45 protein-coding genes are annotated in these 51,342 nt (G+C 39.8%); 24 read left to right on the top strand and 21 right to left on the bottom strand.

Annotation, left to right across the window (positions count from 1 at the left end; genetic code table 11):
• Window positions 1-352: 352 nt before the first annotated feature.
• Both JMN32_RS06670 and JMN32_RS06665 read right to left on the bottom strand, forming a co-directional pair.
• Window positions 353-727: a DUF423 domain-containing protein gene (locus JMN32_RS06670; protein WP_202855531.1), complete on the bottom strand. Its 375-nt coding sequence runs from the start codon at window positions 725-727 to the stop codon at window positions 353-355.
• A complete protein-coding gene (locus JMN32_RS06665; protein ID WP_202855530.1) occupies window positions 727-1,401 on the bottom strand; it encodes a YggS family pyridoxal phosphate-dependent enzyme in 675 nt (224 codons plus the stop codon). Before JMN32_RS06665 ends, JMN32_RS06670 begins: the two co-directional genes overlap by 1 nt.
• Before the next feature lie 65 nt (window positions 1,402-1,466).
• On the opposite strand from JMN32_RS06665, the gene JMN32_RS06660 reads away from it, so the two are divergent.
• Together JMN32_RS06660 and JMN32_RS06655 are read left to right on the top strand one after the other, a co-directional pair.
• Entirely contained in the window at window positions 1,467-3,002 is a 1,536-nt protein-coding gene (locus tag JMN32_RS06660) for a GH3 family domain-containing protein (RefSeq protein WP_202855529.1), read from the top strand.
• A 9-nt stretch (window positions 3,003-3,011) separates the two neighbouring features.
• Window positions 3,012-3,620 carry a LysE family translocator gene (locus tag JMN32_RS06655; protein ID WP_202855528.1) on the top strand — a complete coding sequence of 203 codons (609 nt, stop codon included), beginning with the start codon at window positions 3,012-3,014 and terminating at the stop codon, window positions 3,618-3,620.
• A 2-nt stretch (window positions 3,621-3,622) separates the two neighbouring features.
• On the opposite strand, the gene JMN32_RS06650 is transcribed toward JMN32_RS06655, so the two are convergent.
• Genes JMN32_RS06650 through JMN32_RS06640 form a run of 3 tightly spaced genes read right to left on the bottom strand, consistent with a single transcriptional unit; the run spans window position 3,623 to window position 6,450 of the window.
• Window positions 3,623-4,675, bottom strand: coding sequence for a vWA domain-containing protein (locus JMN32_RS06650; RefSeq protein WP_202855527.1), 1,053 nt, complete (start codon window positions 4,673-4,675; stop codon window positions 3,623-3,625).
• A complete protein-coding gene (locus JMN32_RS06645; protein ID WP_202855526.1) occupies window positions 4,668-5,579 on the bottom strand; it encodes a hypothetical protein in 912 nt (303 codons plus the stop codon). Before JMN32_RS06645 ends, JMN32_RS06650 begins: the two co-directional genes overlap by 8 nt.
• A complete protein-coding gene (locus JMN32_RS06640) occupies window positions 5,572-6,450 on the bottom strand; it encodes a DUF58 domain-containing protein (protein ID WP_202855525.1) in 879 nt (292 codons plus the stop codon). Before JMN32_RS06640 ends, JMN32_RS06645 begins: the two co-directional genes overlap by 8 nt.
• Before the next feature lie 223 nt (window positions 6,451-6,673).
• Here JMN32_RS06640 and JMN32_RS06635 point away from each other — a divergent pair, with 223 nt between their 5' ends.
• Together JMN32_RS06635 and JMN32_RS06630 are read left to right on the top strand one after the other, a co-directional pair.
• The gene (locus JMN32_RS06635; RefSeq protein WP_202855524.1) at window positions 6,674-7,090 is read left to right on the top strand and encodes a DUF4296 domain-containing protein; all 417 of its coding nucleotides are present in this window, start codon (window positions 6,674-6,676) and stop codon (window positions 7,088-7,090) included.
• Entirely contained in the window at window positions 7,091-9,478 is a 2,388-nt protein-coding gene (locus JMN32_RS06630; protein ID WP_202855523.1) for an endonuclease MutS2, read from the top strand.
• A gap of 66 nt (window positions 9,479-9,544) precedes the next feature.
• Here JMN32_RS06630 and JMN32_RS06625 read toward each other — a convergent pair whose 3' ends face one another.
• The 6 genes from JMN32_RS06625 to JMN32_RS06600 all read right to left on the bottom strand — a co-directional run bounded on the left by JMN32_RS06625 (window position 9,545) and on the right by JMN32_RS06600 (window position 15,282).
• Window positions 9,545-10,000 carry a hypothetical protein gene (locus JMN32_RS06625; RefSeq protein ID WP_202855522.1) on the bottom strand — a complete coding sequence of 152 codons (456 nt, stop codon included), beginning with the start codon at window positions 9,998-10,000 and terminating at the stop codon, window positions 9,545-9,547.
• A gap of 146 nt (window positions 10,001-10,146) precedes the next feature.
• Window positions 10,147-10,773 carry an ABC transporter ATP-binding protein gene (locus JMN32_RS06620; protein ID WP_202855521.1) on the bottom strand — a complete coding sequence of 209 codons (627 nt, stop codon included), beginning with the start codon at window positions 10,771-10,773 and terminating at the stop codon, window positions 10,147-10,149.
• Window positions 10,774-10,791: 18 nt separating this feature from the next.
• Window positions 10,792-11,571: an acyl-ACP--UDP-N-acetylglucosamine O-acyltransferase gene (lpxA, locus tag JMN32_RS06615; protein WP_202855520.1), complete on the bottom strand. Its 780-nt coding sequence runs from the start codon at window positions 11,569-11,571 to the stop codon at window positions 10,792-10,794.
• Window positions 11,568-12,962 carry a bifunctional UDP-3-O-[3-hydroxymyristoyl] N-acetylglucosamine deacetylase/3-hydroxyacyl-ACP dehydratase gene (locus JMN32_RS06610; protein ID WP_202855519.1) on the bottom strand — a complete coding sequence of 465 codons (1,395 nt, stop codon included), beginning with the start codon at window positions 12,960-12,962 and terminating at the stop codon, window positions 11,568-11,570. The genes lpxA and JMN32_RS06610 overlap by 4 nt, the downstream gene beginning before the upstream one ends.
• Window positions 12,962-14,020 carry a UDP-3-O-(3-hydroxymyristoyl)glucosamine N-acyltransferase gene (gene lpxD / locus JMN32_RS06605; RefSeq protein ID WP_202855518.1) on the bottom strand — a complete coding sequence of 353 codons (1,059 nt, stop codon included), beginning with the start codon at window positions 14,018-14,020 and terminating at the stop codon, window positions 12,962-12,964. Before lpxD ends, JMN32_RS06610 begins: the two co-directional genes overlap by 1 nt.
• 32 nt (window positions 14,021-14,052) lie before the next feature.
• Window positions 14,053-15,282, bottom strand: a complete 1,230-nt coding sequence (locus JMN32_RS06600; RefSeq protein WP_202855517.1) for an HD domain-containing protein — start codon at window positions 15,280-15,282, stop codon at window positions 14,053-14,055.
• A gap of 181 nt (window positions 15,283-15,463) precedes the next feature.
• On the opposite strand from JMN32_RS06600, the gene porX reads away from it, so the two are divergent.
• The 7 genes from porX to JMN32_RS06565 all read left to right on the top strand — a co-directional run bounded on the left by porX (window position 15,464) and on the right by JMN32_RS06565 (window position 26,389).
• Entirely contained in the window at window positions 15,464-17,029 is a 1,566-nt protein-coding gene (gene porX / locus JMN32_RS06595; RefSeq protein ID WP_202855516.1) for a T9SS response regulator signal transducer PorX, read from the top strand.
• Window positions 17,019-17,465: a tRNA (adenosine(37)-N6)-threonylcarbamoyltransferase complex ATPase subunit type 1 TsaE gene (gene tsaE, locus JMN32_RS06590; protein ID WP_202855515.1), complete on the top strand. Its 447-nt coding sequence runs from the start codon at window positions 17,019-17,021 to the stop codon at window positions 17,463-17,465. The genes porX and tsaE overlap by 11 nt, the downstream gene beginning before the upstream one ends.
• Complete coding sequence (locus JMN32_RS06585) at window positions 17,458-18,684, top strand: alanine dehydrogenase (RefSeq protein WP_202855514.1); 1,227 nt, start codon at window positions 17,458-17,460, stop codon at window positions 18,682-18,684. The genes tsaE and JMN32_RS06585 overlap by 8 nt, the downstream gene beginning before the upstream one ends.
• A 230-nt stretch (window positions 18,685-18,914) precedes the next feature.
• Complete coding sequence (locus tag JMN32_RS06580) at window positions 18,915-21,632, top strand: eCIS core domain-containing protein (RefSeq protein ID WP_202855513.1); 2,718 nt, start codon at window positions 18,915-18,917, stop codon at window positions 21,630-21,632.
• Between the two features lie 188 nt (window positions 21,633-21,820).
• A complete protein-coding gene (locus tag JMN32_RS27275; protein WP_317191766.1) occupies window positions 21,821-21,895 on the top strand; it encodes a hypothetical protein in 75 nt (24 codons plus the stop codon).
• A 415-nt stretch (window positions 21,896-22,310) separates the two neighbouring features.
• The gene (locus tag JMN32_RS06570) at window positions 22,311-24,464 is read left to right on the top strand and encodes an eCIS core domain-containing protein (RefSeq protein ID WP_202855512.1); all 2,154 of its coding nucleotides are present in this window, start codon (window positions 22,311-22,313) and stop codon (window positions 24,462-24,464) included.
• Window positions 24,465-24,505: 41 nt separating this feature from the next.
• Window positions 24,506-26,389: an eCIS core domain-containing protein gene (locus JMN32_RS06565; protein ID WP_202855511.1), complete on the top strand. Its 1,884-nt coding sequence runs from the start codon at window positions 24,506-24,508 to the stop codon at window positions 26,387-26,389.
• Between the two features lie 130 nt (window positions 26,390-26,519).
• Here JMN32_RS06565 and JMN32_RS06560 read toward each other — a convergent pair whose 3' ends face one another.
• On the bottom strand, window positions 26,520-29,138 hold the full coding sequence (locus JMN32_RS06560) for a valine--tRNA ligase (RefSeq protein ID WP_202855510.1): 2,619 nt from the start codon (window positions 29,136-29,138) through the stop codon (window positions 26,520-26,522).
• Between the two features lie 110 nt (window positions 29,139-29,248).
• On the bottom strand, window positions 29,249-29,719 hold the full coding sequence (locus JMN32_RS06555; RefSeq protein ID WP_202855509.1) for an Lrp/AsnC family transcriptional regulator: 471 nt from the start codon (window positions 29,717-29,719) through the stop codon (window positions 29,249-29,251).
• Window positions 29,720-29,897: 178 nt separating this feature from the next.
• Here JMN32_RS06555 and JMN32_RS06550 point away from each other — a divergent pair, with 178 nt between their 5' ends.
• From JMN32_RS06550 to JMN32_RS06525, 6 genes are all read left to right on the top strand, one after another.
• Window positions 29,898-31,124 carry a Glu/Leu/Phe/Val dehydrogenase dimerization domain-containing protein gene (locus JMN32_RS06550; protein WP_202855508.1) on the top strand — a complete coding sequence of 409 codons (1,227 nt, stop codon included), beginning with the start codon at window positions 29,898-29,900 and terminating at the stop codon, window positions 31,122-31,124.
• Between the two features lie 18 nt (window positions 31,125-31,142).
• A complete protein-coding gene (locus tag JMN32_RS06545; protein ID WP_202855507.1) occupies window positions 31,143-32,300 on the top strand; it encodes a homogentisate 1,2-dioxygenase in 1,158 nt (385 codons plus the stop codon).
• Window positions 32,301-32,362: 62 nt separating this feature from the next.
• Entirely contained in the window at window positions 32,363-32,608 is a 246-nt protein-coding gene (locus JMN32_RS06540) for a four helix bundle protein (RefSeq protein WP_202855506.1), read from the top strand.
• Window positions 32,609-32,812: 204 nt separating this feature from the next.
• The gene (gene hppD, locus JMN32_RS06535; protein ID WP_202855505.1) at window positions 32,813-33,949 is read left to right on the top strand and encodes a 4-hydroxyphenylpyruvate dioxygenase; all 1,137 of its coding nucleotides are present in this window, start codon (window positions 32,813-32,815) and stop codon (window positions 33,947-33,949) included.
• 84 nt (window positions 33,950-34,033) lie between these two features.
• Complete coding sequence (gene fahA, locus JMN32_RS06530) at window positions 34,034-35,305, top strand: fumarylacetoacetase (protein ID WP_202855504.1); 1,272 nt, start codon at window positions 34,034-34,036, stop codon at window positions 35,303-35,305.
• A 1-nt stretch (window position 35,306) separates the two neighbouring features.
• Window positions 35,307-36,188 (top strand): flavin reductase family protein, encoded by an 882-nt coding sequence (locus tag JMN32_RS06525; protein ID WP_202855503.1) that lies wholly within the window; start codon window positions 35,307-35,309, stop codon window positions 36,186-36,188.
• A 108-nt stretch (window positions 36,189-36,296) separates the two neighbouring features.
• Here the strand turns inward: JMN32_RS06525 and JMN32_RS06520 are convergent, their stop codons facing one another.
• The 8 genes from JMN32_RS06520 to JMN32_RS06485 all read right to left on the bottom strand — a co-directional run bounded on the left by JMN32_RS06520 (window position 36,297) and on the right by JMN32_RS06485 (window position 42,452).
• Entirely contained in the window at window positions 36,297-37,055 is a 759-nt protein-coding gene (locus JMN32_RS06520; protein WP_202855502.1) for an NYN domain-containing protein, read from the bottom strand.
• Between the two features lie 98 nt (window positions 37,056-37,153).
• Window positions 37,154-37,549: a VOC family protein gene (locus JMN32_RS06515; RefSeq protein ID WP_202855501.1), complete on the bottom strand. Its 396-nt coding sequence runs from the start codon at window positions 37,547-37,549 to the stop codon at window positions 37,154-37,156.
• A gap of 11 nt (window positions 37,550-37,560) precedes the next feature.
• On the bottom strand, window positions 37,561-38,517 hold the full coding sequence (locus tag JMN32_RS06510) for a hypothetical protein (RefSeq protein WP_202855500.1): 957 nt from the start codon (window positions 38,515-38,517) through the stop codon (window positions 37,561-37,563).
• 32 nt (window positions 38,518-38,549) lie between these two features.
• A complete protein-coding gene (locus JMN32_RS06505; RefSeq protein ID WP_202855499.1) occupies window positions 38,550-39,230 on the bottom strand; it encodes a hypothetical protein in 681 nt (226 codons plus the stop codon).
• 241 nt (window positions 39,231-39,471) lie between these two features.
• Complete coding sequence (locus JMN32_RS06500; RefSeq protein WP_202855498.1) at window positions 39,472-40,215, bottom strand: DUF1835 domain-containing protein; 744 nt, start codon at window positions 40,213-40,215, stop codon at window positions 39,472-39,474.
• A 44-nt stretch (window positions 40,216-40,259) separates the two neighbouring features.
• A complete protein-coding gene (locus JMN32_RS06495) occupies window positions 40,260-40,775 on the bottom strand; it encodes a MepB family protein (protein ID WP_202855497.1) in 516 nt (171 codons plus the stop codon).
• A complete protein-coding gene (locus tag JMN32_RS06490; RefSeq protein ID WP_202855496.1) occupies window positions 40,772-41,602 on the bottom strand; it encodes a rhomboid family protein in 831 nt (276 codons plus the stop codon). The genes JMN32_RS06495 and JMN32_RS06490 overlap by 4 nt, the downstream gene beginning before the upstream one ends.
• A 415-nt stretch (window positions 41,603-42,017) precedes the next feature.
• Complete coding sequence (locus JMN32_RS06485) at window positions 42,018-42,452, bottom strand: DinB family protein (RefSeq protein ID WP_202855495.1); 435 nt, start codon at window positions 42,450-42,452, stop codon at window positions 42,018-42,020.
• A 298-nt stretch (window positions 42,453-42,750) separates the two neighbouring features.
• On the opposite strand from JMN32_RS06485, the gene JMN32_RS06480 reads away from it, so the two are divergent.
• From JMN32_RS06480 to JMN32_RS06450, 7 genes are all read left to right on the top strand, one after another.
• Window positions 42,751-43,854: a BamA/TamA family outer membrane protein gene (locus JMN32_RS06480; RefSeq protein WP_202855494.1), complete on the top strand. Its 1,104-nt coding sequence runs from the start codon at window positions 42,751-42,753 to the stop codon at window positions 43,852-43,854.
• A 208-nt stretch (window positions 43,855-44,062) separates the two neighbouring features.
• On the top strand, window positions 44,063-44,575 hold the full coding sequence (locus tag JMN32_RS06475) for a DUF2911 domain-containing protein (protein ID WP_202855493.1): 513 nt from the start codon (window positions 44,063-44,065) through the stop codon (window positions 44,573-44,575).
• Between the two features lie 99 nt (window positions 44,576-44,674).
• Complete coding sequence (locus JMN32_RS06470) at window positions 44,675-45,118, top strand: ATP-dependent zinc protease family protein (RefSeq protein WP_202855492.1); 444 nt, start codon at window positions 44,675-44,677, stop codon at window positions 45,116-45,118.
• Window positions 45,118-46,032, top strand: a complete 915-nt coding sequence (gene rimK, locus JMN32_RS06465) for a 30S ribosomal protein S6--L-glutamate ligase (RefSeq protein WP_202855491.1) — start codon at window positions 45,118-45,120, stop codon at window positions 46,030-46,032. The genes JMN32_RS06470 and rimK overlap by 1 nt, the downstream gene beginning before the upstream one ends.
• The gene (locus tag JMN32_RS06460) at window positions 46,025-46,966 is read left to right on the top strand and encodes a succinylglutamate desuccinylase/aspartoacylase family protein (RefSeq protein ID WP_202855490.1); all 942 of its coding nucleotides are present in this window, start codon (window positions 46,025-46,027) and stop codon (window positions 46,964-46,966) included. Before rimK ends, JMN32_RS06460 begins: the two co-directional genes overlap by 8 nt.
• 12 nt (window positions 46,967-46,978) lie before the next feature.
• Entirely contained in the window at window positions 46,979-49,981 is a 3,003-nt protein-coding gene (locus JMN32_RS06455; protein WP_202855489.1) for an ATP-binding protein, read from the top strand.
• 4 nt (window positions 49,982-49,985) lie between these two features.
• Window positions 49,986-50,972: a mechanosensitive ion channel family protein gene (locus tag JMN32_RS06450; RefSeq protein ID WP_317191765.1), complete on the top strand. Its 987-nt coding sequence runs from the start codon at window positions 49,986-49,988 to the stop codon at window positions 50,970-50,972.
• Window positions 50,973-51,342: the final 370 nt, after the last annotated feature.

Raw genomic sequence — 51,342 nt, 5'->3', positions numbered from 1 at the left:
AAAACATCTAAATCTGTTGAAAAAGAAAACCGTCCCAAAATGACTTTTGAGACGGCCTCTTTGTTTTAAGTAATAGCCCTCCCGTAATATTTTTCTGGCCTGTTGTCATCATCCGTTATGCCGCAAATAAGTGTCTGGTCTTTCATCCATAGTGAGTGTAAGAGTATACCAATGGTGGTAATAATATTTGTAAATATCTTATGATTAGATCAGTACACATGAACATAGTTGATAAGAGAATATCATGTCAAAACCTGCAAGACAACTTATATCAAATAAAGGAGATAGATAGGAGGAGAAGCATATCCATAAACCATGGATATGTGAGGTATGTATTAAGTCTATACTGGATTTAGATGACCTTTTTAGCGCCCAGGGCCAGGAATATCCAGCCTAATATGAACATCACACCTCCTATCGGAGTAACAGCTCCCAGCACGGCAATATTTGACAAGCAAAGCACATATAACGATCCGCTAAAGATAATTATACCGGCAAGCATACTATGAGCGGCATATTTAAAATATTTATTGGGGAATTTTAGCATTAATATGCCGAGTCCCAAAATAGCCAGAGTATGATAAAATTGGTACTTTACGGCAGTCTCGAAAGTTTCCATACGGCCGTACTCTATCAATAAGGGCTTAAGTCCATGAGCTCCAAAGGCGCCAATAGCTACGGAGAAGGCTCCCAATATCCCTGCTGTTATTAATATATTCTTGTTCATTATGCGTAATTTCTCTCTCCAAATATAGCGCTGCCAACTCTTACTAGTGTGCTGCCTTCTTCTATGGCAATTTTATAATCACCACTCATACCCATAGAAAGCTCATTCATAGATACATTTTCGTATGTTGACTGTTGAGCTAATTGGTCAAAAATGATTTTTAAAGATTTGAATTCTCTTCGCACTTGATCTTGGTTGTCAGTAAAAGTAGCCATACCCATTAAGCCTACTATTCTGATGTTTTCAAAAGCACCGAACTCTAGAGAGGCCAGCATTTCTTTCAATTCTTCCTTAGAAAATCCAAATTTAGTATCTTCTTCAGCGATGTGAACTTGTAGAAGGCAGTCTATAATCCGGTCATTTTTCCTGGCTTGTTTATCGATCTCCTGCAATAACCTGATACTATCAACGGAGTGAATAAGTGATACAAATGGAGCTATGTATTTCACCTTATTTCTTTGTAAATGACCTATCATGTGCCACTCAATATCTTTTGGAAGTATCTCATGTTTTTCTGAAAGCTCCTGCGCCTTATTTTCTCCAAAAACTCTAATACCTTCATCGTAAGCAGCTTTTATCAGGTCTGCTGGTTTAGTTTTACTTACGGCTACTAATCGGGCTGGTTTTCCTGATAAATAATCCTGAATTTTCTTAATATTGTTTTTGATATCCATTTTATAATTTTAATATCGGGTCAATATTTATAAGTAACAAAGTAAGAAATTTTAACTGAGAGCATATGCCTATTTTAGGTACTTTATTGAAGAAAGGGATAAGGATTAGGGAAAGCTTGGAGCAGGAGTATTCGAACCCTTTCGATATACAAAAGCAAGAACTGAAGAAGCTTCTTATAACTGCAAGCCAGACTGATTTCGGAAAACATTATTTGTTTAACAATATTCTTAATGCTTATAAAAAGGAAGATCAAAAAGCTTTTTTTCAGTTGTTTAAAGAGCAGGTGCCTATACATAATTACAATAAAATGTATACGGATTGGTGGCATGCAGCTAAACAGGGAAGAAGAAGTGTTTGTTGGCCCGGTAATGTCAAGTATTTTGCGTTAAGCTCAGGTACTTCAGAGGCATCATCAAAGTACTTGCCGATAACGAAGGACATGAAACGGGCTATTCAAAAAACTAGCATCCGGCAAATACTTTCTTTGAGTAAGTATGATTTACCTTCCAACTTTTTTCAGGGGGGTATTTTGATGTTGGGAGGTAGTACGCAACTCAACAATAGAGGTAGCTATTTTGAAGGGGATCTAAGTGGTATTCAGGCCGCACAATTACCTTTTTGGTTTCAACATTTTTATAAGCCTGGTAAAAGAATAGCCAAGACAAAAGATTGGGATGAAAAGCTGGGTGAAATAGCCAAAAAAGCCAAGGATTGGAATATTAGCATTATTGTTGGCGTCCCTGCCTGGATACAGATCCTGATGGAGAAAATACTGGACTATCACCAAGTTCCCAATATCCATGAAATATGGCCTGACTTAATGGTTTATGTTCATGGCGGAGTTTCGTTTGACCCGTATAGGAAGGGGTTTCAAAAGTTGCTGGGCAAGGAGATCTATTACATAGAGACTTACCTAGCTTCGGAAGGCTTCATAGCTTTTCAGGGTAAGCCTAACCACCGCTCAATGAGGCTGGTTTTAAATAATGGTATTTTTTATGAGTTTGTGCCTTTTGAAGAGAAAAACTTCGATGAGAATGGAGACATTCTGGAAAGCGCGGAAACGCTGATGATTGATGAAGTGGAGGAGGGGAAGGAATACGCTCTTTTACTTTCCTCTTGTGCTGGCGCCTGGAGATATATCATAGGTGACGTGGTGAAGTTTACTTCTAAGGAAGAGTCTGAAATTATTATAACCGGAAGGACCAAGCATTTTTTGAGCCTTTGTGGTGAGCATATGTCAGTTGATAATATGAATAAGGCCATTGAAATGGTTGGTGATGACCTGAATATAGAAATTCCCGAGTTCACAGTGGCTGGTATCCCTCATAATACATTATTTGCGCATCATTGGTATATCGGTACAGATGCTAATGTGGATACGGAATTGATACGGACTAAGCTTGATAATTACTTAAAAGAGCTCAATGATGATTATGCAGTAGAGCGTGGTGCAGCACTTAAGGAAGTTTATGTTGATGTTCTCCCGGTTGGTACTTTTTACAAATGGATGGAGTCCAAGGGTAAGGTAGGTGGGCAAAACAAATTTCCACGAGTTATAAAGAGTGCTCAATATGAAGACTGGAAAAACTTTATCAAGTAGTCAGTACGAATGGTTGTTGTCAATGCATTAATCTTCGGTCTCGTACTGGCAGTGCTGATTGGTCCGGTCTTTTTTACGCTGCTTCAAACCAGTATTGAGAAGGGACTGAATAAAGCTATATTAGTTGCTATAGGTATTTTCTTTAGCGATGTAGTTTATATCAATCTGGCCTACTTTGGTCTTTCTCAGTTTATCAATGACTCGGAGTATAAGGAATGGATAGGTTATACTGGAGGAGGGATTCTGATTGTATTTGGCATTGTTTCCCTCTTTAAGTCCAGAAAAAAAACAAACATAGTACATCGTTCAGTTTCCGTGAAGGGTTTTTTCAGGTACATATTTAAGGGCTTCATCATCAACGGAGTAAGTCCTTTTGTGTTGCTTTTTTGGCTAGGCGCTATGAGTATGGCAACTATTGAGTATGGTTATTCAGGGGAAACGCTGGTTCTGTTTTTTGGGGTAATCATGCTTATCGTTTTTATTACTGATGTGATCAAAGCATACCTTGCAGGCAAACTTAGGGCTTTAATTACACCAAGGCTCTTTACTATTTTAAATGTAGCAGTAGGATTAGCTTTAATAGCTTTCGGCCTTAGAATGTTCGTTTACAGCTGGTAAGTCTAATCCTGAAGCACATTGGATATAAAGGTAGACTTCAATAGCAACCATAAAAGAAAAATACAAACAGCCCAATTCAGGTAATTGATATAAAAGTCGGAAGTGTCTTTATATCTTGTTTCCTTGATTTCAGCTTTTTCATACTGGTCGATGATCTTAAATACTTTTTCCAAGGCGTCATTGTCGGATACTCTGAAAAACTGACCTTCCCCAATATCAGCTATATCTCTTAGTGTTGTTTCATCCAAGGTGTTGTCCACCATTCTAGGTCTGCCAAAAAAATCTTTTCCATAGGGTACCTTGCCCTCCTTCCCAATTGCAATGGTGTAGATCTTGATATCATATGCTGAAGCAAGTTTAGCTGCTGTTATAGGATCAATATTGCCTGCCGTATTATCTCCATCGCTCAGGAGAATCACTACCTTGGATTTTGAATCAGACTCGCGCATACGATTTGTGGCTACTGCGAGGGCGCTACCTATGGCGGTACCACGGTTTTCTATCATTTCGAAGTTAATTTCCTCAATAGAAGATTTCAGGAGTTCATAGTCAGTAGTTAGTGGGGAAAGGGAATAAGCATCTCCAGAAAATATTACAATGCCGATCCTGTCCTGAAATCTACCATTGATAAAGTCCATGGCCTTTTCTTTGGCAGATTCTAGCCTATTAGGTTTAAAGTCCTGGATTTGCATAGACTGCGAAATGTCTATGACCAACATTATATCAATTCCTTCAGTCCACTGTTCTACCTTTTCATTTGACTTTTGAGGGCGGGCAAGTGCTACGATCACCAGTGCGGTAAGTAGTATCAACAGTATATCGGGGATAAGTCTTACCAGATTAGCAGGGTTTGACTTGATCTGGCTTTTGGTAAGTGCTATGGGGAGCTTCTGGTTTAGGTAATACCTGATCACCCATCTGGCAACAATGAATATGGGTATCAATATAAGTGCATAGAGCAGTACTTTATTTTCCCAAGTGAAGTTTTTGAAAACTCCGGGGGAAAACCATTCAAGACTGTACCATGGGTTTTCAAAGTTTACCTGTTCATCCATGCTTCACCTCCTCTACTTTTTCCATGAATTTTTCCTGAGCGTATTTTTTAAGTACAGTGTATTGTTTCATGATTTCACCATTCACACTTAGATTACCATAAATGACCCTGTCAAGGGCTTTTAGCGAATCGCCAATACTTTTTGGCTTGTAAAATTGAATGATTTCTTTCGTAGTTAATTGGGTGTAGGGCTTTGATTCAAGCTTTTCAAGGTATTTTTTCCATAAAATCAATACTTTTTCGGCTTTGTTTTTTTCTGTTTCATTCTCATTGAGCACCAACGTATCGTACTTTTCTATAAACCTGTTATTAGCTCGCTTTAACCTCTTGAGCTTAAAATGTTTCTTGAGTCTGCCGCCGAAAAGAACAAAAAAGAGTATAGTTAGAATAGCAAGTATCCCAACACCAATAATGAAATAAGGATAGTTGAATTGAAGCCCTACATTCTTATAAGTTGTATTTTCCTTCAAAGGCATAGCTTCTACCGCTACGGAATCAGGTATTTCTGTTACAAGCTGTTGAAGAATAGCAGCGTCTGTATCTGCATACACAGTAGTGCTATCTTTGCCATGCAACACAAAAATTGGCAATTTCAGATGTTGAATAGTGTCTATTTCGAAAGAGGTAATGTAATAAATGGCACTATCATAGCTATGTGTGCTATCCGATTGGGTGGGGAAGTAGCGTTTGTGATCTAACTCATAGGGAGAGTAATCGTACAATGAATCAGGGAATACAACATCCACCCCTTTGGGGTATTTCACTGATAAGGAGTACCCAATAGGAACCCCAATTTTAATGCTATCATTTAAAAATTGACCTTGCGGTTTGATTTGCTGAGCCTGAGCATTCAAAACAACAAAAAATAAAACCGGTAGAAGGCCCCGTACTATTCCTTTATACACTCTTTAAAGTTTTATTTCTTATTTTAAATAATTTCAGAAGTTTAGGAACGTAGTCCTCTTCTGTGTCAATCGTTACAAAATTGATTTGATGGCGTTTTGCGAATTTAGTGAGATACTCTTCATTCTCAGCATAGTTTTCTTTAATTCTTGATCTGAAGTTACCGAAAGAAGTGTTGACCCATATGGTTTCTTTACTCTCTTTTTCATAGATAGGAACTATTCCCAGTTTGGGTAGTTTTGTTTCTCGTTTATCCGTTATCCTGATCATGACCAGATCATGTTTTTTAGCCAGTCCTTTCAGGTTGTGGTGATAGCCTTCATCGATAAAGTCAGAGATAAATACAATTACACTACGGCGCTTTATTGTATTTAGTGTAAATAAAATGGCTTTGCTAAGATCAGTTTTTTGAGATTGTGGTTTCAAGTGCGCCAGCGTATGCACAATTTCATAAGCAAGTTGAGGCCCTTTTCTTGGCTTTATGTACTTTTCCTTCTGGTCAGAAAAGCAGATCAAACCAACTTTGCTGGCTTCCTTTGCTGCTGATAATGAGAGAACCCCACAGATTTCCTTTCCTATGTCCATCTTTTGCTTGCCAGGGCTTCCTATTTCCTGAGAGCCGCTTACATCCAAAATAAAAAATACAGTTTGCTCTTTCTCTTCTTTAAAGGTTTTTACAAAAGTGCCATGGCCTTTTGCACTTACATTCCAGTTAATGGTACGTATATCATCACCATACTGATAAGACCTCACATCGTCAAATTCAAGGCCTGATCCTTTAAAAATTGAATGAAAGTCCCCCTGCATCTGGCTGTTAATAGCCTTTCTGATTTGTATTTCGTATTTTCGTAGCTTTTTTAAGAGATCCTTCATTGGCTCAATTTTGGCTATAAAATTATAACAAAGTTGATGAATAATCCTGTTATGGAAAAATGATTTCCTTGACAGGATTATTTACCTTACTAATGGATGGTCAGATATTTTAAATATAACTCCATTAATAGTATGCACGTAAAACCTGCATTGAATATTCAAATTTAAAAAATAGGAGCTTATGCATGATATAGTGCATAACGTCTTGATTAATATAGTTCAAATGAAAACGAAATTACTTGTAATATGTTATGTCTTACTCCTGGTAGCTTGTTCAAAAGAGGATGATGTTCCGGATGACTTGCTTCCAAAAGCGGAAATGGTGCCGCTTTTTATTGATATTTATATTGCTGAAAGTAGAGTGAACAACCTGCGGTTGAGCAGAGACTCTTCCATGGCTATATTTGATGTGTATGAAGGAGAACTTTTTAAACAGCATGAAGTAACTGATTCTGTTTATTATCGTAGTATGACTTACTATTATAACCATCCTAAACAACTGGAAGAGATTTATAGCATTGTGCTGGATAGCCTGAATCTCAGAGAGCAACGATTAAAAGAGAAAAGGGAAAAAGAAGAGGTGCGTGACGATAAGAAGAGCGGAAAGGAAAAAAAAGAAATCGAGGAAGAAAGAAAATAAATGCTTTACCCAAAAGATATAGAAGCCAAATTGGGCTTTGATAAAATCAGACTTTTATTAAAGGAGAAATGCCTGTCAAACCTGGGAGGTGCTATTGTAGACAAGATAACACTAAGCAATAAGCCAGATCACATCAGAAAACTGCTCTTACAGACAGAAGAGTTTATGAAAATACTGGTGGCAAGCGAACTATTTCCATCAAGTTATTTTCTGGATGTATCTACTGCTCTTGAGCGGTCTAAGACAGAAGGGGCGTTTCTTTTAGAGGAGGAATTTCTTAATATCAATAGATCATTACAGACCATACTTTCTTGCGATAGGTTTTTGCGTAAGCGATCCCAGGAGTTTCCTCAGCTCCATTTGCTTACCAACATGGTGCAGTTTGATGAAGGTATATGCCGTAAGATCAGCGATAAGATAGATGACAACGGGTATGTAAAAGATTCAGCAAGCGAACAGCTAGCAGAGGTCAGGCAGCAATTAAAATCCAAGCATGCTCAGGTAAGGAGAACACTGAATAGTATTTATAAAAATGCGGTGAAGGATGGATATGTGCCTGAAGGAGCTTCTATGACTATCAGGGATGGGAGGATGGTGATTCCCATAACAGCCGAATATAAAAGAAGAATAAAAGGGTTTGTACATGATGAGTCAGCTACGGGGCAGACAGTGTTTTTGGAGCCGGCTGAAGTACTGGAAGGAAACAATGAAATTAGAGAGCTTGAGAATGCAGAGAAGCGAGAAGTTATCCGTATCCTGACGGCGCTTACAGACCTTCTGCGTGAAAACCTGGATGATATCAGGCGTGCGTATCAGTTTCTGTCATTGATTGATTTTATACGGGCAAAGGCACGGTTGGCCATTGATATGAATGCGTTGATGCCTAAAGTTAGTGACGAAAGGAGTATGCGATGGAAGAAGGCCAGGCACCCGCTGTTGTTTCTTGCCTACGAAAAAACTGGTCGTAAGGTAGTTCCTCTTGATATTGCTTTGGAAGAAGAACAAAGAATGATCATTATTTCAGGGCCTAATGCTGGAGGGAAATCAGTATGTCTTAAAACAGTTGGTCTTATTCAGTATATGTTGCAGAGTGGTTTGCTGGTGCCCTTGGGGGAGGGATCTGTTGCAGGTGTTTTTGAAAACATTTTCATAGATATTGGAGATGAGCAATCCATTGAGAATGACTTGAGTACCTACAGTTCTCACCTGACTAATATGCGATACTTTTTGAAGCATACGGATAAAAAAACCCTTTGCCTTATTGATGAGTTTGGTACAGGTACAGATCCGCATTTTGGAGGAGCTATTGCCGAAGCAATACTTGATAAATTGGTCGAAAGACAGGGGAATGGAGTTATTACTACGCACTATAGTAATATAAAGCATTATGCAGGTCAAAAGGAAGGCGTGATAAATGGGGCTATGAAGTTTGATATGCAAAATCTGGAACCACTTTATGAACTTGAAATTGGAAAGCCAGGTAGTTCTTTTTCTCTTGAAATTGCTAAGAAAATAGGACTGTCACCTCAGGTTATTGACTACGCAAGGAGCATTGCTGGAAGTAAATCAATGAATGTAGATGACCTCATTCTTAAACTGGAAAGACAAGAGCAGGAAATAGCCCGACGCGAAAAAGAAGCCAGAGAGACTGAACAACTAGTTAAGAACTTGAAGAATAAGTACGATCAACTCTATAATAAACTGGAGAATCGCAAGAAGGAGATTATCGATTCAGCTAAAAAGGAAGCAGCCCAACTATTGTCCAGCACCAACCGTGAGATAGAGAAGACCATTAGGCATATTCGTGAGAATAAAGCTGAAAAGAAGGAGACCAAAAGAGTAAGGGAGAGGTTAGGACAGTTAAAGGAAAGGGTGAACCCGGAACAGATTATCGAAGAGCATGAGAAGCTAAAAGTGATTCCTGGTAAAGTAGAAGTAGGCGATCACGTACGAATCAAAGATAAAGATGTTGTTGGGGAGGTGCTTGATATCAGAGGTAAGGATGGAGAAGTTCTGATCGGTGGATTAAAAACTATGGTAAAGCTCAATAGGCTGGAAAAAATCTCCAAAGGTATGGCCAAGCAGGCAAAGAAGAATCCGACACGAAGTGTTTCAGGGATGAATCTAAATCAGAAGCTTGCCGAATTCAGTTCAACTCTGGATGTCAGAGGTAAGCGGGTTGAGGAAGTTTTAGGACTGGTTGATAAATTTATTGATGATGCCCTGCTTTTTAATATGCAGGAAATCAGAATACTGCATGGTAAGGGCAATGGAGTGCTCAGGGACTTGATCCGAAACTATTTAAAAGATTCGGGACTGGTAGCTTCAATTCATGATGAACATGTTGAAAGGGGAGGAGCGGGTATCAGTGTTATTGAATTGAAATAGAAGTGGACTAAGTACAAAAAAAAAGCGGCTCTTGACATTCAAGAGCCGCTTTTTTGTATTTGTATTTTATTGTTTTGCGAACGTGAATGTCCAGCTTCCGTTTACACTGTTTGTTCTGGTATTTGCAAAGCCAGAACCACTATAAGTAAATGATAAAGTTAGAGTAGCTCCATCTGCAGCTATTGAGTATGTGGCAGGGATATTAGCGTCAGTAGGATCAATAACTATATTGCTTTTTACATTGGTGCCGAAAACAAATGATCCAGCTTCTGGCATAGGAAGCAGATTAGGACCGCCTGCAGTTGAATAGGTCAATTCTTTATTTATAGTCAGAGTGAAACCGTCATAGTCTTGTCTATCCTGAACCCCGTCGTTAACAGTAGTGGCAACCCAAGTTCCCGCCAATGCTTCTAATTGTTGTTCCTCTTCAGAAAGCCCCGGATCATCGTCTTTCTTACAACCTATTGTTGTTAATACCACTAACAGAATAACTGCGCTAAATAAGTAGGTTAGATTTTTCATTAATACTAAGTTTACAATACAAAATTACTAGTTCGAAAGATAAAAATTTTTTATTTTGTTATTCAAACATCCAGCTAAAATAATGAATAAATTGATAATATTGTTTTAGCTTTTGATAAATATATATCGGTAAGGATAGGTAACCTTTAATTCTTATATTTCAGTAGATCAATGTGTTCTGAGCAGAATTCCTCATATTCATAATCTTGATTCGATGCTATAAGTACTGTTGCATCAGTCTTTCTTAGTTCCCTTACCCTTTCCATATACCATTGCGTACCTTGATTATCCAGGTTTGATGTTGGCTCATCAAGCAATACCAATTTGCTTTCGGTATAAAAGGACAGTGCCAGCTTTAATCGCTGTTTCATGCCTGAGGAGAAATTTTTAATGTACTTATCCCTGGCACTTAGCAAAAGGCAACTTTCTATTATTTTGTGAACGGTATATCCCTCTCGCATCTTTCTGAATTTGAAATGGAAATCAAGATGCTCTCTGAGCGTAAATTCGTCAATCAATTCCATGTAAGGTGTAGAGATGGAAATATGTTGAAAAATATGTTCAGGGGCAATCGGGGCACCTTGATTCATATAGGCTATACTACCGGCAGAAGGTAGGTGGTAACCTGATATTATTTGCAATAGAGTTGATTTTCCACTTCCGTTGGACCCTATCAATGCATAGCATTCACCTGCTGCAAGATCATAACTAAGGTCTTTGAAGATCCATTCCTTATTATATCTTTTGGCTAGATTTTGAAGGGATACTTCCATATGACGACCTAATGCAACTTAATAAGAATATCCTTTCATTACACCACGGTCAGAGCTTCTTATAAAGTTAATGATTTCATCGCGTTCTTTTGAAGGAGCAAGTTCCAGTTCTACGAGGTCAAGGGCTTTGGAGTTATTTAACCCTTTCAGGAACACGTATCTGTATATTTCTTGTATCTCATTTATTTTCTCAGATGAGAAACCCCTGCGTCTTAAGCCAATGGAGTTAATGCCGCAGTAAGTAAGAGGTTCTCGGGCTGCTTTAGTGTATGGAGGTACATCTTTTCTTACCAATGAACCGCCAGAAAGCATGCTGTGCGCACCTACCTTTACAAATTGATGTATAGCACTTGATCCACCAATGATGGCATAATCTTGTACAGTAACATGACCTGCTATTTGCACGGCATTGGCTATAATGCAGTTGTCTCCAATAATACAGTCATGGGCTACGTGCACATAAGCCATCAGCAGACAATTACTTCCTATTACTGTTTTATCTCTGTCATCTGTGCCTCTGCTTACCGTTACATACTCACGCACAACGGTGTTATCACCGATAAAAGTCTCGGTTTCTTCTCCTTTGTATTTCAGGTCTTGAGGTACTGCAGATATTGATGCGCCAGGAAAGATCTTTACGTTCTTACCTATTCTGGCGCCTTCAAATATTGTTACATTCGGTCCTATCCATGTCCCTTCATCTATAGTAACATTTTTATGGATGGTAGAAAATGGTTCAATAACTACATTCCTGGCAATTTTAGCCTGAGGATGAATATATGCTAATGGTTGGTTCATGAGTCTTTCCTTACTATGCTGGCAGTCATTGTTCCTTCACATACCAGCGTGTTTCCTACAAATGCCCTTCCTGTCATTTTTGCGATGCCTCTTTTGATTGGCGCTAACAAATCACATTTTATCACCAGCGTATCTCCGGGCAATACCATCTTTCTAAATCTGAAGTTCTCTATTCCTAAGAAGTACGTCCAATAGTTTTCAGGATCGGGAACTGTGTTCAGAACCAAAATTCCGCCAATTTGAGCCATAGCTTCTACTTGTAAAACTCCCGGCATAACAGGGTTACCCGGGAAGTGGCCCATGAAAAAATGTTCATTGAGTGTCACGTTTTTTACACCAGATACACTCTCTTCATCTAAATGAATGATCTTGTCAATGAGTAGAAATGGATATCTATGGGGAAGTATATTTGAAATCTGGTTGATGTCAAGTACAGGGGGCAAACTCGGGTTGTATTTTGGGGCATTCTGCTTGGCAGAAGTCTCCATAGCCCGCTTAAGTTTTTTTGCAAATGCTACATTCGCAGCATGGCCGGGTCTTGCAGCAAGTATTTGCGCCTTTATAGGTTTTCCTGCCAGGGCAAGGTCTCCCATGACGTCTAGCAGTTTGTGTCTAGCAGGCTCGTTGCGGTACCTTAGTTCAACATTATTGAGTATACCCTCTTTTTTAACTTCTACTTTTGGCTTGTTAAAAAGTGAGGCCAGACTTTCTAGTTCTTCTTCTTTTACAACGCGATCAACAACAACTATAGCATTATTTAGATCGCCACCTTTAATCAGGTTATGCTTGTGCAGCATTTCCAGTTCATGCAGAAAACAGAAAGTTCGACAGGAAGCTATCTCTTTTTCAAACTGGCTAATGTCAGTTAATGAAGCATGCTGGCTGCCAAGAACAGGGGAGTTATAATCTATCATTACTGTTACCCTGTAATCATCCAGAGGGAGAGCTGCTATTTCAACATCTCTTGCAGGTTCTCTGTAAAAGATGCTATCCTGAACCTCGTAGAAATCCCTCAGAGCATTTTGTTCCTCAGTTCCAGCTTCGTTAAGAATATCAACAAATTGCTGAGAGCTGCCATCCATGATGGGAGGCTCCGGACCGTCCAGTTGGATAAGTACGTTGTCAATTTCCAGGCCTACTAAGGCGGCTAAGGTATGCTCAACGGTATTGATGCGAGCACCACTTTGCTCTATAGTTGTACCTCTGGACAGATCTACTACGTTGTCTACATCCGCATCTACCACAGGCTGACCTTCAAGGTCAATTCTCTGAAACTTAATGCCATGCCCCGGTTTAGCCGGAAGAAAAGTCATGTTAGTTTCTACACCTGTATGTAAACCTACTCCGGAAAGTGTTACGGATTTCTTTATCGTGTGTTGTTTGATATTCATTACTGCTTTTCCTGAAATGTCGGCAAATTTAGTACTTTTTCTTCAAGTTGCTTCAATTTGGCATTTAAATCGGGGAGATTTTTGAATGCGGCATACGAGCGGTAGAAATCTTTTACATCAAAGGCCGGGCTGCCCATAAGTTTGGCATCTTCTTCCTTGATAGATTTTCCAAGACCGGCTTTTGCTCCAATTGATGTTTTGTTGGCCAGTACAATGTGACCAGCAATGCCGACCTGCCCTGCAATAACACAGTTCTCTCCGATGATAGTTGAACCACTGACGCCTGATTGGGCTGCAATAACGGTGTTCTTTCCGATTTCTACATTGTGGGCAATCTGGATAAGGTTGTCAAGCTTGACGCCACTATGGATTTTTGTGGAATCGCCATGGAAAGTGGCACAGTCAATAACGGTGTTGGCTCCAATATCTACATTGTCGCCTACGGTTACATTGCCCATTTGAGGAATGGTCTTATAAGTACCATCTTCCTGTGGTGCGAACCCAAACCCATCGCTACCTATTACCACACCAGAATGTAATACACAATTATTGCCGATGACTGTGTTGGCATATAGTTTTACCCCTGAGTTTACGATGGTGTTGTTGCCAATTTTCACATTGTCTCCAATATAGGCGTGAGGGTATATTTTTACATTGTCTCCAATTTTCACATTGTTGCCAATGTATGAGAAAGCGCCGCGGTAGACATCCTGTCCCACCTGACAGTCCTTACCTATAAAAGAGGGTTCTTCAATACCTGTCTTTTGGAAACTGATAAACTTATGATATTCTTCAAGAAGCACCGTAAATGATGAATACGGGTCTTCAACAAGTATTAAAGTTGTCTTAACCGGTTTCTTGGGTTCGAAATCTTTATTTACTATTACAGCACCGGCGTTAGTGCTATAAAGATGGTTCTCATACTTGAGGTTAGAGAGAAAGGATATCTGGCTTTTTTCAGCTTCCTGAATTTTAGCCAGCATGTTAATTTTCAATTCCCCATCTCCTTTTACCTCGCCACCTAAAAGTGATGCTATTTGATTAACGGTAAATTCCATTAAAACTGCGCAGAATAGTTCGATTTATATTTTCACAAAGATACATTTTTGGGGCAGCATAGATAGTATTTTTTAACAATTTTGCTGATAGCCTTGATATTAGGTAAATCTACAGCCTCTGCAATGTCTATTACTTTTCCTTTTTTAGTTAAGATATTGATTGACTGTCCTTCTGCAATGTATGCTTTATTGGTTACTTCACCATAAGCAAAAAAGTAGCGTGCGTCCGCTCTTACAATATTATAACTCTCAGCTATTTTATTTCGCAGTGTTTTAAGCTCGTCCTTACTCAGTGGGTCATTGGTGAGCTTGATTTTATATAATTCGCGGTTAAGTAGCTGTGTGCTCAATGAACTGAGGATTTTGTCGCTACTATGCTGCCATATCTTAATAGCACCCCAGATGTCATAGTCATCCAGCATGCCGTAAGTGGAAATAAGGTCGTTGTCCTGCTGGAAATCTTCCAGTGTCTTTTGTCCTGTTAAGAACGTTTTTAGTGCTTCACTGGCAAAAACATCATGTCCGCTAAGTGCCAGATCTTTGGCTCTAATGATAAGGTTGACCAGCATTTTTTCGGCGCTTACGGAGGCTTTGTGAAGGTAAACCTGCCAGTACATGAGGCGCCGTGCATTGAGGAAGTTTTCAATGCTATAGAGACCCTTTTCTTCAACAACGATCTGATCATCCACTACATTGAGCATGCTAATGATCCTGTCGAGGCCGATGGCACCTTCTGAAACCCCTGTAAAAAAACTATCCCGCTTTAAATAGTCCAGACGGTCCATGTCTAACTGGCTGGATACTAGTTGGTGTAGGAAACATTTTTTATAGGTATTTTGAAATATTTTTAAACTCAACTCAAGTTTGTTGTTAAATTTGGAATTGAGATGCTTCATTAGTAAATAGGACAGGCTTTCGTGCTTTATCCCTTGAAGAAGGCTAAATTCCAGGGCATGTGAAAACGGTCCGTGGCCAATATCATGAAGCAGAATGGCTATTTGTGCGGCTTCATATTCATCATCACTGATGTCAATGCCCTTGCTGCGGAGGTTATCCAATGCGCGGGTCATCAGGTGCATCGCCCCAATGGCATGGTGAAAGCGGGTGTGAAGGGCGCCGGGGTAAACCAGGTCCGTCAGCCCGAGTTGCTTGATACGCCTTAACCTTTGGAAAACGGGTTGCTCGATGATGTCAAAAATCAGGTCGCTTTTTATATTGATGAAGCCATATACGGGATCGTTGAAAATTTTTCTTTTGTTCAATCTATTCTGCGATTATTCCGTTACGTGATAAAAGAAATTTGTTGTTTTTTTGATGCTTGTTGTGAAGCAAGTGACAAAAATAGGCAATAGGAAATTATAGATACATTAAAATAAAGAAAAACAAGAGGAGTTATTAACCAGTTAAGCTAATAACTCAATTAATTATCAGGATAATACGAATATGCAGAGATATAATATTTTATGGGCAGATGATGAAATAGACCTTCTTAAACCACATATCCTTTTTTTGGAAAATAAGGGCTATGATATTACCCCGGTAAATAGTGGAGCCGATGCACTGGAGCAATGTGAGGAGAGACATTTTGATGTAGTTTTTCTCGATGAGAACATGCCAGGGATGTCGGGTCTGGAAACTTTGACCCAGATTAAATCTTTGCGACCCAACTTGCCTGTGGTGATGATCACCAAAAGTGAAGAAGAGCTGATCATGGAAGAGGCGATCGGGGCAAAAATAGCAGACTATCTTATAAAGCCTCTTAACCCAAGCCAGATATTACTTTCGGTCAAGAAGATACTGGAAAATAAGAGACTAATCACGGAAAAGACCAACCTGTCGTATCAACAGGAGTTTCGCAATATCAGCATGGCTTTTAATGATGACCTTAGCCATAGAGAGTGGGCAGAGATCTATAAGAAATTGATATACTGGGAACTCGAGATTGATGAAACGGAGAACAAAAGCATGGCTGAAGTTCTTAATATGCAAAAGGATGAGGCTAACAATCAGTTTGCCAAGTTTATTAACGAAAACTATGAAGATTGGTTAAATGATGCTAATGCTGAAAAACCACTCCTTTCTCATCAGTTGATGAAGAAGAAAGTGTTTCCTCAACTTGGGCAGGGTAAGCCGGTTTTCTTCCTGGTAATTGATAATTTACGATATGACCAGTGGAAAATTATTGAGCCTGCCATACTAGAGCTTTTTACTGTTGAAGAAGAGGATACCTATTATTCAATATTGCCTACAACTACCGCATACTCCCGAAATGCGATTTTTTCAGGGATGCTACCTTTGGAGATGTCCCAGAAACATAAGGATCTCTGGGTTGGTGAAGATGTGGAAGAAGGGAAAAATAATCATGAAGATGAGTTTCTTGAAAGGCAGATCAGGAGGAATAACCTTAATATAAAATTTAGCTATACTAAGATAAAGCAGATCAGTGAGGGAAAACAGCTTGTAGATAATGTGAGGAATCTGATGAATAACGATCTGAACGTTATTGTATACAATTTTGTGGATATGCTGTCCCATGCACGCACCGATATGGTTATGATCAGGGAGCTGGCTCCTGATGAGTCTGCTTATAGGTCTATTACAAAGTCCTGGATAGAGCACTCACCATTAATAGAGGCACTGAGGTTAATAGCTGAAGCCGGAGGAAAACTGATAGTCACCACCGATCATGGTACGATCCGGGTGAAGCGCCCTTTTAAAATAGTAGGAGATAGAAATACAAACACTAATCTCAGGTATAAGCAGGGTAAAAACCTAGGGTATGATCATGCGGATAAAATAATGGAAGCATTTAAGCCGGAACGCCTTCACTTGCCCAAGATTAACGTTTCTTCCACGTATGTTTTTGCTACCGAAGATCAGTTTTTTGCGTATCCTAATAACTACAACTACTATGTAAATTATTATAAGGATACCTTTCAGCATGGGGGTGTGTCAATGGAGGAAATGATAATTCCAATAATTTCACTAAATTCGAAACATGGTAGATAGTACTTTGTCACGACTTCAGTTGGAATGTGATGGTTTGGAGCAGTTGAATGAAGTTGCCAGACGCATTATTTCTTTTGGGAAAGCGTATAATGTCTGGCTCTTTGAAGGACAAATGGGGGCAGGGAAAACCACGTTAATAAAAGCAATATGTGAGGCTTTTGAGGTAGAAGACAATGTTAATAGCCCTACATTTTCCATAGTAAATGAATATCAGAATGCGAAGGGAGAGACCTTCTATCATTTTGATTTTTATAGGATAAAAGATGAAGAGGAGGCTATGGATATAGGGGCAGAGGAGTATTTCTACTCGGGCAATTATTGCTTTGTAGAATGGCCCTCAAAAGTTGAAGGCTTGCTTCCTGATAGAAAATTGAAAATTGAAATAACCATATTAGATCCCGTAAAACGGTTAATAGATTTGGCCAGGTATGACTAAGAAAGATAAATCAGGCTTCGCGCAGCTAGCACAAGAGTCCAGCCTATATCCACAGGAAAAATTGATGCCCGTAAAAAGAAATAGACATTCCTTTTTTATTGGCCTGCCTAATGAAATATCTCTTCAGGAAAAGAGAATTACCCTTACGCCCGACTCGGTGGCATTGTTGGTAAATAATGGCCATGAGATTTGGGTAGAAACCAAAGCGGGGGAGGGGTCGAAATTTTCTGATAAGGAATATAGTGAGGCTGGGGCAAAGATTGTTTACTCTTCTGAAGAGATTTATAAAGCCGACATTATTCTGAAGATAGAGCCACCTACGTTGGAGGAAATAGAGCTGATGAAGCCCAGGCAAGGACTGATATCTGCTGTGCAAATGGGAAGTCAGTCGCCTGATTATATTAAGGCATTGAATAAAAAGAATATAACCGCACTAGCCTTTGAATTCATAGAGGATAAGGTAGGAGGTTTCCCTATTATCAGGGCTATGAGTGAAATAGCCGGAAATACGGTAATGTCAATTGCTGCCGAATATCTCAGCAGTTCAAACGGAGGAAAGGGAGTGATAGTCGGTGGTATTACCGGAGTGCCTCCAACCAAAGTAGTGATTATAGGAGCTGGTACCGTGGCAGAGTATGCAGCCCGAGCTGCCATAGGTTTGGGGGCTGAAGTGCAGGTCTTTGACAACCATATCTATAAGCTGAGAAGAATAAAACATACACTTGGGCAGCAGATATATACATCAACTATTGATACTGTAACCCTAACTGAATGCCTGAAAAATGCTGACATAGTAATAGGTGCACTCAGGGTTGAGAAAGGTCGTAACCGCTATGTGATAACGGAGGAAATGGTCGCCGACATGAAAGTGGACTCGGTCATTATTGATCTTTCTATAGACCAGGGGGGATGTGTAGAGACTTCGGAACTCACCACTTTTAAACAGCCAATTTTTAGAAAATATGATGTTATCCACTATTGTGTGCCTAATATCGCTTCAAGAGTTGCCTATACTGCCACCACTGCCTTGAGCAATATCTTTACGCCAACTATCCTGCGAGCAGCAGAGGAGGGAGGAATAGAAGAAATGATATTTGCCCATAAATGGTTTATGAATGGTGTTTATACTTATAAAGGGAGCCTTACCAATGAGCCTATTGCCCGGAAGTTTGGATTGAAACATAAGGATTTGAGCTTGTTGATGGCGGCGAGGTTTTAATTACTGCCTGGAGAGAATTGGTTTAATGCTGGGGTGAGTAGATTGAGATCACTAAACCTGTGTAAGTGAAAAAAATAACTTGAATTTTATTTGATTGATTGCTAGTGGCTTGTGTTACTGTTGGCTGTGATAATGTAGAAATGAGCTTCAGCGGATTTGCAAAAGGCAACCAAACCTTATGATCTGATCGTTGGGGGGTATATTTAATATTTGCCCAAACCAGCAATAAGATGAATGATCAACTAACAAGTTCAAAAGGTGGTAATTCTTCAGTAAACAGGTTGAACCAAAACAGCAGTAGTCTTGATTCTAAATTCGGAAGCAACCTTGATGCAAAAAAACAGTTTGCTGATAATGTAAATCCGGTTCTCCCGGTTTCTCAATTAGCTACCCAGCAAATTGCTGCTCAAAATCAAACTGGAGAGAATAATAGCTCCTCTAAGCAACCCTCCAACGCAAAGAACAAAACCGGACTTCCTGATAATCTAAAATCAGGTATTGAAGGCCTTTCAGGGTATTCAATGGATGACGTAAAGGTGCATTACAACTCCCACAAGCCCGCTCAGCTTCAAGCCCTGGCTTATGCTCAGGGTACAGACATCCATGTAGGGCCGGGGCAGGAGCAGCATCTTCCCCATGAGGCCTGGCATGTGGTGCAGCAGAAGCAGGGACGTGTGAAGCCTACCCGACAGATGAAAAGCAAAATGGATATTAATGATGATCCTGCACTGGAAAAGGAAGCTGATACAATGGGGGCGAAAGCTGCTTCACATTCAGGAGGAGCGGATGATGTAGGTGACCTGAATAGTAATTCTTCCTTAACGGGCAGTGTTACTTCATTTAAGGCTGTAATTCAACCAAAGATGGGGATGGAGGTTGAGTTAAAAGTTTTTATAGATGAGTGGGGGCATGCTATCCCTGAGAAAGCTAAATTCGGGAAATATAAAACCCTTAACCTCGATGTAGATGAGTCCAATATCGGAGATGCGCAGGAGCAGGCACCAGAGGGATGGTGGAATGGATATGTAAATGGGAAGTATCAGTATAGTAATGGGGGGGCATGGCAGGAAAATGAACCTTCTCCGGTTACTTATAAAAGGTACGCGTCAATTATTGAAGTGGTTACTGACCCCTATGAGGTGGAAACAAAATCAGGTCAGCAAGGATTCATGAATGCGGTGGAGGAAACAGGTGAATTGATGGATAAGCTTGATTCTGATAAATCCACAAGACAACCCGCTATTAATATACCTGGACTGGTGCCTGCTAGAGATCAGGCTAATGTAGGTCATGATTCGGCAGAGCAGGAGGCTACAGGTTCCGTGCAGGTAACAACTGGTTTGGATATTTCACAGTTGGGGGCATTTATGGAGCATATGATAGGAATGGCAGCTCCTACCGAAGATCAGGATGTAGAGGACCCTACTGCATGGGATGAAAAACGTACCTTTCATGATCGTCAAATTCCATTTAAACTTAAGCATCATTCTGATAATGTAGGGCAGGTTAAGGATATGGGAGGCGGAATTGCTCCATTTTCTACTAATACGGACGACTATATTACCAGTCCTTTTTCTACTCCTGTCAAAGTGAAAGATTCCTCCAACCGCATAGGGCTTCCTAATGAAGGTGATCGGGCCAAATTTGAACTGCTTGCTTCGGTGGCTAATGGGAGAACTATAACCAAGCGCCTTCCTGAGGTTGTCTTTGGGCAAAAGTTACAGGATGGCTGGGTTGAAAATGAGACACCAGATGAACGTTATAAGGAGACTGAGGGGCTGGAAGACGGATGGATTGAGCAAGATTCCACTGACCTCGATGCGCGTTATGTTTTAAAAGATGTGCTAGCGGACGGATGGGGCGAATATGAAACAGAGCAAGGGAAGAAATATTATTATAACTCTACCACTGAGGAGTCTCAATGGGAAAAACCAACTAAACAAGTATATGTCGGACCCGATAATGACGTAAAAGATGAACAGCCCTACACAAAATTTTACTATAACTCTACGACAAAAGAATCAAAGTGGGAGAAGCCAACTAAAATTATTTATGTGGGGCCTCAGGGGGATGTGAAGGGTACCAAACCTAACAGAAAGTATTACTCGAAAGAAAACGAGGAATCTACATGGGAAAAGCCACTTGAATCTTTGCTTTGGAGAGGAAAGCTTAGCAGGCTTGAAGGGCTTATTATACTTATGTGCCAATACCTCAGGATGGGAAAAGTATTTTATATTCTTGATAGAGATCCTAATACGGGAATGCCCACCGGAGGGTATAGAAAATGCCTGGATAAGAACATGATAGCCATTATGTCCAGAACTGATTTATCAGATATCAGGAAGAAGCTTTTGAGTGATGAGGAAAAACAGTTTTTGCAAGTAGGAGGTGCGTTGGATAAAATTGTCCAGTTAATATTGGCTACAACAGGTCGTACCGATTCAAAGGCGATTAGAAATACCCCGGATGAACAAATGAATCCGGACTCAAGTAGTGGTAATGTCAGTTGTAAGGATTTCATTACCAATATTTTCACAAAAGATAAAGATGGTGTAACAAGGAAGTTTGGGGCTTTGGAGTCTTCAGGTGGAGTAATGGGGCCTGAAAAAGTATCAAAGTGGAGCAAGTACAACACGGGGCCTGATGATGTTGATAATCCTAATAAAGATTATTATTACGACGCCTCCACCCAGCAGTCGCAATGGGAGGCACCTACGGATCATGAGTTGAATAAAGAGGGTTTTGTGATGGAAATGAGAAACCTTATTCCGGTTGTTTCTGATAATTCGCAGCGTAATAGATTTAAAAAAGATGAGCTGAAAAAATTGGCTGTATATGTAGGAACTATAACTGCAATGCTAAATCAAAGGGATTCAAACGAAAGAGAAATGATGGAAGCGTATGGCAATGAGGGTTTCAGGAAGGGGATGAGTGGATTTGGTCAATAAGTCTAAAACAAGTGCTATAAGGTTATAGCTTTAATTGTCTTATTAGTAGGTTAAAAATTGTTAGGCTTGTCTAAAAAAATAATGGGTCATTGCGTAACATTCGTGTGAAATAAGCAGAATGATTTGACATTTGTCAGAGTAAAGGAAAAGTTTCGGTTGAGACTAAAGCTGTTATCCAATTGGAAGATGTGTATTTGGCGCAAGCGTTAAATTACCTAAAAGTAGGGCTGTTGATTAACTTTGGAAGTAAGCTTAACTTTTAAGAGGTTAGTCTGTTGAATAATTATTAATTGGGATACTACAAAAAAAATGGCATATAACCATTTGACTCTCTGCTAGATGTGTTTTTCCTTCCATATGGCTTAAGTTTTAGTGACGTAATTTGTTTGGCAATTGCTTATCTTAAGTTTGATTTCATCAGTTTTAGTAGGCTTTAATTAACCCGTATTTACTCTAATATGGACAGTTGTTGGTTATATTGAGGTTAACCTAACTTAAATAAATGTGATATTTTTAATATTTAATATCACCAGTAGGAGTGTTGATAAACAGGGATATAGTCTGGAATTGGCACTGTTATAATAGGATGTATGGTATTAGGCAGGTTTGCAAAAGGCAGCTAAACCAGATGATTTTAGCGTCGGGGCATGTGTAATCTTCGTACAAACCAGCTATGATATGAATGATCAATTAACAGGTTCAAAAGATGGCAAGTCTTCTGTAAATAGGTTGAAGCAAAACAGCAGTAGTCTTGACTCCAAATTTGGAAGTAATCTTGATGCGAGAAATCATTTTGCTGATAATTTAAATTCGGTTTCCCCGGTTTCTCAATTTGCCACTCAGCAGACTTCGGCTCAAAACCAGTTAAGTGAGAATAGCAATTCCTTCAATCAACCCTCCAAATCTCAGAACAAAACCTGGCTGCCTGATAACCTGAAATTAGGTATTGAAGGACTTTCCGGGTATTCAATGGATGATGTAAGGGTACATTATAATTCAAATAAACCTGCTCAATTTCAAGCTTTGGCCTATGCTCAAGGTACAGATATCCATGTTGGACCAGGTCAGGAGCAGCATCTTCCCCATGAGGCATGGCATGTAGTGCAGCAGAAACAGGGGAGAGTGAAGCCCACCCTACAGATGAAAAGCAAAATGGATATCAATGATGAACCTGCACTGGAAAAGGAAGCTGATGTGATGGGGACTAAGGCATTGAATGGGAGTTTTGCTCCAGTTAATAATGGTTCCATAGGTCAGGCTACTTCCAATGCTCCGATTCAAAGAAGAGTAGGTATGGAGTACGAAACCAATGTTGATGTAAGGACTGAAGATGAAGGCACCATAGGTTACCATGTGGAGTTGTTTAGGGCGAATAATGGAAAATGGAAAATTGAAGCAGATAGCAGTGCCATAGAGTTTGTTACAGAGCCGTTCGATACCAATGAAGAAGGAAAGAAAGGGTTGCTTGAGACAGTTCTTGAAATTACTAAATGGGCGAAGAGTATTGAGAAAGCTGCCAATAGCAGAGATAGTAAAGATGATCCAATTTTGCTGGAAAATGTAGCCCCTGATCTTGGAGGGGCAAAAAAAGTAAAAGAAAAAAAGGTGAAGATTAGTGGTGATGCTATCACCTCAGCTGCAATCCAGTCAGCACCACAAGCGACAGGCGGCGTTACGCTGGAAAAGCTTCCTATGCTGTATGAGTTTGCGCTCAGATCTGCATTTCCCCATCTTCAAAAAGGCACGCATGGTTATAAGGGCCAATGGAAAATAGAGCAGCCTGCAATAGAAAAACCTACTCTTGAAAGCGTCAAGAAAGCATTTGAAAATAGCGAGGATGACTCAGAACTGCTAAAGGAACTCGAAGAGCTGGCAGTTGATGAAACTGAGAACAAAACAGAAGTAGAAGAGGATGAATTTAACGAAGAGGAGTATTTTCAAGAAATCTTGAAGGAACAGTTAGAGGGATATGAACTGCATTGGGATGTCTTTCGAAGTCAGGTAGATCCCCTAAAAGAGATTGATGTTAACCCCGATGATGCGCCTTATTCAATTAGCGGAATGAATTCGGTTGATCAACCATCATTATTTCATGCGCACTATCGGGCTGAAATAGCTGTTAAAAAGCTTCTGAAAGAAAAAGATGTAAACCTTAAGAAGCTTCAGGGGCTTCTGACTTTGGTTTTGAACTATATGATAGTTGGGGCTAGTCAGGGAGAAACTTACAGTTATTCTAAGCAAATAGCCCCAATCATGTCTCGCACCAATATTAAAAAGCTATACGAGCAACTAAATGAGCATGAAAAGGAAGTTTTTACCCCTGAATTTGTGTTGGAGGCTGCGCTCATGGATGATGGGCAATTATTTGCTAAGGGGTTTGGAAATAAGGATGAACCATCGGGGGAAGAGCTTACGAGAGTGGATTGGATAAAGTCAATTATTGAGGGGACACCAAGCGCTAAAATTGAGCTTGAGAATAAAAGTACTGTCGATTTGCCTTTGGTTCATAGTGATGTGGAAAGCGCCAAGGAGCATGGGGCTAAAATAAATGAAAAGAATTTTGAGGCTGATTTGCTTTCTGCAGGTAGCAAGTCAATGGTAGTAAGAAATTATGATCTGAAAACTAAATATAGGGAAGTAAAAACTTCAGGTGCATCATCTTCAATGGGTGAACAAAACCAGTTGGATGAAGATGCTGATACCAAAGAAAAGCTGGCAGTTATGGAGTTGAGGAGGCTTCCAAGAAATCAAGGAATTGATGATTGGCTACCTACTGCAGAAGTTGTTTTTGATATGTTCTATAAAATTAAAACAGCCAAACTTGATGATTGACCATTGAGAGCCATTCATCAAACACCCTAAACCAAGTAAGTATGAACGATCAATTTTCCGGTGTTAAAGACAGTAAGTCTTCGGTAAACAGGATGAACCTGGGTAGGAGTAGTCTTGATTCAAATTTTGATAATAACAATGGGCTGAACGCAAATTCTCAATTTGCAGACAATCTGGGACAGGGCCAGTCGCACACCACGGTGCAATTGCAGGTATCGACCAATAGTGGTAAGGCAGTGCAGCTACCCTCCAAAACCGAGAACAAAACGGGACTTCCGGATGACTTGAAATCAGGGGTTGAAGAATTGTCCGGTTATTCCATGGATGACGTCAAAGTGCATTTTAACTCTTCCAAGCCTACGCAAATGAAGGCCCATGCGTATGCTCAGGGTACGGATATCCATGTTGGACCAGGGCAGGAGCAGCACTTGCCTCATGAAGCCTGGCATGTGGTACAGCAGAAGCAAGGTAGGGTGATGCCTACCCTGCAGATGAAAGGTGGCTTGAAAATTAATGATGATAAAGGTTTGGAAAAAGAAGCTGATGAGATGGGGGATAGGAGTCTGCAATTAAAGTCAGCAAATGCTTCGTCACCTTCAGATATAACATCCGGAATTTTTGCTAGCATTAGTCATGGCGTTGCGCAGATGAAATGGGTAGATAGTGGTGACCCTGTGTTGGCATGGGACCAGCCTATTGATGGGGTGCAGTGGTTTTACATTAAAGAATCCGGAAAAATGTACTATAAAATAGTAAAGCCTGACGCAATTAAACTGGGCAACATTGATGATTATGAGGCTCTTGAGAATCAGGAAAAAGATTATCAATTCTGGAAAGAGAATAGTGTTGTAAGTTTTGATATTGGTGCCCACCTGGATTCAAGTGTTATTACACCTGAAGAGGTTGAGGAGTATGAGCAGGTAGAGTCTACAGGGATGGAAGCTCTGGATAAGGGGGAGTATCTGGGTAAGGCCAAGGAGTTAGAGAACGAATGGGGGCAAAAAGATACAAACCAGCGAGCGATGAAGATCATGGAAGCGGTCAATGTAGCATTGGTTCAGGTAGGTGTACCCCCAATTACATATACTTTAAAGAGAAAGGATGAAGACTCCTATGGACAGTTTAGTGAAAAGGAATGGAGTATGGAGCTTAATGAGCTTATGTTTGAAAAAGAAACCATAGATAAAGATACTATGGCTCAAATTGCTGATACCGTATTTCACGAAGCACGTCATGGAGAGCAATTCTTTCGTATAGCCCGCATGTTGGCGGCATTCGGTCTTGATAAACAAGAGATATTAGGGGAAATGGTGATGAACGGAGAGCATGTGGATGAAAATGTTGTGCAAATAGCACTCACTAAACCTATGGCACTTCCAAAGGACGGTTTAACAACTGAACTTTTAGAGACTATGCATTGGTACGAAAGTTTGTATGGTAAGAAATCTAAGTTGAGGGTGCATACTATTCGGACCATGAAAGAAATGAAACTCCTCTGTTTTCAGTTGAAAGCGCAGTTTGCTATAATTAAAAATGAAATGCAAAGCCTGAAATTTGACAGAGAGATGTTGCCAATGGATAAAGAGATGGAACTGGAGGAGGTCAAGGGTAAATATAGGCCGGTAAAGCAGAAATTTGATCAAATGGGGGACGAGGAAAGTGAGGAGAGAACACAGTTGAAATTGCAAAAAGAAAGGTTAGAGCAGGATTATAGGGATATCGTAGCTAAGTATAAGCAACTTGCCACTCAAATATTTGAAAAGCAGAAGGTCAATGTGGAGCAACAAAAAATAACTAAACAAAAAATGGATATAGCTCTTCAGGATTACTTGAAATGGCACGACCTGTATGAGAAGCTCCCGGAAGAATTAGATGCCTGGAGAGTGGGTGGTAGTATTCAGGAAGGGTATAAATTACTTCTGTAGGGGCTATGGTAATGTCTCTGGATATCGATAATTTTCAAACCAAAAAGGAAGGAACTATGGAAGGTTAGAAACTCCAAATTCAATAACAATAAAAAAAGCCCGTATTTTAATTTCACGGGCTTTTCTCTATTTACATTTTTGCTAAACTCTCTTCCAGCACCTTTAGCTTTGCCTCTGCATCGGCCTTTTTCTTCTTTTCCATCTCCACTACCTGAGGAGGTGCATTGTTTACAAAGCGCTCGTTACTGAGCTTTTTGTCAACCGATGTAAGGAAGCCTCGGGTGTACTCCAGCTCTTTTTGTAGCTCTTCGCGCTCCTTGTCCAAGTCAATGCTTCCAGCCAATGGAATGAAAAATTCATCACCTTTTATAACGAAGCTTGCAGCATTATCTTCTTTTTGATCTGTAGACTGGATTGTTTCAAGGTTGGCCAGTTTAAGCATTACTGAGGTAAAAGTGCTAAACTGATCAAAGTTCTCAGACTTTATTTTAAGTGTAAGCAACTCCTTTAGAGAGATTTGCTTTGAGTTTCGGATATTCCTGATGTTGGTAATGATCTCAAAAGCCTGCTCAGCAGAAGCAAGTATATTCTTGTCGTATTGACCCGCTTTTGGCCATTCAGCTACTATGATGCAGTCTTTGCTGTCTCTTTCTTTTAACTCGTGCCATAGCTCTTCCGATATGAAAGGCATGAACGGATGAAGCACCTTCATCAGTTTCTCGAAGAAATTGATCGTACTCTCCAGGGTTTTCGGATCAATAGGCTTTTGATATTCCGGCTTTACCATTTCCAGGTACCATGAGCAGAAGTCATTCCATATCAACTTATAGGTCGACATCAGAGCATCAGAGATCCTGAATTTCGAGAAGTGATCTTCAACTTCCGTTAAAGTCTGATCGAAACGAGCCTGGAACCATGCGATTGGAGCTTCATTATGCGCACCATCCAGGTTCTCATCTACTTCCCAACTTTTTACTAGCCTGAATGCATTCCAAATTTTGTTAGCAAAGTTTCTGCCTTGCTCGCAAAGCTTTACATCAAATGGCAGGTCATTACCTGCAGGAGAACTGAACAACATACCTGTTCTAACACCATCAGCGCCATACTCTTTGATAAGTTCTATTGGGTCAGGTGAATTGCCTAATGACTTGGACATCTTTCTGCCCTGCTTATCTCTTACGATACCCGTCAGATATACGTTTTTGAAAGGTTTTTCACCTTTATACTCATACCCTGCAATGATCATACGTGCCACCCAGAAAAATAATATTTCAGGGGCCGTTACCAGGTCATTGGTAGGGTAGTAATAGTTGATATCCGGATTATCAGGATTTTTGAATCCGTCAAATACAGAAATTGGCCATAGCCATGACGAGAACCATGTGTCCAGTACGTCCTCATCCTGAGTAAGCTGGTCTATGGTTATATTAGCGTCAAGCTCTTTGGCCTTTTCAAATGCTTTTTCTTTGGTAACACCAACCACATACTTGCCATTGGGCAAGTAGTATGCCGGGATCTGGTGTCCCCACCACAGCTGACGAGAAATACACCAGTCACGAACGTTTTCCATCCAGTGGCTATAGGTGTTTTTGAATTTCGGCGGAATGAGCTGAATTTCATCATTCATCACATTTTCCAATGCAGGTTTTGTAATGTCTTCCATTTTCAGGAACCACTGCATAGAAAGTTTAGGCTCTATTACTGCGTTAGTTCTTTCTGAGAAGCCTACATTATTGGTGTAATCTTCAACTTTCGAAAGTTGCCCAATAGCATCAAGCTCCTTAGATATCTTCTTTCTTACAACAAACCTGTCCTCACCTACGAATAGCTGAGCTTTCTCATTGAGTGTACCATCATCATTAAGAATATCGATAGACTCCAGATTGTGCTTGATCCCCAGCTCGTAGTCATTGATGTCATGAGCAGGTGTTACTTTTAAGCAACCTGTACCAAACTCCATAGACACGTAATCATCTTCGACGATCGGGATTGACCTGTTGATCAAAGGCACCAATGCTCTTTTGCCTTTCAGGTGTTGGTGTCTTGGATCATTAGGATTGATGCATATGGCAGTATCACCCAATATAGTTTCAGGCCTCGTAGTTGCTACGGTTAGGAAGGTGTCCTCGCCTTCTATTTTATAGTTTACATAGTACAGCTTTGACTGTACCTCCTTATGGATAACCTCGTCATCTGACAGTGCAGTTTTTCCCTGAGGGTCCCAGTTTACCATTCTTACGCCACGGTAGATGAGGCCTTTGTTATGAAGGTCTACAAATACTTCTATTACAGCTTCAGAAAGGCTTTCTTCCATGGTGAAGCGAGTTCTGTCCCAGTCGCACGAAGCTCCGAGCTTTTTCAACTGCTCCAGTATAATGCCTCCATACTTCTCTTTCCATTCCCAGGCATATTTCAGGAATTCTTCTCGGGTAAGGTCCTTTTTATTTATTCCCTTCTCTTTTAACATAGCCACCACTTTGGCTTCCGTAGCGATGGAAGCGTGGTCCGTTCCAGGTACCCAGCAAGCTTCCTTACCTTCCATACGAGCTTTTCGGATCAATATATCCTGGATGGTGTTATTAAGCATGTGGCCCATGTGCAGCACACCTGTGACGTTTGGAGGAGGAATGACGATGGTGTATGGTTCTTTATCGGGGTTGGGCTCAGAATGGAAAAATTTATTGTCCATCCAGTGCTTGTACCATTTGTCTTCTACCGCAGTCGGGTCATACTTAGTTGAAAGTGACATATGTTTTCTGGTTGCTTTAAAAAATTAAGTCTGCAAAATTATGAAATTAAACCCAATTGCTGACCTTTCGGAGGTCAAAAATAAGCAGTTTGAGAGGGCGCTTGATGATCTTATTTTCTGACTCGAAGGGCTGTCGAGTGTTTACTACGTGACAGTACAAACGAACTCTGCACGTGGGCTATGTTGGTGTTCACTGATAATTTAGTCAACAAGAAAGCTTCATAGGCCTCCATATCTTTGATGATTACTTTGAGGAAAAAATCAAACCCTCCGGCAACATGATAGCACTCAGTGACTTCATCAAATTTATTCATCTCATCAATGAAGCTTTCGAGGTATGATCGTGTATGGTTTTTTAAACTGATGAAGATGAATACGGTTAGCTTAATGTCCAGCTTCTTCTGATTGAGGAGTGCTACATATTTGTCAATGACCTTTTCTCGTTCCAGACGTTTGACCCTTTCATAGACGGGTGTGGTGGAAAGTTTGAGCCTGTCGGCTAGTGCCTTGGTTGTAATTCTCCCCTCTTTTTGAAGTATATCCAGGATTTTTATATCAGTTTCATCCAATTTAATATTCATGGTAATGTGTTTTTTCTTTTTTAGACTGCTTTTTGTTCTTGAAAAGAATAATCATCTGCAATATTAAGTTTAAAAATATGAAAACACCAGAATAAGGAAAAATTGCAGGGTTTTGTGATGTAAATCATTGTTAACATACGACATTTGATATTAGAGTATAAAAATTACCAAAACATTGATGAAAGCATTACTTGAGAAGTTTGAAAATAAAAGGCCTGAAGTGGTTTTTGAATGGTATGATGATGAAACCGGAGCGGAAGGCTGGGTGGTGATTAACTCACTGCGAGGTGGCGCTGCGGGTGGAGGCACCAGGATGCGTAAGGGACTAGATAAGCGAGAGGTTGAGTCATTAGCAAAAACCATGGAAGTTAAGTTTACTGTTTCCGGGCCTGCCATTGGTGGTGCCAAATCCGGTATAAACTTCGACCCTAATGATCCCAGAAAATCAGAGGTACTTAAAAAATGGTTTGCTGCAGTTAAGCCCTTATTAAAGAATTACTATGGTACAGGTGGTGATCTTAATGTGGATGAGATTCACGAAGTAATTCCCATTACGGAGAGTAATGGCGTATGGCATCCGCAGGAAGGGGTGTTTTCAGGACATTTCAAACCTTCAGAAGCGCAGACTATTAACCGTATTGGTCAGCTGAGACACGGGGTGATCAAAGTATTGGAAGATGAGAAATATACGCCATCGCTATCCAGGAAATATACCGTAGCGGATATGATCACCGGTTATGGTGTTGCTGAGGCCTTGAGACATTACTATGACATTTGGGGGGGAGATATTGCCTCTAAAAGAGCTGTAATTCAGGGGTGGGGAAATGTAGGTGCAGCTGCTGGTTTCTATCTGGCTCAAATGGGCGTTAAAGTAGTTGGAATTATCGACCGTGAAGGTGGTGTTATTAACGAAGATGGTTTCTCGTTTGATGAGATAAAGGCCTTTTTCCTGAACAGAAAGGGTAACCAACTCGTTGCTGATAATATAATCCCTTTTGACAAGATCAACGAAAAAATCTGGGATATGAACTATGAAATATTCGTTCCCGCAGCGGCATCAAGACTGATTACCAAAGATCAGGTAGACCGAATGATTGCGTCTAGCCTGGAGGTGTTCTCATGTGGAGCTAATGTACCTTTTGCAGATAAGGAAATATTCTTCGGCCCAATTGGTCTTTTTGCAGATCAGAGGTGTTCAGTTATTCCCGATTTTATTGCTAACTGCGGTATGGCGAGAGTCTTTGCTTACCTGATGAGTGATGAAGTGAGTCTGGAAGATGAGGCTATTTTTAATGATACTTCTGAAATCATTCGCAAGGCATTGGAGAAAGCATATACAGTTAATAAAGAGAAGACAAACATCGCCAGCACTTCTTTCGAAATAGCTTTAAAACAGTTAGTTTAACCTAAACAACAAAGCGTTATGCCAATATATCACCAACTTGGAAAAATCCCCCATAAGCGGCACACGACTTTCAAAAAGCCGGATGGGTCATTCTATTATGAAGAACTATTTGGTACTATAGGGTTCGACGGCATGTCATCACTATTGTACCATGAGCACCGGCCTACCCAGGTAAAGGAGATACTGAACAAGAAGTCAGTAGCCCCAAAGATCGCCAGGGAAAACAATATCCAGTCATACAGGCTGCGTGGTTTTCAGATCAGACCCGAAGATGATTACCTGGATAGCAGAAAGGCTGTACTGGTTAATAGTGATGTTTCCATCATTCTTTCTGCACCCAGAAAGTCAATCAGGGATTATTTCTATAAAAACACTGATGCTGATGAGTTGATCTTTGTGCACAAAGGGTCAGGTAAGTTGAGGACCTTTATGGGTAACATTGATTTTAAGTATGGTGACTACCTCCTGGTACCGAGAGGCATGATCTATATCATGGATTTTGATACTGAAGATAACAGGCTTTTTATTGTTGAATCTAATAGGCCAATATATACTCCTAAAAGGTACCGCAATTGGTTCGGACAGTTATTAGAGCACTCGCCATTTTGTGAGAGAGATATCAGAAGACCATCAGAGCTGGAAACTTATGATAACAAAGGAGACTACATTGTAAAGGTGAAAAAGCAGGGAGACCTGTTTGATATGGTGTATGCCCGTCACCCTTTCAGTGTAGTAGGTTGGGATGGTTATAACTATCCTTATGCATTTTCAATTCATGATTTTGAACCACTCACGGGTAGGGTACATCAGCCGCCACCGGTACATCAGACTTTCGAGACTGACGCATTTGTTGTCTGCTCTTTTGTGCCGAGACTTTATGATTACCACCCTGAGGCTGTTCCTGCTCCTTATAATCATAGCAATATTGATTCTGATGAAGTGCTTTACTATGTAGATGGCGACTTCATGAGCAGAAATGATATCGAGGCAGGACATATTTCCCTACACCCTGCGGGTATTCCTCATGGTCCACACCCTGGAGCTATGGAAAGAAGCCTTGGAAAAAAAGATACTCAGGAGCTTGCAGTTATGGTAGATACCTTTAAGCCGCTGATGATTACTGAAGAGGCGATGGCTATAGCGGATGAGAGTTATTATAAGTCGTGGCTGGAGTAGGGACGGTAGTTGGAAGACCGAAGTTTAGAAGATAGTAGTCCGGATACGGAAGTAAATAAGGAATGGATTTTATTGGAAACCTGATAATATGGCAAAGAGCAATGGAGTTGGGTGAAAATATAAATAGACTATGTGGTAAATTTCCTAAGGAGGAATTTTATAACCTTTCATCTCAATTGCGAAGAGCTGTAGATTCTATTGCGCTTAATATTTCTGAGGGGGCTATAGGGCAATCTAATGCTGAGTTTAAGAAGTTCATGGGATATGCCATCCGTTCACTTGCTGAAGTCGTAACCTGTTATGCATAAAGCAGAAAGAAGAGAATATATAACAAAAGAAGAGTTTAAAATACACTATGAGTATTCGTACAACCTGATGAATATGATGGTTGCTTTTAAAGAAAAAAATATGTTGAGATAACTGAATTGAAGTTTGCTGCCTAAGCTGGGTGTATCCATCTTCGGACTTCGGACTCAATCACAAAATAATTTGGAACATTAAACCTCGAAAAAATGTCACAAGTAGAAAACACAGAAATAAAAAAGATCTTCAAAGATGCAGAAGACTTCCTGCCACTAAATGGTACTGACTATGTCGAACTGATAGTAGGTAATGCTAAGCAGGCGGCACACTTTTATAAAACGGCCTTTGGGTTTCAGTCACTGGCTTATTCAGGTCTTGAGACTGGAGCAAAGGATAAAGCCTCTTACGTATTGGAGCAGGATAAAATTCGCTTGGTATTGACCACGCCTTTAGGTCAGGGAGGTGAGTATAATAAACACCTTGATCAACATGGTGACGGTGTTAAAGTAGTGGCTCTATGGGTCGATGATGCTACAAAATCATGGAAAGAAACTACTTCAAGAGGAGCTAAGTCATATATGGAGCCAACGAAGGTGGAAGATGAAGATGGTCACATCATCAAATCAGGTATCCATACTTATGGTGATACGGTACATATTTTTATTGAGCGCAAAAATTACAATGGAGTGTTTTTACCTGGCTATAAAAAATGGGAAACTATTTACAGTCCTGAGCCGGTAGGACTTCACTATATCGACCACATGGTGGGTAACGTAGGCTGGAATGAAATGAATAAATGGGTAAACTTCTATAAGGATGTAATGGGATTTGCCCAGCTGGTGTCTTTTGATGATAAAGATATCTCTACGGACTATACCGCCTTAATGAGTAAGGTAATGACCAACGGAAATGGCAGAATAAAATTCCCTATCAACGAACCTGCAGAAGGTAAGAAGAAGTCGCAGATTGAAGAGTACCTTGATTTCTATAATGGTTCTGGTGTTCAGCACATAGCCGTGGCTACGAATAATATTATTGAAACGGTTACTGCATTGAGGGACAGGGGAGTAGAGTTCTTGAGAGTGCCAGCTACTTATTATGATACAGTGCTGGACAGGGTTGGGGAAATTGATGAAGACCTGGACCCTCTTAGAGAGCTTGGAATTCTTATTGACAGAGATGATGAAGGCTATTTGCTTCAGATTTTTACCAAACCGGTCTGTGACAGGCCTACCTTGTTTTTTGAAATTATCCAGCGAAAAGGTGCCAAGTCTTTTGGAAAAGGTAATTTTAAGGCATTGTTTGAGGCTATAGAAAGAGAGCAGGAGCTGAGAGGTACCCTGTAATTATAATTGTTATAAACATTTCAATCCCCTTTCTTAACCAAAGAGAGGGGGTGTTTTGTTAAATAAAAAAACATTTTAATTGATATGATAAAAGCGAACGACCCATCTCTAAAGTCGTGGGTGGAAGTACCGGAGAATTCTGACTTCCCAATTCAAAACCTGCCTTTTGGTATATTCAAAACCGATTATATGGAAGCGGGAGCAGGAGTGGCCATTGGAGAGTACATTCTTGATCTGACCTATTTACACGAAAATGGCTTTTTAGATGGACTGGGACTGCCTTCTGGTGTGTTTAATCATCATTATCTCAATCATTTTATTGGCCTGGGCAAAGAGAAGACTCGAGAAGTCAGAAATAGGATATCTGAGCTTTTGGAGGCAGGTAACGATGAGTTGCGCGACAATAAGCCCGCCAGGGAAATAGCCCTTGTACCTATGGAGGAGGCAGAAATGCTTATGCCTGTTAAAATACCTAACTATACTGATTTCTATTCTAGTGAAGAGCATGCCACAAACGTAGGTACTATGTTTCGGGACCCTGAAAATGCACTGCTTCCAAACTGGAAGCACATTCCCGTAGGATACCATGGCAGGGCTTCTTCTATAGTAGTTTCAGGGGTGGATATTCACCGTCCAAAAGGGCAGACCAAAGCTCCTGATGCAGATAAACCATCTTTTGGTCCATGTAAAAGACTGGACTTTGAGCTTGAAATGGCGTTTATTACCTGTAGGGAAAACGGGCTGGGAAATAGTATACCTACTGAGAAGGCGGAAGATTATATATTTGGTTTTGTGTTATTCAATGACTGGTCAGCCCGAGATATACAAGTGTGGGAGTATGTTCCACTGGGGCCATTTCTGGCTAAAAACTTTGCATCTTCCATTTCACCATGGATCGTTACCATGGACGCACTTGAGCCGTTCAGAACAAAAGGACCAGAACAGAAGCCGGAGGTGCTTTCTTACCTTGAGGTGAAAGATGAAAAGAACTTTGATATTAATCTTGAGGTTCTTCTGCAACCGGAGGGAGGAGAAGAAAATAAAATATGTAAGAGTAACTTCAAGTACATGTATTGGAATGTTAACCAGCAACTGGCCCATCATACAGTGAACGGGTGCAATATCCAGGTTGGAGATATGTATGCCTCAGGTACCATTAGTGGGCCTACACCCGATTCATATGGCTCAATGCTTGAACTAGCCTGGAAAGGTACAAAGCCCGTCAAACTGACTGATGGATCAGAAAGAAAATTCATTGAAGACGGGGATACGGTTATCATGAGAGGGTACGCAGAAAAGGATGGTTTAAGAATAGGTTTTGGAGAAGTAAAGTCAAAAGTTTTACCGGCAAAATAATATGTTGAGAATAGATCCAAAAGAAGTTTCTGTTGGTAAAATGCATGGTTATTTATTGGGAGCTGTTGCTCCCAGGCCAATAGCATTTGCCAGCACTATAGACAAAGAGGGCAATGTGAACCTCAGTCCTTTCAGTTTTTTTAACTGCTTTAGTGCCAACCCGCCCATACTGGTGTTTTCACCAGCAAGACGTGGTAGAGACAATACCACAAAACACACCTACGAAAATGTTCTCGAGGTGAAGGAGGTGGTAATCAACATTGTTAATTATAACATGGTTGAGCAAATGTCACTGGCCAGTACGGAGTATGGAAAAGGAGTTAATGAGTTTGAAAAGGCAGGGCTGACACCGATAGCTTCCGAGCTGGTAGGACCTCCCAGAATAGGAGAGTCTCCGGCAGCTTTTGAGTGTAAGGTAATTGAGGTTAAGCCATTGGGTAATGAAGGTGGTGCAGGTAACCTCGTGATCTGCGAAGTACTGCTGGTACACATTAAAGAGGATATACTGGATGAAAATGCCATTATTGATCCATTTAAACTGGATGCAGTGGCAAGAATGGGGGGAAACTGGTATTGCCGGGCTCAGGGAGATTCCATTTTTGAAATTCCTAAGCCTTTAACCACGCTAGGCATGGGGGTGGATCAAATTCCAGAGAGAATCAGGTTTAGCAAAGTGCTTACGGGGAATAACCTGGGGCGTTTGGGAAATACGGAAGTGTTGCCCACCGATGACGAGATAAAAGCTTATGCCATTAATGAAGAAGTGGAAACGATATTGACAGGTTCTTCAGATGTTGAGAGTGATTTGCACAGGTTGGCTCAGCAGCATCTGGAAAAAGGAGATGTCAAAACTGCCTGGAAAATTTTACTCCAGGATTATTAGACCTATGGTCTGTTTAAATTAAGACTTCTGAGGTTTACACAAACTTCGGAAGTCTTTTTTGTTTTATCTGGGATCTGGCAAGCGCATGTTCTTATAAACTATGCAGAACTATTTAGACTTAACTTTAGCATTTTTTTTAACCCGAACGTAGATTAGTTTGGTGCGTCCTCCAGCTGTTTCACGTTGTTCTACTTCAAAGTTTTTAATTGACTTAATAAGTGGTGTTAATTTTTGAAAACCATAATTTCTAGAATCGAAATTAGGTTGTTTTTTCTGCAAGAGGCTACCCACATCTCCCAAAAATGCCCACCCATCGTCATCCTCTAGGTCAGAAATGGTAGATGATATCAGTCGAATCTCTTTTTGTGTGATTTTATCAAGGTTACTTTTTTTATGGGATTTTGTTTCAGAGGCACCGAATGTGCTTTCCTCCTGCTGATTTTTTAATATTTCGATATAGATAAATTTATCACATGCTACAATGAAAGGGTTAGGAGTCTTTTTTTCTCCTATGCCAAACACCTGCATACCAGCTTCGCGTAGCCTTGTCGCTAATCTTGTAAAATCACTATCGCTGGATACAAGACAAAAACCATTGACTTTACCTGAATATAATATATCCATGGCATCGATGATCATGGCTGAATCCGTTGCATTTTTACCAGTAGTATAGCCATATTGTTGAATAGGAGTTATGGCATTTTCCAAAAGCAGATTTTTCCACTTGGAAAGGTTAGGTTTTGTCCAGTCTCCATAAATCCTTTTAATGGTAGGGTTGCCATATTTGGCTATCTCTTCCATCATTTCTTTTAGGTAGGCAGATGGAATGTTGTCGCCATCAATAAGTACCGCAAGGTTTAAGTTCATAGTTTTTAGTATTCTTCTCCCTTTTTCGGGTTTGATAAAGGAAGTACATGATTAACGGGGGAAACTTCATTTAAGTTTTTTCTCAGTTGTGAGGAAGTTCATAAATCTGTAGGCTCTATCAAATCCCATAAATTTCCGTATAGATCTTTAAAAACAGCTACAGTACCATAAGGCTCTTTTGACGGTCCTCTCACTATTTTGATATTGTGCGTCAAAAGGTTCTTGTAGTCTCTTTCAAAGTTGTCAGTATGGAGAAAAAGAAACACACGCCCTCCTGTTTGATTTCCCACTCTAGATTTTTGCTCTTCATTTGCAGCCAGAGCCAGTAGTAGGTTGCAGCCACCGGATCCTTTTGGCCTTACAACAACCCATCTTTTGGTTTCACTCATTTTTGTATCCTCAATCAGGTCGAAATGTAGCTTATTGGTATAGAACTCGATTGCGTCATCATAGTCTTCTACAACCAGAGCTAGTTGGGTTATTTGTTGGTTCATGGTTATTTGTTTTAGTCATCAAACTCGCCACCAGTAGGTATGGAGTTACAAAAAGCATCAAAATCATCGATCTCTTTAAATTCACCTGAAGGTAAAGAAAATTCTATGGGCTTTGTGCCACGGCCGGAAAACTTCGATATTTCGCTGGATATGTGTAGGTTTAGGTCGATGCCCTTTTTTAGTAGGTTTAGCCCCATGTTTACCCACTTGCTTTTTGAGAGTTTTTCCAGGTTCGTTTCTTCCCGCTCCACAGAATCGATATGAAACATAATTCCCCTGGAAAGCTCATCGACCAGGCGGACCTGATCATTGTTTACAATTGAGTCGTTTTTAACACTTGTCAGGATGGTTTTAAATTCCGATTTCAATACGAAGTTCGTGTTTGCAGGCAGGTTGGGGAAGACCATTTTAAGCAATTCACGTTTGATTTGTAACTTTTTGCAATCATATATTTCTTGTTGGAAAAAGTCCTCCCTATACAAATTGTAATCTGCATTAAAACCTTCTATAACCACGGAATCCTCAGCAGTATGAATAGGAGTATATGCGCTGAAATATGAGAAAGTATTTCCAATTGGTGAAGGAGTACTTCTGGGTAGAGACCCTTTTGTCATTTGCGCTTTAAACTCTTTTACAGTAAGAGTGTGCTTAAACTTTTCTGTGATATCCGCATAGTAGAGGGTAACGCTATCTTTTTCTAAATCGATAATAATACCAGCATAATTATCAAACACGTCATTTAAGCCACCTAGTCGTTCTTCCCGTTTGAGGGTGTTTTCAGAGATCAGGTACGAAGTGTGGGTTTTGAACAGGCTGCCATAAAGCCCTCTGGATTCTGATAAAGCAATTTCTCCTTCAAATGGACCCTCAGGAACTTCCCGGACTTCTTCATTTTTTCTGTTTAGAGGATCACATGAAAGTAGCAGCGTACTCAGTACAAGTAAGGATAAAGGTTTGAAGAAATTCATGATTTTTATTGTTTGGCTAAAGCAAACATAAGCTATCTGTTACTAATCAGTCGAAAAGTATCCGCCTTAGTGAAGAAACCATTTTTCATGAGTTTCTTAAATTCTTTGAGGCTCGGATTGATCAAATATTCATCATCACCAATTTTTTTGAATTCAGTGACCCTGTAAAAATCCTTTAGTTCGGCTTCATACTTAATTTTCTTGTCATGGTTAGTTTCTGTTTTAAAGTTACCAACAGACCAAATACTAATATCTCCGTTTTTGAATTTCTCTATCAAGTAGGTGTTCCAAAAGTCTTTTTTGTCTTCCCTTTCATTGAGTACCAAAAAGTGGTCATAGGTTTTTAGTACGAGTGTATCGGAAAGAATATGCCTTACCCTGAGTTTTACCCGGTAATGTAACGTGTCGTCCGAATTTCTGAATCTCCATCCATTCTTATCAAGTGAGGATTTGTCAAAAATGAGGCTATCCTGAATGGTGATGAAAGGGGAAGAATTGATTTCTGCTAACGTAATGGACCTATCAAAAAACTCTGTATAGGTGAATTCATTGGCTTTGATATGGAAAGTGTCTTCATCCGCTATGTAGGCACCTCTTAAGTGTTCAGGAAAAGATGTTAAAGCTTTTCCCCCTTTAGGCTGTGGTTGCTCAAAGTAAACTCTGGTGCAGCTACTGGCAATTACTAAAGCGAATAGAAAAAGGTGAGGTTTCATGTCTCCACGTTAAATAGCCTTATTACAAGATACGATTTTTATTTCAGAAAGGGGGCAGGGAGATTGCTTCTTAGTGTCCCGAAAGCTTTCAGGATAGGTCTTGTCTCTCTCATTGTAAACAATGAATTCATATTTTATCACTGAGACGTGATAGAAGGAACTAGCCCCCATATGATCAATGACTGCGAGGTGACAATCTGTATTTGGGAAACATTAATGTTCTCTAGTAAGGAATGAGGCACTACTTTTTGGTAATAACTTCATTATATAGCCTTTTAACTTGTAAATCTCCATAGCCATAGATGCTTTCTCTTTTGCTGAACTCCTGGAAAATCAGATCAAAACGATCTGTCTGGAGGTCTTTAATAATTTGTTTCAAAGTGGCCTTTGGCCTACCGGGAAACTCACCTTGAGGTTGGCGGTCTATGTGCACCTGTACTGCATGTTGAATAAATGGGTATTTAAACCTCAACTCATGGGCTGTCAGTAGAAGATTTTTAGAGTCATTACCTCTATAGAATTCCCAAAGCAGTGCTAATTTATCTGCGTCTGTGATAGCCATACGTTTCTCAAAAGCAGTTTTTAAAGCTACTTTGTCTAACCCTCCAAAACCATATAGGGTATCCTGCGGAGGTCTTACCAGAAACAGATCAATGTTCCTTTGGTGAACCTGACTGATGGAAAACCAAAAATTTACCTGACAGAACAGGTCATCCTCAAACCACAAAGTCAAGTCACTCATATCGGGTATATCCGATATCTTTTCCAGTTCAGGTACTGTTTTTTCGTAATGAGTACTCTCAGTGAAATTGGCATCGAGAAGGCTGATGAATTTGGCTCGAATGGCATAAAACCCATCAATGTTATTGCTCATAACGGGCCCATCCATTAAACATTCTCTCAACACAATTATCTCTCCCGGTATGTCAGCAGGGAACTGCTCTTTTAATACATCGCCATTGAGTATGTGATATTTTTTTTGCATATTGTGCGGTATTACTCCTGGCAATCGGATTAGTCATCTCTTGACTAGGAACTTGTTCTATTGCTGTATAAAGTTTTTGCTTTTTCCAAGTCTGGTAAATCATCTACATTTAAAAAATACTCCAATTGCCACTTTTGAGTTCGTTCTGCTTGCTTGTTTTTCACTTTGTCCCATGGAGGGTAAACACGAATAGCTCTTTTCCCTTCTTTTACAGGGGTTGAAATAACCCCTTTTTTGATTAGTATTGATTTCGGAAAAACAAATTGTCCCAACTTACCCTTGTCCGCAACATTTACTACATAGAGGTCTATAGAGTCGGATTCATGAAAAGGTTCAATAGGTCCATTGCCTTTTCTCTTCCAAAATGTAACGAATTGCCCCACTTTCTTGGGAGTTATTTTTGAGCTTCTACATATAATGCTACGCCCGTTTAGTATAAACTGGCATGCGCTGTATTCCTTGCTTTCTGTCTCCTCAAAATAGTCAGTGATTTCAAAGGAGCATGGGGCATATACTTTATGTTTAATATCAACCAGTGGGCTATTCAAGTTTTGTTTCATTTTAATTCTTTACCTGAGAGCTCTTCCAGCTTCTTTTTTTCTTTTGCAGTTAATGAGCCTATTCCCTGACTACTAATTTTATCCAGCAAATCATTGAGTTCTTCTTCGGGGGTCTTAGTGGGTTCATAAGTTTTTTTGCGGGTATTTATAAATGACTTTAGTGATACGCTTTCAACTAGAAGGTATTCTGGATTTTTGTAAACAAATATCAGGAAGATAAGGCATGGAGCCATTAATAACACAAAAATCCAATAGTTTGTAGATAAAAGGTCGGGGTCTATGGCTATGGTGGTAAGCATTCCAAAAATGGCCCCTCCCAGGTGTGCTTCATGACCAATATTGTCACTACCTTTTTTGATACCCCAAACAGTATATGCTACGAATGCAATACCAAATGCCCAGGCAGGAAAACCATAGGGTATAAATAAAAGTGATATCTCAGAAGTAGGGGAGAGCAAAATTGTGGAGAAAACTACTCCGGAGATGGCGCCAGAGGCCCCCAAAGCACGATAATCACCATGGTTTCGGTGGAGGTACAGGCTGAGCAGCCCGCCACCAATTAAGCTGATCATATAAATCAGAGTAAAGTCTTTAATACCATAAACCACTAACACGAATACGCCAAAAGATGACAGGGCCAACGAGTTAAATATGAGATGGTACCAATTGCTGTGCAAAAATGCAGAGGTGAAAACTCTGTAGTATTCTTTGTCAATAAGAATTTGGTCAACATCAAAAATATACTTTTCCCGAAAAGCCGGACTCTTAAACCCCTGGTATGAAGTCAGGAATAAGGTGGCAATCAAAATGTAAATAATCGATTCCATTCGGGAAATAGTTGAAAGATAAATTTAATACTTTTTTATGATAATTCTGTTTTTAATAGTGAAGTTGCTGTGTTTATAAATGGTCTGAAGGTTATATAAGTTTCGTAAAATCCAGTAAATCCTTAGAGCTCCGAACGTTATCATTAATAGAACTAAAAAGTATAAAAGTATCGTCCTTTAAGCCTGAAGATAGCATATTCCATGGATCGATATCTTGTCTTTTCAATGATTGATAAATGATGAAGAATTCACCTCCAACCCATATTGATAGAAGCAGAAACACCTCTATAACGATTTGTTAGTCAGCGTTGCTTATGACTTTATTGGTAATAGTTCCGATTTTTCCTGGCGGGTCTCGTGAAAAGGATTCCGCATCCATCACCGATAAGAGACGATAATCTTTTGACTTTATATTTTAAGCCATAATCTGTTTAAGGTGATGAGCCATGTGTACAACATAATCATCGATTAGAAACCTCAAATCATTCTCTTCTCCATTAGGCAATAAGAGTGAATAATTTAAAGTTACCTCTGTTTGATGAGTTATTATCTCTTTAATCCTTGTATTTAAGGCCAGCCAAACATTGAGCAATTCATTGATGTCAGCATTTTGGTAGTTATTAGCTTTGACCAGCATGTCTTGTTCGTAGGGCCTTACCTGGTAAGGTTTTGTTGAATATTGGATTTCTGTAAAGCGCTGCAAATTATTAATGGCCGAATCTATAAGGTGACCCAGTATTTCTTTCTTTGACCACTTTTCAGGGGAGGGTTTGGTGTCAAGTTGTGAAGGTGAAGTGCTTTTAATGTAATTAGAGGCTTCGGTTAGCAGTTCTTCAAGTTTAGATGCCATTTGGTACATATTTTAAATGATTAGGAAAGGAAGAAAGTGAATTAAATGGGTGGTAATCATTAGTGAAACCAAGATAGTCAAAGATTTCCAAAAGAGTTAGAAACAAAAGTCCTTATAAGAAGAATTTAGTTCTCTGGTTTACAGGAATGACCCATCGGGGCTTTCAGAATCTTACGCTTTCTATTTAAGGGATTTACTTCCCTCTCGTCAAATCATCAATGTTGAGTAGAGCCTCTTGTAATTTGTGCTCTTCTTGAAAATATCTACTTTTAGCAGTTACAATCTAAAAATAACATTGTTGAAGACATTGAAGCAATATCACATATCCTCCCTTTTTTTTATTATGTTGCTATGCTTCTTTCAGCTCACATTAGCGCAGGAGACTGATAGCATAAGCTACAAGAAAAAGGTCAAATTAACACCCTTACCAGCCTTATTTTATACCCCCGAAACAAGACTGGGTTTTGGAGGGCTGATTTCGGGAGTATTTAACCTTGGAGACAGAGAGGCTACTCGCAATTCCAATGCCGAAGTGTTGGCTGCTTATACGCTCAATAATCAAATTATTTTGCGTACCAAAAACAATCTATTTACAAGGGATGAAAAATATGCGCTTTCCGGTGAAGTGAGTTTTTACGATTTTCCTATACTCTATTATGGGGTGGGAAACGAGACCGAAAAAGACTTTGAGGAAGAACTGGGCTATAAGGTCTTCATATTTGAAGAGCGTGTACTCAAGCAGGTTAGGAAATCCTTATTCATTGGGCCGCAATATCGTTTTAATCATCTTTACGATATTGAGTATGATCCAGATCACCTTATTGGGGATATACCTTTTGTTGATAATGGCGCGGGTACCAATTCCGGTCTTGGGTTTTCTGCCATTTATGATACCAGAAATAATGTGCTTAATGCTTCAAAAGGTGTATTTCTACAATTTTCCACTTTCTTCCATGGAGAAGCTTTGGGAGGAGATTTTAATTTCAACAGATATACACTAGATCTGAGAAGGTATTGGATGTTTAAAAACGGAGATGTTATTGCTGCCCAGTATTTTGGAGAATTCAATACAGGTGATATTCCTTTTCGTGAAATGGCTCAGTTAGGTGGGGAGAACATCATGAGGGGATATTACAATGGCCGCTTTCGGGATAATCAGCAAATGGCCTTGCAGTTAGAATATAGAAAACAGATCATTCCATGGTTAGGTTTTACCGCATTTGGTGCTTACGGAGATGTATCAAAAGAGGTGAGAAACTTTGATGTTGGAGGTTTTAAGTATGCGGTAGGCGCAGGCCTCCGGATCATGGTCAATAAAGCCGATAGACTCAATATTAGGATTGATTATGGTCTTGGGGAAGACACTAGTGGGTTTTATTTTGCCATAGCTGAGGCTTTCTAATGTATAAATGGTGAATGTAATGTAACCTTTATCAGCACATATCGTTTATTACTAAAGGTTTACAGGTTGAAATTAAATGCTGATTATTTGAAAATGCCGGGTTGGTTTCCGGCATTTTCTATTGTATCCCCACCCTTACTTTTCCCTCCTAACATTTTCGAAGAGAATAACGTTAATCAGTTACATATTCAAACCAAATAAATAGATCATGAAAAAATATAACCTAGCATTCTTGCTGGCTATTATGGCCTTAATAACTTCACCACAGTTACTTGCACAAAAAAAAATGAAAAGCCCTCCAGCTCAAGCCAAAGGACAGATTGGTGCAGCTACTGTTGTCATTGACTATCATCAGCCTTCTGCTAATGGCCGTACAATTATGGGTGATTTGGTGCCGTATGACCAGGTTTGGAGAACCGGAGCTAACAATGCCACCACTTTTGAGGTAGACAAAGATGTTAAAATTGAAGGACAGGCTCTGCCAAAAGGTAAGTATGCCTTGTTTACCATACCAGGTAAGGATGAGTGGACTATCATTTTCAATAAAAACCCTAACCAATGGGGAGCCTACAACTATGATAATGGCGAAGATGCCCTGAGGGTAAAGGTAAAACCTGTTAAAACGGATAAGTTTGTGGAGACTTTTATAATTAATCCAGAGCAGGATGGTGTTACCATGTCATGGGAAAATACCAAAGTAAAATTTAAAGTTACAGATTAAAATCTTTCGACGATATTCGCAGCCGGATCAGCCTTTGTTCCGGCTTTTTTTATTGTATTTTTTAACACTATATTACTTGTATATTCATGTTATTTTGAAATGAGAAAAAAATTAACCATTGGCCGCTTTGATAAGATAGACCTGCCTGATCTGCACCTTTTTGAACTGGATGCAAAAATAGATACCGGGGCATATTCATCGGCCATTCACTATCATCATGCAGAGGTTATAGAGAAAGACGGGAAAGAAGTATTGCACTTCACCCTCCTAGATCCTACTCACCCGGACTATAATGATAGGAGCTTCTATTTTGACAAGTTTGAAGAAAGAAACATTAAAAACTCGTTTGGTGATTCAGAGAAACGGTTTGTGATTAAAACACGAATTACAATTTTTGGGAAAAATTATGAAACGGATTTTTCGTTGAGCGACAGAGGCAGCCTTAAATTTCCTATTTTACTGGGAAGAAAACTATTGCAAATGGGGTTTGTTGTTGATGTAGCTAAATCTAACCTATCGTACAAATTAAAAAACACTAAATAATGCATATTGGCATACTATCAAGAAATGCAGATCTATATTCTACCAAAAGGCTTGTAGAGGCATCTGAACAGAGAGGGCACGAGGTAGAGGTAATAGATCATTTGAAATGTACAATTGTAATGGAGCAAAATAAGCCCTCCATTATTTATCATGGACGTTCACTGGATTATATCGATGCTATTGTACCTAGAATAGGTGCTTCCGTCACCTTTTATGGCTCAGCTGTTGTCAGGCAGTTTGAAATGATGAAGGTCTTTACGGCCGTTGAGTCGCAGGCACTGATTCGTTCAAGGGATAAACTTAGAAGTTTACAGATCCTGTCAAGAGCAGGACTTGGGCTTCCTAAAACTGTGTTTACAAACTATTCAAGGGATACTGACGATATTCTGAATGCCGTGGGAGGGGCTCCTGTAATCATTAAGCTTCTCGAAGGTACACAAGGGTTGGGTGTAGTGCTAGCCGACAATAGAAAATCTGCTGCATCCGTAATTGAGGCATTTCATGGGCTTAAAGCACGGGTCATCGTGCAGGAATTTGTTAAGGAGGCCGGAGGTGCTGATATTAGAGCGTTTGTTGTAGACGGTCAGGTAGTTGGAGCTATGAAAAGGCAAGCTAAAGAAGGCGAATTTCGTTCAAACTTACACCGCGGAGGTACTTCAAGTATTATAAAACTATCCAGAAAAGAAAAGAGTACTGCTGTAGAGGCGGCAAAGAAGATGGGGCTTGGTGTAGCAGGTGTGGATATGTTGCAGTCGTCCCGCGGACCGCTTATTTTGGAAGTTAATTCATCACCAGGCCTCGAAGGAATTGAAAAAGCTACAGGAGTAGATGTTGCCGGGAAAATAGTAGAATATCTGGAACGTAATGCCGGTAAGAAAAAGGGGAAAATACAAAAAGATAAAGTGAATGCCTGAAATTGTGATAGATGGGCATAAAATTGCCAGAGGCGAAGAGTTGCAAATCAATGCATTGATTGCTCGTTTGCCAACAAGGACACCTATAAACATACCGGTATTTGTAAGTAGGGCCAAGCAACCAGGGCCTACGCTATTGGTTATGGCGGGTGTTCATGGTGATGAAACCAATGGCATCGAGATCATGAGGAGGATCATTCGTAATAAATACTATAAACCTACTAAGGGGACTGTAATAGCTATTCCGGTATTTAATGTTTACGGTTTTATTAACCACTCTCGTGGTCTTCCCGATGGAAAGGACCTGAACCGTTCTTTTCCCGGATCGAAACATGGTTCTCTGGCTAGTAGGGTAGCCTTTTTTATGACTAATGAAATATTACCGCAGGTAGATTTTGGTATCGACTTTCATACCGGAGGAGCCAGTCATAATAATTACCCTCAAATAAGGGCGCACTTTCAATCTGATATGGAACTTGAAATGGCGAAGGCTTTTGGAGCCCCTTTTATAATAGAATCACCATTTAGAGACAAGTCTCTTAGAAAAACTGCTGCTCGTGTCGGTAAACCTATATTGGTTTATGAGGGAGGGGAAACCTTGAGGCTGAGAAAACAAGTGCTGGATGTAGGGGTGTCAGGCATGCTTAGGGTGATGAAGCATCTGGGTATGCGTGACGATGCTCCCGAATCGGTAGATGACCCCATATTTATCAAATCATCTGTTTGGGTTCGAGCCAAGCACGCAGGTTTGCACCATGCCCATGTTAGAAACGGTAACAAGATAGAAAAGAATCAAAACCTGGGCTTGATTACGGATCCCTACGGGCAATTTGAGAAAGTCATAAAGTCACCAGTGAATGGATATGTAATTGGTATTAATAATTATCCTGTTGTGAATATGGGTGATGCTTTGCTCCACATCGGAAGCGAATAATATGTACAAGGCATGAATACCGAGTTAAAAGATCAATATAGTAAGTTTAAACTTATCGTTGAAAGTGATTTTGTGGAATTACTCTGCAAAAAGATCGATATTCAGGTTAGTTTTCTTGAAAAGGTAGCAGCATTGCAGCGGAAGGTGGCAAGAAAGGATTTAAAGGCCGATCAATTGGTCGATGGATTTAGAAAAACCTATACCTATAAAAAGGCCCTGCTTGACATAGTAGAACCAAGGTTTGAATTGTTGGAAAAAGCTAGTTTCGATGATGATTTTAGCGCGTTTAACTTACATGCTACAAATTATATCGATAGTCTGGCAGAAAATGTTGACTTGCCCCAGAGCTTAGATCGCTTTAAAGTGCAGCCAGACAATTCCGCTTTGCTGAAGTTTGGTAAGTGGTGGAAGCGTTTTTTTTATGCTATTTCAAAATGGCCGGAAAAAATTAGTAATGGCTTTCGTAAACTTTTTAAAAAGCAGCTCATCCCATTAAAGCCATGGAGCCATAAGGTGAAGTTGAGAAACCTTACCTCGTACTATCTGAAAGAAAGACTATCTATTGAGTTGCTGGAATTGTTTACGAAGCTGTTTGTAGCTTTTTTAAGATCATCTAAGGTCTGTTGGGAAATTGATAGTAAAATTGATCAGGCTTTTGAAACCTTCTTGCATAGTGAGAATCATATCTATGAGGTAGATGAATCATTAATTTCCCGTATTGATGAGGCAATTGCTAAACTTCAAAAGTTAAAAACTGAGCTTAAAGAAGAAGCGGATACGATTTATGAACATGTTTTTGATCAATATGCATCTGCCTATGAGAAAGCCGGAACCATAGAGATTTCCAACAATAGGTTCAATACACGAAAAAACAGGAAACAGCATAAATTGCTTAAAAGTCAGTACGTTACACTAGTTAGTGGATGGAATAATGCACTTTTTGTCTTGTCAGATGACTGGGAAATAGATCTGGAAATCTATGTAATAATTTATTCAGGACTTGAGGAATATTATAAAACCCAGGAAAACCTGAAGGGCAGGTTGAACCTGGTTACAACTCATAAGCTTAATGAAATTAAATCGGTACTTGAAAACACAAGAACACATCTTCGGGAGCATGATGAAGGCCAGGATCTGAGAGTCTTGATTGAACAGGAACTGAGTAACCTCAGAGGTGAATTGACCCCAGTGCTTTTGCCAGAAACCAATAATCTGATTCTTGCTCAGGATTTTCCTGCCCTCGTAAACAATTTGGAATCAGAGACTGACAGATTGATAAAAGGTATTTCCACGCGAAGGTCTGTAATGAAAGGTGTAACCTATGATCAACCTATAAAGACAAGTTCATTAAGCTTTGTGTCCCCTTACGAACTGATCAATTTTGAATCCTGGCCATACTTTCAAAAAACGATTAAGTCTGTTAAACTGGCCATTGTTGACAGCCTCAACGATGTGCAGAACGATATCATAGACATAGGTCAAATTGCGGAATTTAATCTGGAGTCGGCACTTTCGCTGTTTGATGATGAAGAAAGATCCGACGATCCTGCGGTGATAGCGGCAGAGGGAATCGAGCGAACTATTGAAAAAGTGGGGACAATTTCCGATAACCTGAATGGGCTGCAGCGGTCCATTGATGAAGACCTGTTTCAAGGCTTGGAGAGTTTTAATAAGAGCCTTGTAAAGTTTACCAATAATGAGAATATTTTCGATATACGCGTTCGTATTGCTAAGGGAAAGGCTTTAGACAGAAGTACACGTTTTAAGGAGCAACTTGCACATAATATAAAAAATTTCCTTCCTACTGCCTTGATATTTATCAGAACCAGATATAGGAAGGTAGCAGGTTTTGTTAAGGAGACCTCTAAAAAGATTGGTATTGCAGGGCTTCAAAAGGATATTTCCACTGAGCTTGCTGACTTTCTTGTCGAGACAGAAAAGTCTATTAGTAAACTTCCTTTTGTATACCAAAGACTATTCAGAACAGAGCCGCTTGCTGATATCAACTTTTTTGAAGGGAGGAAAACAGAACTGCTTCAGCTTAATAATGCCTATAATAACTGGACCAAAGGCCGTTTTGCCTCAGTAGTTATTACAGGTGAAAAGGGTAGCGGTGTTACAACATTGCTTAACTTTTTTCTGAGCGACCTGACCACAGGTAGCATGGTTTGTCGCTTTTCGGTTGAGAATCATATCGAAACTCCTGCGGAAATCGTCAGTTTTTTTGCTGAGCAATTCGAAAGTAAATTTGATACGTTTGATGATCTTGTGAGCTTTCTCAATCAGAAAAAGCGTATTGTGGTGCTGGAGAATATTCAGAAGTTCTATTTAAAAAGAGTTAATGGCTTTGGTGCATTGAGGCTGTTTTGTGAGCTGATCTCGTTGACCAGTAAATATACCTTTTGGGTTGTAGGAGGTACCCGCTATGCCTGGGAGTATTTGCAGAAAACTATTAACCTGGCAGAGCATTTTAGTTATCTGATCCCATTGAAGGATTTTGATAACCAAGCCATTGTTAATATGATCAACAAGCGACACAAAGTAAGTGGTTATAATGTGAGTTTTGAACCCGCACCATCTGACCTCAATCAGCGAAAATTTAAGAAACTGAGCGAAGCGGAGCAGCAGGCTTCACTGAGAGACAGCTACTTTAATAACCTTAACAAGATAGCCAAAAGCAATGTGAGTCTGGCTTTGATATATTGGTTGCGTTCTGCCAAGGAGATTACAGGAAACACTATAGTGATAGGTTCCATGAAAGACATAGACTTTTCGTTTATGAACAGCCTGGTTCCTCTTAAGTTTTATGCTCTGGCCAATTTACTGTTTCATGATGGTATGACTGAGGAGGGTTTTTGTAAAGTGACAGGTTATACTTCGGGAAAAGCCAGGGCTGTTTTACAACCCATGTTTGAAGATGGAATCATCGTTATACAAAATAATAAATATCAGATCAATCCTTTGCTTTACAGACAAACGGTTATGATGTTAAAAATGAAAAATATAATTCATTAACAGCGTGAAAAGATTAGTCATACTATATTTTCTGATTTTTTTTCTTGGTCTAAACAGTTATGGACAGAAGGAAAAAGATACGGTTGCCGGAGCTATGGTTGTGATACCCGTGGATAGTGTAGAAGTGAAGGCTGTAGTGGCAGATACTGCCCAGGTAAAAGAGACTGAAGGTAAGAAGGATGTTGTGGAAGACGTGAAGGATGATTTACCTCAAATATCGAAGATTATTTCTTTTGGAAAGATATTCTGGACGGCCGTATTCATCTTTATAGGCTTTGTTACGGTCAGGTTTTTTGGATCTATACTTGAGAAACTGGCCGAAAAAAGCACCAATTACAGGATAACGATCAAAGGGCTTATTCCCGTAGTAAAAATATCGATATGGCTGTTTGTTATTTTTGTTATTATAGCCGGTGTTTTCAGACCCAAAATAGCCACTGTACTTGCGGTTACTGCTTCAATTGGTATTGCCGTTGGTTTTGCTGCTCAGGATATTCTTAAAAATGTTTTTGGAGGGATAATGATCCTTTTTGACCGTCCGTTCCAGGTAGGGGATAAGATAGAAGCGGGTGAATACTACGGCGAAGTGGTTGAAATAGGCCTGAGGTCAACCAGGATTGTGACACCTGATGATTCCCTGGTGAGTATTCCGAATGGGGAGTTGATGAATAAATCAGTGTCAAACTCCAATAGTGGCGCTGCTGATTGCCAGGTAGTAGCAGAAATATATTTGCCAATAACCGTAGATACCGAAAGTGTAAGACAGATTGCTATTGAAGCTGCTCAGGTATCCAGGTTTATATATCTTAATAAGCCTGTTGTAGTACTTTTTTTTAATGAGGTCAAAGAGCGTAGATCATACCTCAAGATGAGACTAAAAGCCTATGTTTCTGACATCAGAAATGAATTCGCTTTTAAAAGTGATATGACTGAGACCGTAATGAGAGAACTCTTGAGCAATAAGCTTATCGATCCTGAGGATTTGAAATAAGTTCTTCAACTTAATTTGTGTAAGGTATGGCAGACAAGTGTTGTTTTTTATGTTATGATTAGGAGTACACTTTTGACTTATTAGTTGAGAGTCATTTTTCAATATGTAAGCTTATCGGTAATAAAGCGTTTTTATTAATAAATAATAGCTATAGTTTTGAATATCATTTAAAGAATGGTATTGGTGCAAATACATTGCGTTTATCTTTAAGATGAATGAAGGACAATGATTTTGATGCTACTAGATACCTCATTTTAAATCCCCATAATTTTATTAGTTGACTAACCGGTTTGAAGGAGCCGTTAGCTGTGTCTAAAGCATATCAATTTGGGGAGAATAAATGAAGCATATTACCAAGAACCAATTCCGA

Source organism: Fulvivirga marina (assembly GCF_016775155.1).
In the GTDB taxonomy this organism is placed as follows: domain Bacteria; phylum Bacteroidota; class Bacteroidia; order Cytophagales; family Cyclobacteriaceae; genus Fulvivirga; species Fulvivirga marina.
Note: the sequence above shows the minus strand (reverse complement) of the source record. Positions and strands in the feature narration are given on the sequence as shown.

Coding starts and splice junctions, on each gene's coding strand:
- JMN32_RS06545 (WP_202855507.1), top strand. CDS start 31,143: ATGCCAATATATCACCAACTTGGAAAAATCCCCCATAAGCGGCACACG.
- JMN32_RS06520 (WP_202855502.1), bottom strand. CDS start 37,055: ATGAACTTAAACCTTGCGGTACTTATTGATGGCGACAACATTCCATCT.
- JMN32_RS06665 (WP_202855530.1), bottom strand. CDS start 1,401: ATGGATATCAAAAACAATATTAAGAAAATTCAGGATTATTTATCAGGA.
- porX (WP_202855516.1), top strand. CDS start 15,464: ATGCAGAGATATAATATTTTATGGGCAGATGATGAAATAGACCTTCTT.
- hppD (WP_202855505.1), top strand. CDS start 32,813: ATGTCACAAGTAGAAAACACAGAAATAAAAAAGATCTTCAAAGATGCA.
- JMN32_RS06640 (WP_202855525.1), bottom strand. CDS start 6,450: ATGAAGGATCTCTTAAAAAAGCTACGAAAATACGAAATACAAATCAGA.
- fahA (WP_202855504.1), top strand. CDS start 34,034: ATGATAAAAGCGAACGACCCATCTCTAAAGTCGTGGGTGGAAGTACCG.
- JMN32_RS06650 (WP_202855527.1), bottom strand. CDS start 4,675: ATGGATGAACAGGTAAACTTTGAAAACCCATGGTACAGTCTTGAATGG.
- JMN32_RS06635 (WP_202855524.1), top strand. CDS start 6,674: ATGAAAACGAAATTACTTGTAATATGTTATGTCTTACTCCTGGTAGCT.
- JMN32_RS06655 (WP_202855528.1), top strand. CDS start 3,012: ATGGTTGTTGTCAATGCATTAATCTTCGGTCTCGTACTGGCAGTGCTG.
- JMN32_RS06485 (WP_202855495.1), bottom strand. CDS start 42,452: ATGGCATCTAAACTTGAAGAACTGCTAACCGAAGCCTCTAATTACATT.
- JMN32_RS06630 (WP_202855523.1), top strand. CDS start 7,091: ATGCTTTACCCAAAAGATATAGAAGCCAAATTGGGCTTTGATAAAATC.
- lpxD (WP_202855518.1), bottom strand. CDS start 14,020: ATGGAATTTACCGTTAATCAAATAGCATCACTTTTAGGTGGCGAGGTA.
- JMN32_RS06470 (WP_202855492.1), top strand. CDS start 44,675: ATGAGAAAAAAATTAACCATTGGCCGCTTTGATAAGATAGACCTGCCT.
- JMN32_RS06625 (WP_202855522.1), bottom strand. CDS start 10,000: ATGAAAAATCTAACCTACTTATTTAGCGCAGTTATTCTGTTAGTGGTA.
- lpxA (WP_202855520.1), bottom strand. CDS start 11,571: ATGAACCAACCATTAGCATATATTCATCCTCAGGCTAAAATTGCCAGG.
- JMN32_RS06570 (WP_202855512.1), top strand. CDS start 22,311: ATGAATGATCAATTAACAGGTTCAAAAGATGGCAAGTCTTCTGTAAAT.
- JMN32_RS06560 (WP_202855510.1), bottom strand. CDS start 29,138: ATGTCACTTTCAACTAAGTATGACCCGACTGCGGTAGAAGACAAATGG.
- JMN32_RS06525 (WP_202855503.1), top strand. CDS start 35,307: ATGTTGAGAATAGATCCAAAAGAAGTTTCTGTTGGTAAAATGCATGGT.
- JMN32_RS06505 (WP_202855499.1), bottom strand. CDS start 39,230: ATGAAACCTCACCTTTTTCTATTCGCTTTAGTAATTGCCAGTAGCTGC.
- rimK (WP_202855491.1), top strand. CDS start 45,118: ATGCATATTGGCATACTATCAAGAAATGCAGATCTATATTCTACCAAA.
- JMN32_RS06620 (WP_202855521.1), bottom strand. CDS start 10,773: ATGGAAGTATCCCTTCAAAATCTAGCCAAAAGATATAATAAGGAATGG.
- JMN32_RS06610 (WP_202855519.1), bottom strand. CDS start 12,962: ATGAATATCAAACAACACACGATAAAGAAATCCGTAACACTTTCCGGA.
- JMN32_RS06585 (WP_202855514.1), top strand. CDS start 17,458: ATGACTAAGAAAGATAAATCAGGCTTCGCGCAGCTAGCACAAGAGTCC.
- JMN32_RS06475 (WP_202855493.1), top strand. CDS start 44,063: ATGAAAAAATATAACCTAGCATTCTTGCTGGCTATTATGGCCTTAATA.
- JMN32_RS06660 (WP_202855529.1), top strand. CDS start 1,467: ATGCCTATTTTAGGTACTTTATTGAAGAAAGGGATAAGGATTAGGGAA.
- JMN32_RS06455 (WP_202855489.1), top strand. CDS start 46,979: ATGAATACCGAGTTAAAAGATCAATATAGTAAGTTTAAACTTATCGTT.
- JMN32_RS06540 (WP_202855506.1), top strand. CDS start 32,363: ATGGATTTTATTGGAAACCTGATAATATGGCAAAGAGCAATGGAGTTG.
- JMN32_RS06550 (WP_202855508.1), top strand. CDS start 29,898: ATGAAAGCATTACTTGAGAAGTTTGAAAATAAAAGGCCTGAAGTGGTT.
- JMN32_RS06500 (WP_202855498.1), bottom strand. CDS start 40,215: ATGCAAAAAAAATATCACATACTCAATGGCGATGTATTAAAAGAGCAG.
- JMN32_RS06460 (WP_202855490.1), top strand. CDS start 46,025: ATGCCTGAAATTGTGATAGATGGGCATAAAATTGCCAGAGGCGAAGAG.
- JMN32_RS06555 (WP_202855509.1), bottom strand. CDS start 29,719: ATGAATATTAAATTGGATGAAACTGATATAAAAATCCTGGATATACTT.
- JMN32_RS06495 (WP_202855497.1), bottom strand. CDS start 40,775: ATGAAACAAAACTTGAATAGCCCACTGGTTGATATTAAACATAAAGTA.
- JMN32_RS06565 (WP_202855511.1), top strand. CDS start 24,506: ATGAACGATCAATTTTCCGGTGTTAAAGACAGTAAGTCTTCGGTAAAC.
- JMN32_RS06580 (WP_202855513.1), top strand. CDS start 18,915: ATGAATGATCAACTAACAAGTTCAAAAGGTGGTAATTCTTCAGTAAAC.
- JMN32_RS06515 (WP_202855501.1), bottom strand. CDS start 37,549: ATGAACCAACAAATAACCCAACTAGCTCTGGTTGTAGAAGACTATGAT.
- tsaE (WP_202855515.1), top strand. CDS start 17,019: ATGGTAGATAGTACTTTGTCACGACTTCAGTTGGAATGTGATGGTTTG.
- JMN32_RS06670 (WP_202855531.1), bottom strand. CDS start 727: ATGAACAAGAATATATTAATAACAGCAGGGATATTGGGAGCCTTCTCC.
- JMN32_RS06490 (WP_202855496.1), bottom strand. CDS start 41,602: ATGGAATCGATTATTTACATTTTGATTGCCACCTTATTCCTGACTTCA.
- JMN32_RS06510 (WP_202855500.1), bottom strand. CDS start 38,517: ATGAATTTCTTCAAACCTTTATCCTTACTTGTACTGAGTACGCTGCTA.